At 69.2% G+C, this 56,491-nt stretch carries 55 protein-coding genes (2 of these 55 cut by a window edge); 28 read left to right on the top strand and 27 right to left on the bottom strand.

What is annotated here, in order from left to right; all coding sequences use genetic code 11:
• Positions 1–100, top strand: partial view of a hypothetical protein gene (locus AC07F3_RS14515; RefSeq protein WP_479113871.1) — the 3' end only. 746 nt of this gene lie to the left of the window's left edge; the window shows 100 of its 846 coding nt (coding positions 747–846); its start codon lies off the left edge, out of view; the stop codon is at positions 98–100.
• A 68-nt stretch (positions 101–168) separates the two neighbouring features.
• Here AC07F3_RS14515 and thiC read toward each other — a convergent pair whose 3' ends face one another.
• Positions 169–1,947, bottom strand: coding sequence for a phosphomethylpyrimidine synthase ThiC (gene thiC, locus AC07F3_RS14510; RefSeq protein ID WP_479113869.1), 1,779 nt, complete (start codon positions 1,945–1,947; stop codon positions 169–171).
• A gap of 198 nt (positions 1,948–2,145) precedes the next feature.
• On the opposite strand from thiC, the gene AC07F3_RS14505 reads away from it, so the two are divergent.
• Entirely contained in the window at positions 2,146–3,492 is a 1,347-nt protein-coding gene (locus AC07F3_RS14505; RefSeq protein ID WP_479113867.1) for a YibE/F family protein, read from the top strand.
• A gap of 5 nt (positions 3,493–3,497) precedes the next feature.
• On the opposite strand, the gene AC07F3_RS14500 is transcribed toward AC07F3_RS14505, so the two are convergent.
• The 4 genes from AC07F3_RS14500 to AC07F3_RS14485 all read right to left on the bottom strand — a co-directional run bounded on the left by AC07F3_RS14500 (position 3,498) and on the right by AC07F3_RS14485 (position 5,806).
• A complete protein-coding gene (locus tag AC07F3_RS14500; RefSeq protein WP_479113865.1) occupies positions 3,498–3,932 on the bottom strand; it encodes an SsgA family sporulation/cell division regulator in 435 nt (144 codons plus the stop codon).
• Between the two features lie 101 nt (positions 3,933–4,033).
• Entirely contained in the window at positions 4,034–4,804 is a 771-nt protein-coding gene (locus tag AC07F3_RS14495; protein WP_479113863.1) for an IclR family transcriptional regulator, read from the bottom strand.
• A gap of 310 nt (positions 4,805–5,114) precedes the next feature.
• Positions 5,115–5,327 (bottom strand): DUF5326 family protein, encoded by a 213-nt coding sequence (locus AC07F3_RS14490; protein ID WP_479113862.1) that lies wholly within the window; start codon positions 5,325–5,327, stop codon positions 5,115–5,117.
• A gap of 161 nt (positions 5,328–5,488) precedes the next feature.
• Positions 5,489–5,806: a cupin domain-containing protein gene (locus tag AC07F3_RS14485; RefSeq protein ID WP_479113860.1), complete on the bottom strand. Its 318-nt coding sequence runs from the start codon at positions 5,804–5,806 to the stop codon at positions 5,489–5,491.
• A gap of 50 nt (positions 5,807–5,856) precedes the next feature.
• Between AC07F3_RS14485 and AC07F3_RS14480 the strand changes: the two genes are divergently transcribed.
• From AC07F3_RS14480 to AC07F3_RS14460, 5 genes are all read left to right on the top strand, one after another.
• A complete protein-coding gene (locus AC07F3_RS14480; protein ID WP_479113858.1) occupies positions 5,857–6,237 on the top strand; it encodes a phage holin family protein in 381 nt (126 codons plus the stop codon).
• A 60-nt stretch (positions 6,238–6,297) separates the two neighbouring features.
• Positions 6,298–6,735 carry a low molecular weight protein-tyrosine-phosphatase gene (locus AC07F3_RS14475; RefSeq protein WP_479114049.1) on the top strand — a complete coding sequence of 146 codons (438 nt, stop codon included), beginning with the start codon at positions 6,298–6,300 and terminating at the stop codon, positions 6,733–6,735.
• Positions 6,732–7,856 (top strand): cystathionine gamma-lyase, encoded by a 1,125-nt coding sequence (locus tag AC07F3_RS14470; protein ID WP_479113856.1) that lies wholly within the window; start codon positions 6,732–6,734, stop codon positions 7,854–7,856. Before AC07F3_RS14475 ends, AC07F3_RS14470 begins: the two co-directional genes overlap by 4 nt.
• Before the next feature lie 219 nt (positions 7,857–8,075).
• Entirely contained in the window at positions 8,076–8,972 is an 897-nt protein-coding gene (locus AC07F3_RS14465) for a LysR family transcriptional regulator (RefSeq protein WP_479113854.1), read from the top strand.
• A gap of 58 nt (positions 8,973–9,030) precedes the next feature.
• Positions 9,031–9,513, top strand: a complete 483-nt coding sequence (locus AC07F3_RS14460; RefSeq protein WP_479113852.1) for an NUDIX domain-containing protein — start codon at positions 9,031–9,033, stop codon at positions 9,511–9,513.
• 6 nt (positions 9,514–9,519) lie between these two features.
• Here the strand turns inward: AC07F3_RS14460 and AC07F3_RS14455 are convergent, their stop codons facing one another.
• Complete coding sequence (locus AC07F3_RS14455; protein ID WP_479113850.1) at positions 9,520–10,152, bottom strand: HAD family hydrolase; 633 nt, start codon at positions 10,150–10,152, stop codon at positions 9,520–9,522.
• Positions 10,153–10,283: 131 nt separating this feature from the next.
• On the opposite strand from AC07F3_RS14455, the gene AC07F3_RS14450 reads away from it, so the two are divergent.
• Complete coding sequence (locus tag AC07F3_RS14450) at positions 10,284–10,805, top strand: DUF2269 domain-containing protein (protein WP_479113848.1); 522 nt, start codon at positions 10,284–10,286, stop codon at positions 10,803–10,805.
• Positions 10,806–10,810: 5 nt separating this feature from the next.
• The gene (locus AC07F3_RS14445; protein WP_479113846.1) at positions 10,811–11,665 is read left to right on the top strand and encodes a GNAT family N-acetyltransferase; all 855 of its coding nucleotides are present in this window, start codon (positions 10,811–10,813) and stop codon (positions 11,663–11,665) included.
• Between the two features lie 83 nt (positions 11,666–11,748).
• Here the strand turns inward: AC07F3_RS14445 and AC07F3_RS14440 are convergent, their stop codons facing one another.
• Together AC07F3_RS14440 and AC07F3_RS14435 are read right to left on the bottom strand one after the other, a co-directional pair.
• Positions 11,749–12,177 (bottom strand): GlcG/HbpS family heme-binding protein, encoded by a 429-nt coding sequence (locus AC07F3_RS14440; protein ID WP_479113844.1) that lies wholly within the window; start codon positions 12,175–12,177, stop codon positions 11,749–11,751.
• A gap of 35 nt (positions 12,178–12,212) precedes the next feature.
• Positions 12,213–13,424: an MFS transporter gene (locus tag AC07F3_RS14435; protein ID WP_479113842.1), complete on the bottom strand. Its 1,212-nt coding sequence runs from the start codon at positions 13,422–13,424 to the stop codon at positions 12,213–12,215.
• Positions 13,425–13,560: 136 nt separating this feature from the next.
• Here AC07F3_RS14435 and AC07F3_RS14430 point away from each other — a divergent pair, with 136 nt between their 5' ends.
• The gene (locus AC07F3_RS14430; RefSeq protein ID WP_479113841.1) at positions 13,561–14,019 is read left to right on the top strand and encodes a MarR family winged helix-turn-helix transcriptional regulator; all 459 of its coding nucleotides are present in this window, start codon (positions 13,561–13,563) and stop codon (positions 14,017–14,019) included.
• Positions 14,020–14,043: 24 nt separating this feature from the next.
• Positions 14,044–14,496 (top strand): N-acetyltransferase family protein, encoded by a 453-nt coding sequence (locus AC07F3_RS14425; RefSeq protein ID WP_479113839.1) that lies wholly within the window; start codon positions 14,044–14,046, stop codon positions 14,494–14,496.
• Positions 14,497–14,613: 117 nt separating this feature from the next.
• On the opposite strand, the gene AC07F3_RS14420 is transcribed toward AC07F3_RS14425, so the two are convergent.
• The 3 genes from AC07F3_RS14420 to dnaB all read right to left on the bottom strand — a co-directional run bounded on the left by AC07F3_RS14420 (position 14,614) and on the right by dnaB (position 18,395).
• Positions 14,614–16,017: a serine hydrolase domain-containing protein gene (locus tag AC07F3_RS14420; RefSeq protein WP_479113837.1), complete on the bottom strand. Its 1,404-nt coding sequence runs from the start codon at positions 16,015–16,017 to the stop codon at positions 14,614–14,616.
• A gap of 99 nt (positions 16,018–16,116) precedes the next feature.
• Positions 16,117–16,767 (bottom strand): class I SAM-dependent DNA methyltransferase, encoded by a 651-nt coding sequence (locus AC07F3_RS14415; protein WP_479113835.1) that lies wholly within the window; start codon positions 16,765–16,767, stop codon positions 16,117–16,119.
• Positions 16,768–16,901: 134 nt separating this feature from the next.
• Entirely contained in the window at positions 16,902–18,395 is a 1,494-nt protein-coding gene (dnaB, locus tag AC07F3_RS14410) for a replicative DNA helicase (RefSeq protein ID WP_114038681.1), read from the bottom strand.
• 423 nt (positions 18,396–18,818) lie between these two features.
• Between dnaB and AC07F3_RS14405 the strand changes: the two genes are divergently transcribed.
• The gene (locus AC07F3_RS14405) at positions 18,819–20,168 is read left to right on the top strand and encodes an MATE family efflux transporter (RefSeq protein WP_479113833.1); all 1,350 of its coding nucleotides are present in this window, start codon (positions 18,819–18,821) and stop codon (positions 20,166–20,168) included.
• A 153-nt stretch (positions 20,169–20,321) separates the two neighbouring features.
• On the opposite strand, the gene rplI is transcribed toward AC07F3_RS14405, so the two are convergent.
• The 4 genes from rplI to rpsF form a co-directional block, all read right to left on the bottom strand.
• Positions 20,322–20,768 carry a 50S ribosomal protein L9 gene (rplI, locus tag AC07F3_RS14400; protein WP_114038679.1) on the bottom strand — a complete coding sequence of 149 codons (447 nt, stop codon included), beginning with the start codon at positions 20,766–20,768 and terminating at the stop codon, positions 20,322–20,324.
• 18 nt (positions 20,769–20,786) lie between these two features.
• Positions 20,787–21,023: a 30S ribosomal protein S18 gene (gene rpsR / locus AC07F3_RS14395; protein ID WP_005315025.1), complete on the bottom strand. Its 237-nt coding sequence runs from the start codon at positions 21,021–21,023 to the stop codon at positions 20,787–20,789.
• 43 nt (positions 21,024–21,066) lie between these two features.
• A complete protein-coding gene (locus AC07F3_RS14390; protein ID WP_479113831.1) occupies positions 21,067–21,648 on the bottom strand; it encodes a single-stranded DNA-binding protein in 582 nt (193 codons plus the stop codon).
• 74 nt (positions 21,649–21,722) lie between these two features.
• The gene (rpsF, locus tag AC07F3_RS14385; RefSeq protein ID WP_053724701.1) at positions 21,723–22,013 is read right to left on the bottom strand and encodes a 30S ribosomal protein S6; all 291 of its coding nucleotides are present in this window, start codon (positions 22,011–22,013) and stop codon (positions 21,723–21,725) included.
• 265 nt (positions 22,014–22,278) lie between these two features.
• Between rpsF and AC07F3_RS14380 the strand changes: the two genes are divergently transcribed.
• The 3 genes from AC07F3_RS14380 to AC07F3_RS14370 all read left to right on the top strand — a co-directional run bounded on the left by AC07F3_RS14380 (position 22,279) and on the right by AC07F3_RS14370 (position 24,956).
• Entirely contained in the window at positions 22,279–22,593 is a 315-nt protein-coding gene (locus AC07F3_RS14380; protein WP_479113829.1) for a hypothetical protein, read from the top strand.
• Positions 22,594–22,739: 146 nt separating this feature from the next.
• Positions 22,740–23,858, top strand: coding sequence for a lipid II:glycine glycyltransferase FemX (locus AC07F3_RS14375; RefSeq protein WP_114038676.1), 1,119 nt, complete (start codon positions 22,740–22,742; stop codon positions 23,856–23,858).
• A gap of 66 nt (positions 23,859–23,924) precedes the next feature.
• A complete protein-coding gene (locus AC07F3_RS14370) occupies positions 23,925–24,956 on the top strand; it encodes an alanine racemase (RefSeq protein WP_114038675.1) in 1,032 nt (343 codons plus the stop codon).
• A gap of 91 nt (positions 24,957–25,047) precedes the next feature.
• Here AC07F3_RS14370 and AC07F3_RS14365 read toward each other — a convergent pair whose 3' ends face one another.
• Both AC07F3_RS14365 and AC07F3_RS14360 read right to left on the bottom strand, forming a co-directional pair.
• Positions 25,048–26,556 (bottom strand): glycosyltransferase family 87 protein, encoded by a 1,509-nt coding sequence (locus AC07F3_RS14365; protein ID WP_479113826.1) that lies wholly within the window; start codon positions 26,554–26,556, stop codon positions 25,048–25,050.
• A 136-nt stretch (positions 26,557–26,692) separates the two neighbouring features.
• Complete coding sequence (locus AC07F3_RS14360; protein WP_479113824.1) at positions 26,693–29,374, bottom strand: transglycosylase domain-containing protein; 2,682 nt, start codon at positions 29,372–29,374, stop codon at positions 26,693–26,695.
• A gap of 375 nt (positions 29,375–29,749) precedes the next feature.
• Here AC07F3_RS14360 and AC07F3_RS14355 point away from each other — a divergent pair, with 375 nt between their 5' ends.
• The 3 genes from AC07F3_RS14355 (at position 29,750) to AC07F3_RS14345 (ending at position 32,917) form a co-directional block, all read left to right on the top strand.
• Entirely contained in the window at positions 29,750–30,433 is a 684-nt protein-coding gene (locus tag AC07F3_RS14355) for a PadR family transcriptional regulator (RefSeq protein WP_479113822.1), read from the top strand.
• Between the two features lie 50 nt (positions 30,434–30,483).
• Positions 30,484–31,566: an inositol-3-phosphate synthase gene (locus AC07F3_RS14350; RefSeq protein ID WP_365438994.1), complete on the top strand. Its 1,083-nt coding sequence runs from the start codon at positions 30,484–30,486 to the stop codon at positions 31,564–31,566.
• An 82-nt stretch (positions 31,567–31,648) separates the two neighbouring features.
• On the top strand, positions 31,649–32,917 hold the full coding sequence (locus AC07F3_RS14345; protein ID WP_479113820.1) for an MFS transporter: 1,269 nt from the start codon (positions 31,649–31,651) through the stop codon (positions 32,915–32,917).
• A gap of 126 nt (positions 32,918–33,043) precedes the next feature.
• Here the strand turns inward: AC07F3_RS14345 and AC07F3_RS14340 are convergent, their stop codons facing one another.
• Positions 33,044–34,486, bottom strand: coding sequence for a CCA tRNA nucleotidyltransferase (locus AC07F3_RS14340; protein ID WP_479113818.1), 1,443 nt, complete (start codon positions 34,484–34,486; stop codon positions 33,044–33,046).
• A 192-nt stretch (positions 34,487–34,678) separates the two neighbouring features.
• Here AC07F3_RS14340 and AC07F3_RS14335 point away from each other — a divergent pair, with 192 nt between their 5' ends.
• The 7 genes from AC07F3_RS14335 (at position 34,679) to trxA (ending at position 44,253) form a co-directional block, all read left to right on the top strand.
• Positions 34,679–37,000, top strand: coding sequence for a DUF6049 family protein (locus tag AC07F3_RS14335; protein WP_479113816.1), 2,322 nt, complete (start codon positions 34,679–34,681; stop codon positions 36,998–37,000).
• A 46-nt stretch (positions 37,001–37,046) separates the two neighbouring features.
• Positions 37,047–39,215 carry a murein biosynthesis integral membrane protein MurJ gene (gene murJ, locus AC07F3_RS14330; protein WP_479113814.1) on the top strand — a complete coding sequence of 723 codons (2,169 nt, stop codon included), beginning with the start codon at positions 37,047–37,049 and terminating at the stop codon, positions 39,213–39,215.
• 128 nt (positions 39,216–39,343) lie between these two features.
• Positions 39,344–41,080, top strand: coding sequence for a protein kinase family protein (locus tag AC07F3_RS14325; protein ID WP_479113812.1), 1,737 nt, complete (start codon positions 39,344–39,346; stop codon positions 41,078–41,080).
• Between the two features lie 40 nt (positions 41,081–41,120).
• On the top strand, positions 41,121–41,810 hold the full coding sequence (gene sigM / locus AC07F3_RS14320; protein ID WP_479114047.1) for an RNA polymerase sigma factor SigM: 690 nt from the start codon (positions 41,121–41,123) through the stop codon (positions 41,808–41,810).
• Positions 41,807–42,769, top strand: coding sequence for an anti-sigma factor family protein (locus AC07F3_RS14315; protein WP_479113810.1), 963 nt, complete (start codon positions 41,807–41,809; stop codon positions 42,767–42,769). The genes sigM and AC07F3_RS14315 overlap by 4 nt, the downstream gene beginning before the upstream one ends.
• A 140-nt stretch (positions 42,770–42,909) precedes the next feature.
• On the top strand, positions 42,910–43,869 hold the full coding sequence (gene trxB, locus AC07F3_RS14310) for a thioredoxin-disulfide reductase (RefSeq protein ID WP_479113808.1): 960 nt from the start codon (positions 42,910–42,912) through the stop codon (positions 43,867–43,869).
• Positions 43,870–43,917: 48 nt separating this feature from the next.
• On the top strand, positions 43,918–44,253 hold the full coding sequence (gene trxA / locus AC07F3_RS14305) for a thioredoxin (RefSeq protein WP_388972311.1): 336 nt from the start codon (positions 43,918–43,920) through the stop codon (positions 44,251–44,253).
• A gap of 78 nt (positions 44,254–44,331) precedes the next feature.
• Here trxA and AC07F3_RS14300 read toward each other — a convergent pair whose 3' ends face one another.
• The 9 genes from AC07F3_RS14300 to rpmH form a co-directional block, all read right to left on the bottom strand.
• Positions 44,332–44,949 carry a GNAT family N-acetyltransferase gene (locus tag AC07F3_RS14300; protein ID WP_479113806.1) on the bottom strand — a complete coding sequence of 206 codons (618 nt, stop codon included), beginning with the start codon at positions 44,947–44,949 and terminating at the stop codon, positions 44,332–44,334.
• Positions 44,950–45,254: 305 nt separating this feature from the next.
• Positions 45,255–46,352: a ParB/RepB/Spo0J family partition protein gene (locus AC07F3_RS14295; RefSeq protein ID WP_479113804.1), complete on the bottom strand. Its 1,098-nt coding sequence runs from the start codon at positions 46,350–46,352 to the stop codon at positions 45,255–45,257.
• A complete protein-coding gene (locus AC07F3_RS14290; protein ID WP_479113802.1) occupies positions 46,349–47,425 on the bottom strand; it encodes a ParA family protein in 1,077 nt (358 codons plus the stop codon). Before AC07F3_RS14290 ends, AC07F3_RS14295 begins: the two co-directional genes overlap by 4 nt.
• 292 nt (positions 47,426–47,717) lie before the next feature.
• On the bottom strand, positions 47,718–48,443 hold the full coding sequence (gene rsmG, locus AC07F3_RS14285) for a 16S rRNA (guanine(527)-N(7))-methyltransferase RsmG (protein WP_114038659.1): 726 nt from the start codon (positions 48,441–48,443) through the stop codon (positions 47,718–47,720).
• Between the two features lie 107 nt (positions 48,444–48,550).
• Entirely contained in the window at positions 48,551–49,063 is a 513-nt protein-coding gene (locus AC07F3_RS14280) for a Jag family protein (RefSeq protein WP_114038658.1), read from the bottom strand.
• Positions 49,064–49,077: 14 nt separating this feature from the next.
• On the bottom strand, positions 49,078–50,367 hold the full coding sequence (gene yidC / locus AC07F3_RS14275; protein WP_479113799.1) for a membrane protein insertase YidC: 1,290 nt from the start codon (positions 50,365–50,367) through the stop codon (positions 49,078–49,080).
• Positions 50,368–50,370: 3 nt separating this feature from the next.
• On the bottom strand, positions 50,371–50,706 hold the full coding sequence (gene yidD, locus AC07F3_RS14270; RefSeq protein WP_078966182.1) for a membrane protein insertion efficiency factor YidD: 336 nt from the start codon (positions 50,704–50,706) through the stop codon (positions 50,371–50,373).
• A complete protein-coding gene (gene rnpA, locus AC07F3_RS14265; RefSeq protein ID WP_479113797.1) occupies positions 50,703–51,074 on the bottom strand; it encodes a ribonuclease P protein component in 372 nt (123 codons plus the stop codon). Before rnpA ends, yidD begins: the two co-directional genes overlap by 4 nt.
• An 18-nt stretch (positions 51,075–51,092) precedes the next feature.
• Positions 51,093–51,230, bottom strand: a complete 138-nt coding sequence (rpmH, locus tag AC07F3_RS14260) for a 50S ribosomal protein L34 (protein WP_006381191.1) — start codon at positions 51,228–51,230, stop codon at positions 51,093–51,095.
• 381 nt (positions 51,231–51,611) lie between these two features.
• Between rpmH and dnaA the strand changes: the two genes are divergently transcribed.
• From dnaA to gnd, 3 genes are all read left to right on the top strand, one after another.
• Positions 51,612–53,420, top strand: a complete 1,809-nt coding sequence (gene dnaA, locus AC07F3_RS14255; protein WP_479113795.1) for a chromosomal replication initiator protein DnaA — start codon at positions 51,612–51,614, stop codon at positions 53,418–53,420.
• Positions 53,421–54,384: 964 nt separating this feature from the next.
• Positions 54,385–55,515 (top strand): DNA polymerase III subunit beta, encoded by a 1,131-nt coding sequence (dnaN, locus tag AC07F3_RS14250; protein ID WP_053724723.1) that lies wholly within the window; start codon positions 54,385–54,387, stop codon positions 55,513–55,515.
• Positions 55,516–55,646: 131 nt separating this feature from the next.
• Positions 55,647–56,491, top strand: partial view of a phosphogluconate dehydrogenase (NAD(+)-dependent, decarboxylating) gene (gene gnd, locus AC07F3_RS14245; RefSeq protein ID WP_479113793.1) — the 5' portion only. 31 nt of this gene lie beyond the right edge of the window; 845 of the gene's 876 nt are visible here — the first part of the coding sequence; its start codon is at positions 55,647–55,649; its stop codon lies beyond the right edge, outside the window.

The raw sequence follows: 56,491 nt of genomic DNA, 5'->3' as shown, positions 1-56,491 counted from the left end.
CAGTCCCGACGAGGGCGCCTCCCCCACCAGCCACCCGAGCTTCACCAGCCCGGACTTCACCAGCCCCGACTTCGGCGGACCCGAGCACCAGCCGGACTGAACGAACGGCGGGCCGTGCGCCGTTCCGGAAGCCCCGCGCTCCCGGAACAGCGCGCGCACCGCACCGTCTCAGTCCGCGATCGGCAGGTAGACCCTGTTGCCCGCGTCCGCGAACTCCCGGGACTTCTCCGCCATCCCGGCCTCGATCTCCTCGGACTTCAGGTCGCCGCCGTGCTCGCGCCGGATGTCCTGGGAGATCTTCATCGAGCAGAACTTCGGACCGCACATCGAGCAGAAGTGCGCGGTCTTGGCCGGCTCCGCGGGCAGCGTCTCGTCGTGGAACTCCCGGGCGGTGTCCGGGTCGAGGGCCAGGTTGAACTGGTCCTCCCAGCGGAACTCGAACCGGGCGTCCGAGAGCGCGTCGTCCCACTCCTGCGCGCCCGGGTGCCCCTTGGCCAGGTCCGCCGCGTGCGCGGCGATCTTGTACGTGATGACGCCCGTCTTCACGTCGTCACGGTTGGGCAGGCCGAGGTGCTCCTTGGGCGTGACGTAGCAGAGCATCGCGGTGCCCCACCAGGCGATCATCGCCGCGCCGATGCCGGAGGTGATGTGGTCGTAGGCGGGCGCCACATCGGTGGTCAGCGGCCCCAGGGTGTAGAACGGGGCCTCCTCGCAGATCTCCTGCTGGAGGTCGATGTTCTCCTTGATCTTGTGCATCGGGACGTGTCCCGGGCCCTCGATCATCGTCTGTACGTTGTGACGCTTGGCGATCGTGTTGAGTTCCCCGAGCGTGCGCAACTCGGCGAACTGCGCCTCGTCGTTGGCGTCCGCGATGGAGCCGGGGCGCAGGCCATCACCGAGCGAGTACGTCACGTCGTACGCCGCGAGGATCTCGCAGAGCTCCTCGAAGTTCTCGTACAGGAACGACTCCTTGTGGTGCGCCAGGCACCACGCGGCCATGATCGAGCCGCCGCGCGAGACGATGCCGGTCTTGCGGCGGGCGGTCAGCGGCACGTAGCGCAGCAGCACGCCGGCGTGGACCGTCATGTAGTCGACGCCCTGCTCGGCCTGCTCGATGACCGTGTCCTTGTAGATGTCCCAGGTCAGCTCCTCGGCGCGGCCGTCGACCTTCTCCAGGGCCTGGTACAGCGGCACCGTGCCGATGGGAACGGGGGAGTTGCGCAGCACCCACTCGCGGGTGGTGTGGATGTTGCGGCCGGTGGAGAGGTCCATGACCGTGTCCGCACCCCACTGCGTGGCCCACGTCATCTTGTCCACCTCCTCCTCGATGGAGGAGGTGACCGCGCTGTTCCCGATGTTGGCGTTGACCTTCACCAGGAACCGCTTGCCGATGATCATCGGCTCGATCTCGGGGTGGTTGATGTTGGCGGGCAGCACCGCACGGCCCGCCGCGATCTCCTCGCGGACCACCTCGGGGGAGACGTTCTCTCGGATCGCGACGTACTCCATCTCCGGGGTGATCTCGCCGCGCCGCGCGTACGCGAGCTGGGTGACGGCCTGGCCGCCGCGGCCCCGGCGGGGCTGGCGCGGGCGGCCGGGGAAGACGGCGTCGAGGTTCTTGAGACCCCCGCGCGGCGAGGTGTGCTTGATGCCGTCGTCCTCGGGGCGGACCGGGCGGCCCGCGTACTCCTCGGTGTCGCCGCGCCCGATGATCCAGTTCTCCCGGAGCGGTGCGAGGCCACGGCGGACGTCGGTCTCGACAGTCGGATCGGTGTACGGACCCGAGGTGTCGTACAGCGTCACGGACTTGCCGTTGGTGAGGTGCACCTGGCGGACCGGCACCTTGAGGTCGGGGCGCGAACCCTCCACGTACCCCTTGTGCCAGCCGATGGACTTCCCGCTCTCCTCAGTGCTGGAGGCAGGCGTGCGTGCGTCCTGAACGGTCATGAGACCTACTCCCTACGCCGGCATTACCCGGTAACAGGTTCGGCGGTCGGCGCAGCCTCTTCCGTACGGTTCGTACGGATTTCAGCGCCCTCTCAGCCCGGTGCTCCGAGCTCCCGCGTGTGCAAAGGTGTCACCACGCTAGCGTCATCACTGGCGCGCTGAACAGAGGGCCCCCTCCGTTCTTGCGATGATCGGGCGGTGACCACACCAGAACCGCACCCTCCGCACCAGCACGGTGGACACGGCCACGGGCACGGCCACTCGCACGGCCACGGCCCCGCCGCGCCCGTGTCGAAGCACCTGCGCAAAGTCATCGCCGCTGTGCTGATTCCTTTCTCCACAGCGGTACTTGTGGGGCTCGTGGTGCTGTGGCCGGGCGGCGCCCCGCCACACCAGCGCACGGGCGTCGGCTTCGACCGCCAGACCCAGCAGGCCAAGGTCATCAGTGTGGACAAGGTCGACTGCAAAACGGTCAACGCCGGTCAGACTCCATCGAACGGCGATACGTCCACGGCCGAGGGCCAGCAGGCCAGAAACGCCCAGCGGGGCCTGTGCGGCAAGGCCACCGTCGAGGTCACCTCGGGCAAGGAGAAGGGGCGCACCTTCACCGAGATCGTCCAGCCCGACTCGCCGCGCCAGCTCCACGCCGGCCAGGGCGTGATCGTTGCGTACGCCCCCGACGCACCCCATGACCTGCAGTATTCGGTGAGCGATGTGAACCGCAGGTTCCCCATGGCGCTGCTCGCCGGAATCTTCGCACTCGCCGTCGTGGTCGTAGGCCGCCTGCGCGGGGTGATGGCGCTGATCGCCCTGGTGGTCTCGTTCGCCGTGCTGACCCTGTTCATCCTCCCGGCGGTGCTCCAGGGCTCCAACCCGCTGCTCGTGGCTGTGGTCGGGGCGAGCGCGATCATGCTGATCGCGCTCTACATGTGCCACGGGCTCTCGGCGCGCACCTCGGTCGCCGTCCTCGGCACCCTGGCATCGCTGATGCTGATCGGGCTGCTCGGCTCGCTGTTCATCGGCTGGGCCTCGCTCACCGGCAACACCGACGACAACACCGGCCTGATCCACGGTCTCTACCCCAATATCGACATGTCCGGGTTGCTGCTGGCCGGCGTCATCATCGGCTCGCTCGGCGTCCTCGACGACGTGACGGTCACCCAGACCTCGGCGGTCTGGGAACTGCACGACGCGAACCCGACGATGGGCCCGCGCGGGCTCTACCGGGCAGGCATCCGGATCGGCCGCGACCACATCGCGTCGGTGGTGAACACCCTGGTGCTCGCCTACGCGGGCGCGGCCCTCCCCCTGTTGCTGCTGTTCTCGATCGCGCAGAGCAGCGTGGGCACGGTGGCCAACAGCGAGTTGGTCGCCGAGGAGATCGTCCGCACGCTGGTCGGATCGATCGGACTGGTCGCCTCCGTTCCGCTCACCACCGCGCTGGCCGCCCTGGTGGTCTCCGCGGACCGGCCCGCTCCCCAGGCCCGCTCGGCGCCGCGCCCCGGCCTGGTGCGCGGCGGAGGCGGCCGCCGCCGCAAGAAGTAGGCGGCTCAGCCGGCGTTCTCCTCCGCGAGGATGCGCCCGAGCGCGTCCTCCAGGTGCTCGCCGAACTCGCCGAGCGACCACTCCTGGCCGAGCGGGACGAGCTTGTCGGTGCGGTCGAGGAAAGCCACCAGGGGCGCCGCGCCGGCTCGGAAGAGGGCCCGGTCGCCGCCCACCTGGAGCCGGATGTGCACGTCGGAGAGCTCCTCGGGGTCGCTGGGCTCGATCCGCACATCGCCGTCCCCGGCGGGCCTGTTGATGCCGTCGAGCAGCAACTCGCGGCCGAACGCCCAGGTGACGGGCGCGTCCCCGGGAAGGTGGAAGGTCATGCGCACCGCGTACGGGTCGGTCGCCTCGTACGTCAGCTCCACCGGGATCCGGAAGGAGAGCTCCTCGGAGACGAGGAAGCTCATCATCACTTCTGCCTGAACCGCTTCACGCATCGCACGTACCCCGCTATAGCTGAACTGGCCAGGAATGATCCCCCATGGCCCTCTTGACGCCATCGTGCTGGAAGCGGTAGCAGATCACAAGGAGTGATATTTCAGATACTGATAGAGAACGCGAGCGAACCGAACAGGCTGCCCACCTCGCCGCGCAGTTGCTCGATCGCGGGCAGCAACCGTTCTTCCTGGTGGAGAGGTACGGAAATGGCCATGGTCGCGGCGCTGGAACCGGCCGTGATGGGGATGGCGGCGCAGACGGTACCCAGGGCGTACTCCTGCCGTTCGATCACGGGTTGCATACGCTCCGTAGCGGCCAGGCGTTCCGCAAGGGCCCGTCGGTCCCGCACGGTGTAGGGGGTGATCGCCTCGACCGGATGCCGGTCCAGGTAGTCCTCGCGGGTGCGCTCGTCGAGCTGGCTGAGCAGGCACTGGCCGATCGCGTGGGCGTGCCCGGTCTCGCGGAAGTCGGCCCACTCCTCGACGGCGGGCGCGGCCGGGGTGTCGGCGACCCCGGCGATCTCGATCTCACCCTCGCGGTAGACGGCGAAGTAGACGGGCACCCCGATGGAGTCCCGCCAGCGGACGAGCGCATCAGTGATCTTGCTGCGACGATTCTGCAGAGCTCCGCCGTCCGCCAGCCGCTCGGCCGCCGTGCCCAGGACGAACACCCCGTTCTCGCGCCGCAGATAGCCCTCGTGGGTCAGGGTCCGCAGCAGGTGGTACGCGGTGGGGAGCGGCAGTCCCGCCTCGCGCGCCAGCTGTTTGGCGGGCGCGCCGTCCGTGTGGGACCCCACTGCCTCAAGCAGGCGCAGGGCCCGCTGGACCGAGCCGATCAGGGTAGGGACGGCGGCATTCGAAGCCGTGGCCACAAGTCACCCCCAGGCGTGCTGACGGGCAACACGCCCGCCCGCGGGGGCCACCCCCGCGCGGCCGCCGCGGACCCGGGGTCGGCGTCACGGGCCGGTGGCCAGGTCCGGTCAGGACCCGTGGTTCCCAAGGGGCGGCAGAGACTTGCCACTCTAATGGCCGGCCTCGTGGAGGAAGGGGGTTCGGCCAGGTCCGTTCCCCCGGCCGGGCTAATCCCCGTACGCCCTGGACGCGATGCTCCGCGTCGGCCCGGGCCCTTGTTCGGGCCCGGCACGGGCTCCGGGCGGAAGCACAGGTTCCGCCCGGGCCCCGCTACCAGTCGCTGTGCGAGGAGGACATGAACCTCCGCACGACGTAGATCAGGCCGCCGACCAGGGCCACGAAGACCAGGACCTTGAAGAGCAGCCCGAACAGGAAACCGACCACGCTGGCGATCAGACCGCCGAACACGACCAGGGCGATGACGGGCACGGCGACCCACTTCACCCACCAGGGCATCCCCGCGAATATCTCCCGTGCGGCCATCGTCCTTACCTCTTTCTGTCGGTGTTCTGTCGGGTTTCTGTCAGGTCACGAGTTCCGTGCTTTCGACACTCCCGATGCTAGGGGCGAGGGGGTACCGAGCGGGGCCCTCGCAGCCCTTGAACTCCCCTGACCGAACCCCTAGGGAGAATCGGGGACGACCCTCAGCTCTCAGGCGGAGAGAAGACGACCAGAACCCTCAGATCCTCGGTGATGTGGTGGAACTTGTGCGCCACCCCGGCCGGCACGTAGACCACGCTGCCGCGCGCGATCTGCGTCGTCTCCAGGCCCACGGTGATCGAGGCGCGGCCGCTCACCACGAAGTAGATCTCGTCCTGGGCGTGCGGAGACTGGGAGTCGTGCGCGCCCGCGTCGAGGGCGTACAACCCCGCCGACATGTTCCGCTCCCGCAGGAACTGGAGGTACGCGCCGTCGTTGGCGGCCCGTTCCGCCTCCAACTCGTCGAGCCGGAAATCTTTCATCGCTCTCTGCCCCTGCGCTCGTGTGGATCAGGTCTGCCACGATCAGACCCATGAAGAATTTCGTAGTCAAGACGCTCGCCAACGCGGCCGCCCTCGCGGTGGCCATCTGGCTGGTGAAGAACATCACCCTCACCGGGGACAACACCGGCAAGAAGGCGCTGACCCTGATACTCGTCGCGCTGGTCTTCGGCGTGGTGAATTTCGTCGTGAAGCCCGTGGTGAAGTTCCTGTCGTTCCCCCTGTTCATCCTCACGCTCGGCCTGATCACCCTGGTGATCAACGCGTTGATGCTGCTGCTGACCTCCTGGCTCGCCGACAAGCTCAACCTCAGCTTCCACGTCGAGGGATTCTGGACCGCCGTGCTCGGCGCCCTGATCATCTCGATCGTGTCCTGGGCGATGCACGTCGTCCTCCCCGACGGCAAGGACTGAGCGTTGGCCACCCCCTATTACGTCTGCTTCGTCTGCACGGGCAACATCTGCCGCTCGCCGATGGCCGAATCCGTCTTCCGGGCCCGGGTGGCGGAGGCCGGGCTCGCGGGCCTGGTCGAGGCGGAGAGCGCGGGGACCGGAGGCTGGCACGAGGGCGACCCGGCCGACCCGCGCACCGTCTCGGTGCTCGACGAGCACGGTTATGAAACGTCCCACACGGCACGGCAGTTCCGCGCTTCCTGGTTCGCCCGGCTCGATCTCGTGATCGCCCTGGACGAGGGCCACCTGCGGGACCTGCGCCGCCTCGCACCGACCCCGGCCGAGGCCGCCAAGGTGAGACTGCTGCGCTCCTACGACCCCCGTGCCGGGGCAGATCTGGAGGTGCCCGATCCGTACTACGGCGGGCGCGAGGGTTTCGAGGAATGTCTGGAGATGGTGGAGGCGGCGAGCGAGGGGCTGCTCGACGCCATCCGCGACGAAAGGGAGCGTGCGGCATGACAGGTGACGGCACTCGTTCGGTACGCGCCGGGCTTCCCGAGCCGGTGGCCTACGAACCCACCCTGCCCGGGCCGGTGTTCGCCGCCCACTTCCATCTGCCCGGCGAGGCGAGCGGCCCCTACACCTACGGCCGCGACACCAACCCGACGTGGACCCACCTGGAGCGGGCCCTTGCCGAGCTGGAGTCCCCCGACGAGAGCGCCGAGGCGATCGTGTTCGCCTCCGGGATGGCGGCGATCTCGGCCGTGCTGCTCTCCCAGGCCCGCGCCGGAGACTCGGTGGTCCTGCCGGACGACGGCTATCAGGCCCTGCCGCTGGTCCGCGAGCAGTTGGAGGCGTACGGCATCGAGGTGCGCACCGCCCCGACCGCCGACGATGCCCAACTGGCGCACCTGGACGGCGCGAAGCTGCTGTGGATCGAGACGCCCTCCAACCCGGGGCTCGACGTGTGCGACGTACGCCGACTGGCTGGGGCCGCCCACGAGGCGGGCGCCCTAGTGGCGGTCGACAACACGCTGGCCACGCCGCTCGGACAGCGGCCCCTGGAACTCGGCGCCGACTTCGCGGTCGCCAGCGGCACCAAGGGCCTGACCGGCCACGGCGATGTTCTGCTCGGCTATGTCGTGTGCCGCGATCCAGACCTCGCCGCACGCGTACGCACGTGGCGCAAGGTCGTCGGGGCGATCCCGGGGCCCATGGAGGCGTGGCTGGCCCACCGTTCGCTGGCGACGCTGCAGTTGCGCGTCGACCGGCAGGCGGCCACCGCCCTCGCGCTCGCCGAGGCGCTGGCCAAGCGCGGCGAGGTGACCGGACTGCGCTACCCGGGACTGCGCTCGGACCCTTCGTACGCCCTGGCCTCGGCGCAGATGCGGCGGTTCGGCTGTGTGGTCTCCTTCGACCTGCCCGACCGTGCCTTCGCCGAGCGGTTCCTGGAGTCGCTGCGGCTCGTCGACGACGCCACCAGCTTCGGCGGGGTGCGGTCCACGGCCGAACGGCGCGGCCGCTGGGGCGGCGACGCGGTGGCGGAGGGCTTCATCCGCTTCTCGGTCGGCGCGGAGGACGCCCCGGATCTGATCGCCGATGTGGAGCGCGCCCTCGACCGGGCTGCTTCCGCCGGATGATTTCGGTGTGGAGCACATCCACTACGTAAGACGGACGGTCCGAGCCTCCCCCCTCATGGCTCGGACCGTCCCGGTTTCCGTGCACGGATAACCGCTCGGACAAGGCTAGTTGACTCTGCGTCAGTGTCCAATCACGGTAGCGACAGAGACCTATCGACATATTTATAGTTGTGTCCGGTCGGGGACGTCGTGAGGCAGTTCAGGACGGGAGGGCACAGCATGGATCTTGCCCTGCTGCGTACGTTCGTCACCGTGCACCGGGCCGGTTCCTTCACCCGGGCCGCGGCGCTGCTCGGGCTCTCGCAGCCCGCGGTGACCAGCCAGATACGCACTCTGGAGCGGCAGTTGGGCCGCCCGCTCTTCCTGCGCCAGGCGCGCGGGGTGACCCCCACGACGATCGGCGACGAGCTGGCCCAGCGGGCGGCGCCGCACCTGGACGCACTCGTCGAGATCACCGACTCCGGTCTCCGCGAGGAGCAGGGTCCGCGGTCCCTGCATCTGGCCGGACCGCCCGAGTTCACCTCGCTGCGCGCCCTGCCCGCCCTCACCCGGCTCGTCCCGCAGGGCCTCGCGCTGCGGGCCACCTTCGGCAGTGCCGAGGAGACCCTGGAGGGCCTGGCCGCCGGCCACCACGATCTGGCCATCGCCACCACCCGGCCGCGCGGTCGGCTGCTGAGCTCGACTCCGCTGTGCGACGAGGAACACGTCCTGGTCGCCGGGGTGCGCTGGGCGGCGCGGCTCGGGCCGGGCGCCCTGCGGCACGCCGGTCCGCACGTCCTGGAGCCGATCCCGGTGGTGGAGGTCCACGAGTCGCTCCCCCTGGTCACGCGCTACTGGGCGTCGGTGTTCGACGCCAAACCGGCGGTCGCGGGCACGGTCATCGCCCCCGACCTGCGGGCGGTCCTCGCCGCGGTGACGGCCGGAGCGGGCCTGGCGGTGCTGCCGCGCTACCTGTGCGAGACGGCCCTGGAGCAGGGCGAGGTGGTGACGCTCCTCGACCCTCCCGTGCCGCCGCTGCGCACCTACTTCCTGGCGGTGCGCACCGGCACACTCGGCATCGCGCACATCGCGCGGGCGCAGGAATGGCTGCTGCGCGCCGCCGTCGACTGGGGCTGAGGAACGGCGGGGAGGCCCAGTGCGTTTCGCAGGGGTCCCTTCGGGCCACATTTCTCCCATGACCGTACGTCCAGTGGTCAAGCGCACCGCACGAGCCGTTCTGCTTGACGGTGACGACCTGATTCTGATCAAGCGCACCAAGCCCGGCACGGATCCGTACTGGGTCACCCCCGGTGGCGGCGTCGAACCCGAGGACTCCACCGTCGTCGAGGCCCTCCACCGCGAGGTGCACGAGGAACTCGGCGCGAAGATCACCGATGTGGTGCCCTGCTTCGTCGACACCGTCGAGCACATCGGCGCCGACGGCGGCGCGACCGGGGTGAAGGTGCAGCACTTCTTCGTCTGCCGTCTGGAATCCATGGATCCCTCCCTGCGGCACGGCCCCGAGATCGAAGAACCGTGCGGGGAGTACGAGATCGTCCGCATCCCGTTCACCCGCGTCGGCATCGCCTCGGTGCACCTCGTGCCGCTGTCCCTCCGGCACTACCTCGACGGCAACATCGAGGGTGTGCGGGCCATGCACGCCCCCGACCTGGGGTAGCCGGCCTCAGGCCCCGGCGCGGACCAGCGCGTAGGCCTCACGCAGGTCGCCACCCGTGTACGTGCGCGTGGCCAGGCCCCCGAGGTGGTGGTCCGCGTTGACCGCGACCGACACGGGTACCGCGGCGAAGAGGTCCACGTCGGACATCGAGTCCCCGTACGCCACGCAGCTGTCGGGGGCAACGCCGAACTCGGCGCACAGCCGGTTCATGACGCCTACCTTGGCGGCCGGGCTGAGGATTCCGGCCAGGTCCACGGGCCGGGTGAACGGCACATCGGGGAAGACCGAGCCGTGCGCTGCGTGGGCGCCCCAGCCGAGCAGTCGCTCCACGAAGAAGGAGGGGGAGAGCGAGATGACGGCGCAGTAGTCGCCCTGCTCGCGGATCTCCCGCCAGACGTCCTGGATCCCAGTGAGCCAGGGGGCGGTGTCGAAGGCGGTCACCACATGCGCCGGGGTCAAGCCGGACCACAGGCCGTGCACACGCACCGCGTATTCGGGCGGCCCGATCCGGCCCGTGGACAGCTCCCGCTCCAGTTCGCCGATCTCGTTCAGCAGTCCGAGCTGTCTGGATATCTCGACCGGCGCGGCGGATCCCCGTATGAGGGTTCCGTCGAGATCGAAGAGGTGAAGTCTCGTCATGTACGCCGAGGCTAGTACGTGGGGTTACTCCCCCTGTCGGACGCGCTGCCTCGGCCCCCCTCGGCACTCTGTTTCACGTGAAACAGAGCCCTCGCCCCGCCTTCGGCCGCCCGAGCCGCGCGCCGTTTCACGTGAAACATCTCCGGCGGCCCGTCCGCCGCGGCTGGCTGGTCGCCCATGTCGCGGTGTCGGTGAGCTGGCTCGGCCTCACCATCGGATTGCTCGCGCTGGGCGTCACCGCGTGCACCACGGACTCCGCCGCCATGACCGAGGCCGCCTACCGCGCCATGAAGGTCTTCGGCGACTGGATCGTGGTGCCCATCGCTGTATTGACGCTGGGCACCGGGCTGGTGCTGTCGCTGGGCACCCGGTGGGGGCTCGCCCGGCATCGTTGGGTGTGGACCAAGTTCTGGCTGACCTTGATCACGCTCTGCCTGTCGGCCTTCCTGCTGCGGCCGGAGATCAACCGCGCGGTCGCGGCCGGAGTGCCCGACACCAGCCTGGTGGCCGCCCCGGTCGTCTCCTCCAGTGCGTACTTCTTCATGACGGCGATCTCGGTGCTCAAGCCCTGGGGGCTGACGCGCCGTGGCCGGAAGTACCGTGCCGAGAACCGGAAAGTGGTGGACGCCGCGCGGGTGCGTCAGACAACCTGACCCACATGCCCTCACCGCTCGCCGAGCTCCCCCTGCGCCGACTGACCACCGAAGACCTCATCGCCTGTGCCGACCTGTCCGAGGACCGGGGCTGGCCGCGCGAGGAGCACAAGTGGGGACTCCTGCTCGCGGCGGGAACCGGCTACGGGATCGATGCCCCGGACGGCAAGGGCCTGGTCACCGCCTGCGTGGTCACCTCGTACGGGCCCGGTCTCGCGGCCATCGGCATGGTCCTGGTTGCCGAGCGCTTCGCGCGTCAGGGTGTCGGACGCCGTCTGATGAAGCACGTTCTGCGTGAGCTGGAGGGCACTCCGCTCACCCTCCACGCGACGCCGAACGGGCGCCCGCTGTACGAGGAGTTGGGCTTCGAGACGACCGGCCGCGCCGAGATGGTCAGGGGTCACTTCCAGCCGTCGGGCCCGGCCCCGACGGTGGCGACCCGCCCGGCGACCGCCGACGACCTGTCCCGGATCCTCCGGCTGGACACCGAGGTCTTCGGTCAGGACCGCACGCACATGATCGCCCGCCTGCCTGCCTTCTGCGACCAGCTCCGGGTCGCGGAGGACTCCACCGGACTGATCGGGTTCGCGGCCGCCTGGCCCAATATGAACACGCACGTGGTGGGCCCGCTGATCGCCCGCGACACGGAGACCGCGAAGGCCCTGGTGGCCTCACTGGCGGCCGGCACGGACCGCCCGCTGCGGACGGATGTGGATGTACGCCACGAGGAACTGCTGAACTGGCTGAAGGCCTCCGGCATGGATCCGGTCGGCTTCAACGCGGTCATGACCCGTGGCATCCCGGCGCTCCCCGGCGACTGGACCCGCCGCTTCGCGCCCCTGACGGTGGCGGCGGGCTGACCGAGCCGCACCCCGCAGGAACGGCCTGGGCCGCCCCAAGCGCCGCCATTCCGCAGGCACTTGAGGGCGGACTCCAAAAGCGATCAGGCCCGGGCCAGGGCCTCCACCGCCGCGCTCGCGAAACCGTGGTCCTGGTCGGGGGCACCCCCGCCGACTCCGATCGCACCGATCAGTCGGCCATCACGGTGGACAGGGACACCGCCCGCGATGAACAGCAGCGGCCGGTCGAGGGCTGTCGGCAGGGTGTGGAACAGACCACCGGGCTGGACCGCGTCCACCAGGTCGGCGGTGGGGGCGTTCAGCTGAAGCGCCGTGTACGCCTTGCGGGTGCTGGTCTCCCCGGCTATCAGTACGGCCCGGTCGTCCCGGCGGAAGGCGAGCAGGTGGCCTCCCGCGTCGAGGACCGTGATCGCGACGGTGACTCCGGCCGCCTCGGCGGCCACGCGGGCCGCGTCGACGAGGGCCTCCGCATCCTGGGTGGTGAGCGGGGACACGGCAAGGGTGGTGGTCATGAGGGGTAACTCCTTGATGGTGCGGGGCAGTTGATTCAGCGGTGGGCGACGGTGGCCCGGACCGGCTCGGGAGCGGCGCCCGCGACGAGGCGGCTGCCCGCACCCGTGCGCCGCTCCAGCGCACTGGAGACGAAGGCGAGCACGACGGCCGACGCGGCGAGTACCGCACCGACCCAGTTGGGCGCGGTGTAGCCGAGCCCGGCCGCGATGACGATGCCGCCGAGCCAGGCCGAGAGGGCGTTGCCCAGGTTGAAGGCGCCGATGTTGACGGCGGACGCCAGGGTGGGAGCGCCCGACGCCTGGTCGAGGACGCGCTTCTGCAGTGGGGGCACGGTCGCGAAACCCAGGGCGCCGATGAGGAAGACCATGACGGCGGACGCGACCTTGTCGTGGGCTGCCACCGTGAACAGGGCCAGGACGAGGGCGAGTCCGGACAGCGACACGTAGAGCAGCGGCATCAGTGCCCGGTCGGCGAACCGGCCGCCGACGAGGTTCCCGGCGACCATGCCGAGCCCGAAGAGGACGAGCAGCCAGGTGACGGACGTGTCCGCGTAGCCGGCGACGTTGGTCATCATCGGGGTGATGTAGGTGATCGCGGCGAACACTCCGCCGAAGCCGAGCACGGTCATCGCCATGGCGAGGAGCACCTGGACGTTCCGGAACGCGGCGATCTCGTGCCGCAGCCGCACACCCTCGGCCTTGGGCACGTCCGGGACGAGCTTGGCGACGCCGAGCAGACCCACCACACCGAGCGCCGCGACGACGTAGAACGTCGCGCGCCATCCGACCTGCTGGCCGACGAGCGTGCCGATCGGCACGCCCACGACATTGGCGACGGTGAGGCCGGTGAACATCATGGCGATCGCCCCGGCCTTCTTCTCGGGGGCGACGAGGTCCGCCGCGACGACGGAGCCGATGCCGAAGAACGCGCCGTGCGCGAGCGAGGCGACGATGCGCCCGGCCAGCATGAGCCCGAAGACGGGCGCGACCGCGGAGAGCACGTTGCCGACGATGAAGAACCCCATCAGCAGCATCAGCATCCGCTTGCGGCTGATCTTCGTGCCCAGGACGGTCATCAGCGGAGCGCCGAGCATCACGCCGACCGCGTAACCGCTGACCAGGTATCCGGCGGTGGGGATGGAGACACCGAAGGTTCCGGCGACCTCCGGGAGCAGCCCCATGATCACGAATTCTGTGGTGCCGATACCGAACGCCCCGATGGCGAGGGCTAGGAGCGCGAGTGGCATGGGATGACCTTCCAGAGATTGCGTGAGCTCCTTACGAGCGTCCACAATAGTTGCAGACGCTGATTAATTGCAAACGCGGGCTATTGCATTCGTGGACTATCCTGAGATCAAGCCGCTCCGGACGGAGGACAGACGCATGACCGCGACGGACCCCGCACTCACCGCCCTCGCCCAGGGCTGGTGCGCGCTCTCCCTGCTGCACGGCAAGATCGACAGCCACATCGAGCGCGCCCTGCAGTCTCGGCACGACCTCAGCGTGCGCGAGTACTCGTTGCTCGATGTCCTGAGCCGCCAGCACAGCGGCCCGGGCGGCCACCTCCAGATGAAGCAGGTCGCCGACGCGGTGGTCCTCAGCCAGTCGGCCACCACCCGGCTCGTCACCCGGCTCGAGGACCGTGGTCTCCTCACGCGGTACCTCTGCGACACCGACCGGCGCGGCATCTACACCGACGTCACCGAATCCGGTCTCGCCCTGCTGGCCCAGGCCCGGCCCACCAACGACAAGGCCCTGCGCGAGGCGCTGGACGAGGCAGCGCGGAGCCCGGAGCTGGCGCCCCTGGTCCGTGCGGTCGAGGAACTCCGGGTCCCCGTCTAAGAAGCCGGGCGTACGCTCCAGACCATGAGCGATCTTGAGATCAGGCCTGCGCGGCCCGAGGACATCCCGGCGATCGTGGCGATGCTCGCGGACGACGCGCTGGGCGCCCAGCGCGAGACGCCGCACGACCTGTCGCCGTACCGCGCGGCCTTCGACCGGCTTGCCGGCGACCCGAACCAGCACCTGGTGGTCGCGGACCGCGGCGGCGACATCGTGGGGACCCTCCAACTCACCGTCATCCCCGGGCTCTCCCGGCGCGGGTCGACCCGCTCGATCATCGAAGGCGTACGCGTCCACGGCGCGGAGCGCGGCAGTGGCCTCGGAACCCGGCTCATCGAATGGGCCGTCGGCGAATCCGAGCGCCAGGGGTGCCAGTTGGTCCAGCTGACCTCGGATGCCACCCGCACCGACGCCCACCGCTTCTACGAGCGGCTGGGGTTCGAGGCCTCACATGTCGGGTTCAAAAAGGCCCTGTAGTCCGCCTGGAGGTCGTGTTTCACGTGAAACACGACCTCCGTTGCCTCACGGCTCAGGTGCGCTACGCCGTACCGGAGTTCGCCCAGGAGCCGCAGCCGGGCCGTTTCACGTGAAACGTCAGACGCCGCGCCAACCGTCGGGGTCCACCCCGCCCGGCACCGCCGCCGCGTCGGGTCCGTACGGCTCCCGCGTGAACACGAACGACCCAAGGTCGAGGTGGCTCACCGAGCCGTCCGGCCGTCGCACCACACGCAGCGTCTCGCCCCGGTAATAACCGTCGAGTCCGACCCAGGTGCCGTCGCCGACGGCCTTGAACCGGGAGGCCCGGCCGGTGCCGCGCAGCGGTTCCAGGGCCACGCCGCCGTCGCCGGCCAGTCGCAACCCGTAGGAGGTCGTGCCCCAGTACCAGGGGCCGGTGAGCGCCAGAAGCTGCTCATCCACCTCGGGAAGCGGGCGCCAGGGCTCCGGGAAGCACGGTTCGGCCTCCACCACGATCCGTACGAGATCCGCGGCCAGCGTGCCGCACTGCGGGCCGGAGGTCGCGTTGGAGAGGGCGATCGCGGCCACCCCGTCCGCCACGCTCACCCACAGCCCGGCGACGAACCCGGGCAGTGAGCCGGTGTGCCCGGCGAGCTCCCGGCCCCCGCTGCGGACGAGCTGCAGGCCGAGCCCGTATCCGCTGTCCCAGCCGCCGGACTCCGGTGCGACGGCGGGGGTGCGCATCTCCGCCACCGATTCAGCGCTCAGTACCCGTTCGTCGCCCTCCATGAGGAAGACGGCGAAGCGGCAAAGGTCCGCGGCAGTCGACCAGAGCTGTCCGGCGGGGGCCATCAGACCGAGGTCCTCGGACGGCTCGGGCAGCAGGGCATCGGCCCATGGATGTACGGCCCAGCCGCCCGCGTGCGGATGCACGGGCTGGAGCGTGGTGCGGTCGAGCCCCAAAGGTTCCAGGATCTCGGTGCGCAGCGCCTCCTCCCAAGACACTCCTCGCACCGCCTCCACCAGAGAGCCGAGCAGCGTGTAGCCCGGGTTGGAGTAGTGGTGCAGCCGCCCTGCCGGATGCAGCTGGGCATGGTCCCCCAGCACATCGGTGAGCTCGGGGCGCAGGCCGCCCGGGGTGCGCTCCCACCAGGGCTCGGGCGACTCGGCGGCCAAACCGGCCGTGTGGGCCAGGAGTTGGGCGACGGTGGCTCCGCTCGCCGCGGTGCCCGGGAGGTGCTTCTCCAGCGGATCACCGAGGTCCAGCAACCCCTCGTCACGCAGCCTCATCACCAGGACGGCGGTGAAGGTCTTGGTGATGGAACCGATGCGGTACTGGACGTCGGCGTCCGGTCCATGGCCCTCGACGGAGGTGCGCGATCCGGACCAGACCATCCGGCCGTCCCGCGCCACGGCCGCGACGAGCGAGGGCGCCCGCCCTTCGGACTGAGCGACCGCGATGCGGTGGAGGAGGGCGCGTCGGGTGGCGGGCAGCAGCTCTTCGAAGGGGGACGGCGATGTGGATGAACGGGATGAGGTCATGGCCAAGGTCTAGTCGCGCTCCCACGCCCAGTCGACCGCTTTTCGTGCGAGCCGCGCCCGACCACCCGTACCCGCGTCGTGCTGCCGTGCGGTCGGGGATCACGCACCGGGCTTGTGGGCGATGAGGACGGCCCGAGGCACCTTCTCCAACGCATCGGGCACCCGCAGGAGTTGGGCCTCCACAGTCAGCCCGGACTCGGACAGCAACTGGGCGACCGGCTCGGGGCGCCGCCAGTGGTGGTCGAGCGCGATCGCGTGCCCGAAGGCCTCCGTACGGTGCGGGGACTCGTCACCGACCTGGAAGACGAGCAGGACCCGCCCACCCGGCGCCAGCACACGACGGAACTCGCCGAAGACCAGCGGCAGTTGATCGTGGGGGACGTGAATGATGGAGTACATGGCCACGATGCCCGCCAGGGCCCCGTCCGGTACGTCCAGTGCCGTCATCGAGCCTTCGTCGAATCGCAGGCCCGGATACGTCTCCCGGGCGAGCGCGACCATGCGCGGCGACAGATCGATCCCGAACACGTCCAGTCCGAGGCTGTGCAGGAAGGCCGTACCTCTGCCGGGCCCACTCCCCACGTCGGCGACGGGGCCGCCGCCGGCCGTCTCCACCATCTCTGCGAACGCGGCCAGCATGGCCCGCTCCAGTGGCTTGGCCTCCAGCTCGGAGGAGAACGCTCGGGCGTAGTCGACGGCGATGGCGTCGTAGGCCGTCCGAGTCGCCTGCACGAAGTCCGGTTCAGTCATGGCCGGGGACCCTACTGGGGGCCGCTGACACCGAGTCGGGGATCACGCCGAGGCGCAGTCCCCAGCAGCTCCGCCTCCGCTTCGCAGTCGGCCGCTTGGAGGAGGCCGGGGCTGTTGGCGGAGTCGGGGCCGGATCAGGTCTGAGCCATGTCCACGAAGCGTGAGTAGTGGCCCTGGAAGGCGACGGTGATGGTCGCGGTCGGGCCGTTACGGTGCTTGGCCACGATCAGGTCCGCCTCGCCCGCTCGGGGCGACTCCTTCTCGTACGCGTCCTCACGGTGCAGCAGGATGACCATGTCCGCGTCCTGCTCGATGGAGCCCGATTCACGCAGGTCGGAGACCATGGGCTTCTTGTCCGTGCGCTGCTCGGGACCACGGTTCAGCTGCGAGAGCGCGATCACCGGGAGCTGGAGCTCCTTGGCCAGCAGCTTCAGGTTTCGCGACATGTCCGACACTTCCTGCTGTCGGCTCTCGGCACGCTTCGAACCGCCCGACTGCATCAGCTGCAGGTAGTCGATGACAACGAGGCGGAGGTCGTTGCGCTGCTTCAGGCGGCGGCACTTCGCGCGGATCTCCATCATCGACAGGTTGGGGGAATCGTCGATGTAGAGCGGCGCCTGCGACACGTCCGGCATCCGGCGGGCCAGTCTCGTCCAGTCGTCGTCGGTCATGGTGCCGGAGCGCATGTGGTGCAACGCGACACGGGCCTCGGCGGACAACAGACGCATCGCGATCTCGTTCCGCCCCATTTCGAGCGAGAAGATCACGCTGGGCAGGTTGTGCTTGATCGAACAGGCCCGCGCGAAGTCCAGCGCCAGCGTGGACTTACCCATCGCGGGACGGGCGGCGATGACGACCATCTGGCCGGGGTGCAGACCATTGGTCAGCGAGTCGAAGTCGGTGAAGCCGGTGGGCACTCCGGTCATCTCGCCGCTGCGCGAACCGATCGCCTCGATCTCGTCGAGCGCGCCCTCCATGATGTCGCCGAGCGGAAGGTAGTCCTCGCTGGTGCGCTGCTCGGTGACGGCGTAGATCTCGGCCTGCGCGGAGTTGACGATGTCGTCGACATCGCCGTCCGCCGCGTATCCCATCTGCGTGATCTTGGTGCCCGCCTCGACGAGCCTGCGGAGCACCGCCCGCTCGTGGACGATCTCCGCGTAGTAGGAGGCGTTGGCCGCGGTCGGCACGGACTGGACCAGCGTGTGCAGATACGACGCACCGCCGACCCGGGTGATCTCGCCGCGCTTGACCAGCTCGGCGGCGACCGTGATGGGGTCGGCGGGCTCGCCCTTGGCGTAGAGGTCGAGGATCGCCGTGTAGACGGTCTCGTGGGCGGGCTTGTAGAAGTCGTGGCCCTTGATGATCTCCACGACGTCGGCGATGGCGTCCTTGGAGAGGAGCATGCCGCCGAGGACGGACTGCTCGGCGTCGATGTCCTGCGGGGGCACTCGCTCGAAGCCGGAGGAACCGCCGTCCCAGTCGTCCGGACCACGGTCGTGCTGGTCGTCGCGGCCTCTGCCACGACCACGGCCGCGGCCTTCGCTGTCGCCGCGCTGGCGGGAAACGGGCAGACGGTCACTCGGACCGGTGTCGGCCCAGGGCTCGTCCAACGGCTCGGGAATGCTCACCGGGCCACCTCCTCCCGTCCGCTCCGCGGACCTAGCCGTGCCACTCTTTTTACGGCACGACACTGACAAAACGAGTAGCCCGACTCCGGTTCCGGCGCGTCGGGCGCCGGACCACGTTAGGCCCGGGAGCGGCGTCAGCCAATCTGGTTATCCACAGGGCATGTGGACGAACGACCGGATGCTGTGGAGAAGTCTCCGGAACCTGTGCACGGACCGGGGGACAGCACTGTGGACAAAGTCATAGCGACCCAACAACAAGGGCCCTGACCTGGCCTTTCTCCATCCACTGGCTGTGGGGGAGAAAAACTTTCCCGACTGGCTCAAGATCGTGGCGACCGGCGCCCACACGAACCGGACCCGACTCCAGAGGTAAGGATCACAAATGCATTGCATCCATTACCTGTGGAAGATTAGATTGACGCCATGACACAGGCCCCCAGGGCGCCGGAGAACGACCGGCAGACCTCCCGACGCCGACACGATCGCGAGATCGTGTCCCTCGCCGTTCCCGCCTTCGGTGCCCTGGTCGCCGAGCCGCTCTTCGTGATGGCCGACAGCGCGATCGTGGGCCATCTGGGCACCCCACAACTGGCCGGTTTGGGTATTGCCGCCCCTCTGCTCACGACCGCCGTGAGCGTCTTCGTCTTCCTTGCGTACGCCACCACCGCCGCGGTTTCCCGCCGGGTGGGCGCCGGCGATCTGCGAGCCGCGATCCGCCAGGGCATGGACGGCATCTGGCTGGCCCTGCTCCTGGGCGCCGCGGTCGTCGCCACCGTTCTTCCCACCGCCCCGCGGCTGGTCGCTCTCTTCGGCGCCTCGGAGACCGCCGCCCCCTACGCCATCACCTATCTCCGCATCTCCGCCCTCGGCATCCCCGCCATGCTCGTCGTGCTCGCCTCGACCGGTGTACTGCGCGGCCTCCAGAACACCAGGACACCCCTGTACGTCGCCATCGGCGGCTTCGCCGCCAACGGTGCCCTCAATCTGGGCCTGGTCTACGGGGCCGGACTCGGCATCGCGGGCTCGGCCTGGGGCACTGTCATCGCCCAGTTCGGGATGGCCGCCGTCTATCTCACCGTGGTCGTGCGGGGCGCACGCCGTCATGGCGCCTCGCTGCGGCCCGACGTCGCGGGCATAAGGAACAGCGCCCAGGCGGGCGTACCGCTCCTGGTCCGCACGCTCTCGCTGCGTGCGGTCCTGATGATCGCCACTGCCGTGGCGGCCCGCCTCGGCGATGTCGACATCGCCGCTCACCAGATCATCCTGTCCCTGTGGAACCTGATGGCCTTCGCTCTCGACGCCATCGCCATCGCCGGTCAAGCGATCATCGGCCGTTACCTCGGCGCCGACGACGCGAAGGGCGCCCGGCAGGCCTGTCGCCGGATGGTGGAGTGGGGCGTCGCCTTCGGAGTCCTGCTCGGCCTGCTCGTGGTCGTGGCCCGGCCGCTGTTCATCCCGCTCTTCACCGGTGACCAGGGCGTCCAGCACACCCTGCTGCCCGCTCTGCTGGTGGTCGCCCTCATCCAGCCCGTCGCAGGGGTGGTCTTCGTGCTCGACGGTGTCCTCATGGGGGCGGGTGACGGTCCCTATCTGGCCCGCGCCATGCTGGTGACGCTGGTCGTCTTCGCTCCGGTCGCCCTGCTCGTGCCGCCCCTCGGCGGCGGTCTGACGACCCTGTGGTGGGCCATGGCCCTGATGATGACGGTACGCATGCTGACTCTCGCCTGGCGTGCCCGGTCGGGCCGCTGGCTGGTCACCGGCGCCACGCGCTGACCACCGACCCCGACGAGGCGGGTGGCTGTTTCACGTGAAACAGCGCCGCCCCAGCTGCTCGGCCGAGCAGTCTCCGCCGTGCTGTTTCACGTGAAACGCAGAGAAAGAGCCGCACCCCGAAGGGCACGGCTCTTTCTCTGTGCTGTGCAGTGCTTAGGCGGCGATGACCTCGACGCCAAGCTTCGCGACAACGTCGGCGTGCAGACGCACGGACACCTGGTGGGCACCCAGGGTCTTGATCGGCGCACCGAGCTCGACGCGGCGCTTGTCCACGTCCGGGCCACCGGCAGCCTTGATCGCCGCAGCGACGTCGGCCTGGGTGACGGAGCCGAAGAGACGGCCGGCGTCGCCGGAGCGAACAGCCAGACGCACCTTCACGCCCTCGAGCTGGGCCTTGACCTCATTGGCCTGCTCGATGGTCGCGATCTCGTGGATCTTGCGCGCACGACGGATCTGCGCGACGTCCTTCTCGCCACCCTTGGTCCAGCGGATCGCGAAACCACGCGGGACCAGGTAGTTGCGAGCGTAGCCGTCCTTGACGTCAACGACGTCGCCGGCAGTGCCGAGGCCAGAGACCTCGTGGGTCAGGATGATCTTCATTTTTCGGTCACCCTTCCCTTATCGCGCGGTGGACGTGTAGGGCAGCAGCGCCATCTCACGGCTGTTCTTGACGGCCGTGGCGACGTCACGCTGGTGCTGCGTGCAGTTGCCGGTCACGCGGCGGGCACGGATCTTGCCACGGTCGGAAATGAACTTCCGCAGCATGTTCGTGTCCTTGTAGTCCACGTAAGCGGTCTTGTCCTTGCAGAAAGCGCAGACCTTCTTCTTAGGCTTGCGCACAGGCGGCTTCGCCATGGTGTTTCTCCTGTGTGATCAAGAAGTGGGGTTACGAGCTGCCCTAGAAGGGCGGCTCGTCCGAGTAGCCGCCGCCGGAGCTTCCGCCCCAGCCGCCACCGCCGCCGCTCTGCGGCTGGCTGCCGCCGGCCGGCGCGCTGGAGGCCCAGGGGTCGTCGGCGGGAGCACCGCCGCCGCCCTGCTGGCCACCGCTGGGGGCTCCGCCCCAGTTGCCGCCGCCCTGCTGCTGACCGCCGCCGTAGCCACCCTGGCCGCCGCGACCGGTGGTCTTGGTGACCTTGGCCGTGGCGTTCTTGAGGCTGGGGCCGACTTCCTCGACGTCCAGCTCGAAGACCGTGCGCTTGACACCCTCGCGGTCCTCGTAGGACCGCTGCCTCAGCCGGCCCTGCACGACTACGCGCATGCCTCGCTGGAGCGACTCCGCGACGTTCTCCGCCGCCTGACGCCAGACCGAGCAGGTCAGGAACAGGCTCTCGCCGTCCTTCCACTCATTGGTCTGACGGTCGAAGGTGCGGGGAGTGGACGCGACACGGAACTTCGCGACGGCCGCACCGGAGGGGGTGAAGCGCAGCTCGGGGTCGTCGACGAGATTGCCGACGACCGTGATGACGGTCTCGCCTGCCATGGATGAACCTCTCGGCGGGGATTGCTGCTGGCTGCTGTGTTGCTACTCGGACCCGATTACCTCTGAGCGGAAGCTCAGTGGGTCTCGGGACGGAGGACCTTGGTCCGGAGGACCGACTCGTTCAGGTTCATCTGACGGTCGAGCTCCTTGACGACCGCAGGCTCGGCCTGAAGGTCGATGACCGTGTAGATGCCCTCGGGCTTCTTCTTGATCTCGTAGGCGAGACGACGACGGCCCCAGGTGTCGACCTTCTCAACCTTTCCGTTGCCCTCGCGGACGACGGAGAGGAAGTTCTCGATCAGGGGAGAGACAGCGCGCTCCTCCAGATCGGGGTCGAGGATGACCATCACCTCGTAGTGACGCATGTGGAACCCACCTCCTTTGGACTCAGCGGCCACGGTCGTTCCGTGGCAGGAGGGTCGTGATGCGTAAGCAACGGTATCGGCCCCCACTGACAATCCCTCTCCGTGAGGAGCGGGACGGTACGCGGGCACGGCTGACACCGGTGCAGACCGACCAGAGTACCTGTTGACCCGCTTCCGGTTGAAATCCAGTGGGCAGGGGACGCAATCTGTACAGATCGGGTGTGTGCGGCGTCACCCTTCGCCGCCTTCCGCCAGGAGGTGCTTCATGGCACAAGCAGTGCGACCGAACGCCGTCTCCCTCTTCGCCACCGACGGCAAGCCCCATCCGCTCCAGGACACATTCGCGGCCGTCACGGTCGTCCTGGGCGTGCTGGCCTTCACCACCGCGTGGTTCCACAACCTCCACCTGGTCAGCTCGTGGGCCGGGCTGGCCGGGATCGTCACGGGCGCGTACGGCCAGTTCATCTCGGCCACGACGCGCGAACGCTTCCTGTTGATCCTCGGGCTCGGCGCCTCCGGTGTCGGGTTCTTCCTCGGCATGGCCCACGGCGGGCTCTTCGGCGGTGTCGTGGGCGGCTGACGGCCGCCCTGCCCCCACCATCCCGGAATCCCGTACGGCGCTGTGCCGTACGGGCCAACCGGGGCGCTCCTGCGGCCCAGTAGGCTTCGGCACGAGAGCCGGAGCCCCTGTACCCATGGGGACACACCTGCCGAGGAGCGCCCCGCATGAGCCTGACCCTGAGGACCATCAGCCGTGAGCAGCATCTGGCGTACATCCAGAGCCTGCCCGCGGCGAGCCACTGCCAGGTCCCGGCGTGGGCTGACGTCAAGACGGAATGGCGTTCGGAGAGCCTCGGCTGGTTCGACAAGAACGGCGAGCTCGTGGGCGCCGGTCTCGTCCTCTACCGCCAGCTCCCCAAGGTCAAGCGCTACTTGGCGTACCTGCCCGAGGGGCCGGTCATCAACTGGTACGCGCCCAACCTGGACGAGTGGCTGAAGCCGATGCTCGCGCACCTCAAGCAGCAGGGTGCGTTCTCCGTGAAGATGGGGCCGCCCGTCGTCATCCGGCGCTGGGACTCGACCGCCATCAAGTCCGGCATCCAGGACCCGGACGTCAAGCGCCTGCGCGACGTCGAGGCCACGCACATCGAGCCGCGTGCCTTCGAAGTCGCCGACCGGCTGCGCAAGATGGGCTGGCAGCAGGGCGAGGACGGCGGCGCCGGGTTCGGCGACGTGCAGCCGCGCTACGTCTTCCAGGTGCCGCTGGCCAACCGCTCCCTGGACGATGTCCTCAAGGGGTTCAACCAGTTGTGGCGCCGCAACATCAAGAAGGCCGAGAAGGCCGGCGTGGAGGTCGTCCAGGGCGGCTACGAGGACCTCGCCGAGTGGCAGCGCCTGTACGAGATCACCGCGGTGCGCGACCACTTCCGCCCGCGTCCGCTCTCGTACTTCCAGCGCATGTGGACGGTCCTCAACTCCGAGGACCCCAACCGGATGCGGCTCTACTTCGCACGCCACAACGGGGTCAACCTCTCGGCGGCGACGATGCTCGTCGTGGGCGGCCACGTCTGGTACTCCTACGGGGCCTCCGACAACATCGGCCGCGAGGTGCGGCCCTCCAACGCGATGCAGTGGCGGATGCTCCGCGACGCCTACGCGATGGGCGCGACGGTCTACGACCTGCGCGGCATCTCCGACTCCCTGGACGAGACCGACCACCTCTTCGGCCTCATCCAGTTCAAGGTGGGCACCGGGGGCGAGGCGGCCGAGTACCTCGGCGAGTGGGACTTCCCGCTGAACAAGCTGCTCCACAAGGCGCTGGACATGTATATGTCGCGCCGCTGAGCGGTTGCGTAACCTCGTTCCTCGTACCTCCGACACATCGCAGCCATCAGAAAGGTCCGGACGGCCATGGCGCTCACCCTCTACGTCGACTCCGCTCGCTGGCGGGCGCACCAGAAGTCCGTGATCGACCAGTTCCCGGGCATCGTCCCGGTCTGCAAGGGCAATGGCTACGGCTTCGGCCACGAGCGGCTCGCGGACGAGGTGTCCCGCTTCGGCTCGGACATCCTGGCGGTCGGCACGACCTACGAAGCCGCCCGGATCAAGGACTGGTTCAGCGGCGACCTGCTCGTCCTCACGCCGTTCCGGCGCGGTGAGGAGCCCGTACCGCTGCCCGACCGCGTGATCCGCTCGGTCTCCTCGGTCGACGGCGTGCACGCCCTGGTGGGCGCCCGGGTGGTCATCGAGTGCATGAGCTCGATGAAGCGGCACGGCGTGAAGGAGGAGGAGCTCGGCATGCTGCGCTCCGCCATCGAGGACGTACGGCTCGAAGGCTTTGCGCTGCACCTGCCGCTCGACCGCACCGACGGCTCGGACGCCGTCGAAGAGGTCATCGCGTGGATGGACCGGCTGCGCGCGGCCCGGCTGCCGCTGCACACCATGTTCGTCAGCCACCTGCGTGCCGAGGAGCAGGCCCGGCTGCAGCAGCAGTTCCCGCAGACCCGCTTCCGCGCCCGCATCGGAACGCGGCTGTGGCTCGGCGACCACGAGGCGACCGAGTACCGGGGGGCCGTGCTGGACGTCACCCGGGTCGCCAAGGGCGACCGGTTCGGCTACCGCCAGCAGAAGGTCGCGTCCGACGGCTGGCTGGTCGTGGTCGCCGGCGGTACCTCGCACGGCGTGGGTCTGGAGGCCCCGAAGGCTCTGCACGGTGTGATGCCGCGGGCCAAGGGCGTCGCCCGGGCCGGGCTCGCCACCGTCAACCGCAACCTGTCGCCGTTCGTCTGGGCGGGCAAGCAGCGCTGGTTCGCTGAGCCTCCGCACATGCAGGTGTCGATCCTGTTCGTGCCATCGGACTCGCAGGAACCGCGTGTGGGCGACGAGCTGGTGGCCCACCTGCGCCACACCACCACGCAGTTCGACCGCCTGGTCGACCGCTAGGCAGGACCGCCCCGCGGGGCACGCAGAACATCGGGCCCCTGGCCGACGACAGCCGCCGTCGGCCAGGGGCCCGAGCCCTTTCACAGGTCCGCTAGGAGGCGGGGGTCCTGGCGCCCCACTCCACCCGCGGCCCCTCTTCGAGCGTCACCGCGTGGCGCGGGGGATGCGCCGCCTGGCCCAGCACGAACACGTCCTCTGCCCGGTCGAGGACTCCGCCCGACGGATCGTCCGTGCCGTCCCGGCGTACGACGTCCCGCTCCGGCATCAGGGTGTCGCGCACCACGACGGCGCACAGATACAGCGTGGTCAACAGGTGCGCGGCGATGGCCAGTTGGTAGCCCTCGGTCGGCAGGCCCTGGTGCTTGTCGCCGCTCATCGTGTAGGCGAGGTACAGCCAGATCCCGAGGAAGTACACGACCTCACCGGCCTGCCAGATCAGGAAGTCGCGCCAGCGCGGCCTGGCGAGCGCGGCCAGCGGGATCAGCCAGAGGACGTACTGCGGTGAGTAGACCTTGTTGGTGATGATGAACGCGGCGACCACCAGGAAGGCCAGCTGCGCGAAGCGCGGACGGCGCGGCGCGGTGAGCGTGAGCACCGCGATTCCCGCACAGGCCAGCACCATGAGCAGCGCGGCCAGCGTGTTCACCATGTCGGTGTCCAGGCCCTTGCCCGTCCGCTGCGAAATGATCAGCCAGAACGAGCCGAAGTCCACGGACCGTTCCTGGCTGAAGGTGTAGAACTTCTTCCACCCCTCGGGCGCGAGCATCATCACCGGCAGGTTCACGACCAGCCAGGCCCCCGCGGCGCCCAGTGCCGCGGCCCCGAACTCCCGCCATTTTCCGGCCCGCCAGCACAGCACGAGCAGCGGTCCGAGCAGCAAGACGGGGTACAGCTTCGCGGCGGTCGCGAGCCCGATCAGGATGCCGAACGCGAGCGTCCGACCGCGCGACCACATCAGCATCGCGGCCGCGGTGAGGGCGACGGCGAACAGGTCCCAGTTGATGGTGGCCGTGAGGGCGAAGGCGGGGGCGAGCGCGACCAGGAGGGCGTCCCAGGGACGACGGCGGTGCGTGCGCGCGACGCAGACGGCGATGACGGCCGTGCAGGCCATCAGCATGCCCGCGTTGACCATCCAGTACATCTGCTCCCGGTGCTGCATGTCGCCGCTGCCCGGCGTCAGCCAGGAGGCGACCTCCATGAACAGGCCGGTCAGCACCGGGTATTCGAGGTAGTTCATGTCGCCGTTGAGGCGGTCGAAGTACGGCACGAGGTTGTCGGCGAAGCCGCGCAGCGAGTACAGGTGCGGGATGTCCGAGTAGCAGGCGTGCGTGTATTGCGAATTGGCACCCCGGAACCAGGCCCAGTCGTAGCAGGGCAGCTTCTGGGCCATCCCCAGGGCGAACATCCCGAGGGCGACGAGCACCACGATTCTGATCGGCGTGAGCCAGTGGTGGCCGGGCCTCGCCCAGCGGCCGAGCGGCCCGCCGATCAGCTGGCTGCCCGCCGCGGCGACCTCGTCCTGCTCCGTGGGGCGCACGACGGGTTCCGCGGAGTCTCCGCGCCGGTCCTCGTACACACGGGGGCTCGTCTCGCTCGTCATGCCCGACATCCTGCCGTACACCGCTGTGGATACGGGGAGCGGTCGTGTTTCACGTGAAACGAGGCCGTCGTTTCACGTGAAACAGAAGGGCGGTGTTTCACGTGAAACACCGCCCCTCATTCCTCAACCAACCGTCCTAGCCGCCGGACGGTCCGAACCAGCCGCCACCGGGGCCGTTGCCGGGCTTCGATCTGGAGGGAGACGGGCTGGTGGTGGTTCCGCCATCCACTCCGCCGTTCGTCGGTCCCTGGTTGGTCCCGCCCGAGTTGTTGCAGGTCCAGTCCCACTTGCTGCAGGAGTTGCTGGGCGACGGGGACGGGGACGTCGTCGGGCTGCTGGAGGGCTTGTTGGACGGAGCCGACGAGGGTGAGGAGCTCGCCGACGGAACCGCGCTGGGACTGGGGGACATCCCGCCGCCGTAGACCTTGTCACCGATCTTCTCGGGCGCCGGGAAGGATTCGGCGGGAGAGTCGCCGAGCGCCTGCTGCATGTAGTCGTGCCAGATGGTCGACGGGAACGACGCACCATGGATCTTCTCCTGGCCGCCCGTTCCGAACATCTCCAGGAACTCGCGCTTCTTGCTCGTCTCGTTGTCGTCGAGGCGGTACATGCTGACAGCGGTCGAGTACTGCGGCGTGTAGCCGACGAACCACGCCGACCGGTTGCCGTCGGTGGTACCGGTCTTACCCGCCACCTGGCGGCCGCTGAGCTTGGCGTTCGTTCCCGTGCCCTTTTCGACGACGTTCTTCAGGACGTCCGTGACGTTGTTGGCGACGGCAGCCGGGAAGGCGCTCTTGGTCTGGTCCTCGTGCTGGTAGATCACCTTCCCGTCCTTCTTCACCGACGTCACGGAGAACGGGTCGCGCTGCGTGCCGCTGGCGGCGAAGGTGGCGTACGCGCCGGCCATCCGGATCGCGCTGGGCGAGGAGGTGCCGATGGAGAACGACGGCACGCTGGAGGAGGCCATGCTGGTCTTGCTGTCGCGCAGCCCCGCCGCCATGGCGACCTGCTTCACCTTGTCGGTGCCGACGTCCATGCCGAGCTGGACGTACGGCGTGTTCACCGACTCCTGCATCGCGTAGCGGAGGTCGATGGCGTAGCTCGGGGGGTTGTACGACTCGTCACCGTCGTTGGTCTGCAGCCACTCGTTGCCGTCCTGGTTCTTCCAGACGGTGCCGTCGTAGTTCTTGATCTTCAGCTTGTTCTTGCCGCTGTAGATGCTGTCCGGCGAGACGGGCGTCCGATCGGAGTCGGCCTGCGAGGCGGGCTTGTTCGGGTCGCGCTTGCCGTACTCCATACCGGCCGCGAGGACGAACGGCTTGAAGGTCGAGCCGACCTGGGCGCCGGTCTCGTCGGCGTTGTTGGTGAAGTGCTTGGTCGCGTCCTCGCCGCCGTAGATGGCCACGATGGCCCCGGTCTTCACATCCACCGAAGCGGCGCCGAACTGGACGAAGGTGTCCACCTTGGGGCGCTTCTTCGGGTCGATGTTCTTGTCCCGGACCTGCTTGACCACGCCCTCCATCGCCTGGACCTTCTTCTTGTCGAAGGTCGTGTAGATCTGGTAGCCGCCCTTGGCCAGGTCGATGTCCGGGTTGGTGTTCTTCGCGTACGCCTGTGCGAGGGAGACGAGATAGCCGATCTGCCCGCCGAGATTCGCGTTCTTCTTCGGCTTGTCGGGCATCGGGAACATCTTGTACTTCGCGCGCTCGGACGCGTCCATGTGCTTGTCCTTGACCTCCTGGTCGAGGATCCAGGCCCAGCGCTCCATGGCGTTCTTGGTGTTCTGCTGCGCGGTGGCCGCCGGGTCGATCTCCGGGGCGCCGGCCGGGTCGAAATAGGTGGCGCCCTTGAGGAGCGAGGCCAGGAAGGCGCACTGGCTCGGGTCGAGGTCCTTGGCGTCCTTGCCGTAGTACGTGCGGGCCGCCGCCTGCAGGCCGTAGGCGCCGCGTCCGTAGTACGCGGTGTTCAGGTACCCGGCCATGATCTCGCTCTTCTGCTTGGTCGCGCCGACCTTGATGGAGATGAAGAGCTCTTTGAACTTACGGGTGATCGTCTGCGACTGGTCGTCGAGGCGGGCGTTCTTCACGTACTGCTGGGTGATGGTCGAGCCACCCTGGGTCTGACCGCCCTTGGCCATGTTCAGCAGGGCTCGGGCGATGCCCTGGGGGTCGACGCCGCTGTCGGTCTCGAAGGTCTTGTTCTCGGCCGAGATGACGGCGTACTGCATGGCCTTCGGGATCTGCTCGTACGGGATGATCTGGCGGTTGACCTCCCCACCGGTGGCGACCATCTGGGAGCCGTCGGCCCAGTAGTAGACGTTGTTCTGGGCCGTTGCCGCCCGGGCCACGTCCGGGACGCCCACCATGTAGTACGCCACGCCGATGAAGACGACCAGCAGGCCGAAACAGCTCAGGCAGCACGCGCTCACGAGCTTCCAGGACGGCACCCAGCGGCGCCAGCCGTGTTTGCCGAAGCGCGGATAGTCGATGAACCGCTTCTTGGAGGGCCGACCGCCGGATGCACCGCCTCTGCCCGCCCTGCGCCCGGGCCCACCCGGAGGCCCCGCGGCGTCCGGCGCGCGCCTGCGGCCGCCCCCGCGCTGGGCCCGGCGGGCCTCGGCGCGCCCGCCGTAGCTGGGCTCCTCGGCGTGGGGTGCGGACGGCGATCCGTACGAGCCGGACGGGGAAGCGGCCGAAGCGTCCGGGGATCCGGCCGTCGGCCGGGCCGCTCTGCGACCGGAGGACTGCTGCGCGGCGCGCCGGGCCGCGGCACGTCCACCGCCCTGGGGCTGCGGCGGTTTGCGACGGTGCTCGCTCATCGAACGACTACTCCTCGGGCAGGCGAGAGCGCCTGAAAACGGCAGCTGAGTTCCTGTCCCCCCGGTGTGCGCGCCGGCTCCACGAAGGGCCGAGCCGCACCGCAGCCCGTGTACCGATGGCGCTGGACGCGCCGACGCCCCCTGACGTCACTCGGCACACAGTGATCTGCATGGCGCACAGACTACGCACGCTCAAAACCGCCCTAGGGCCGAAGTTCACCCCAAATCAGGCAAGTTGCTGCCTATGAATTGAGGATGTGACGCCGTTCACCATGGCCCCTCTTGTCGCAGCTACGACTCGGCTCTATCGTGCTGATGTATCGAGTCGATACATCAGCACGGCATAAAGGTCCCCGAAGACCGAGGAGGCGAAGGATGAGCAGGCGCTCCGGCATCCTCGAATTCGCCGTACTCGGGCTGCTCCGCGAGGCCCCGATGCACGGTTACGAGCTGCGCAAGCGGCTCAACACCTCGCTGGGGATCTTCCGGGCCTTCAGTTACGGGACCCTCTACCCCTGCCTCAAGACGCTGGTCGCCAACGGCTGGCTGATCGAGGAGCCGGGCAGCGCTCCCGAGGACGCGCTCGCCGCTTCACTCGCAGGGCGCCGCGCCAAGATCGTCTATCGGTTGACGGCGGAAGGTAAGGAGCACTTCGAGGAGCTGCTCTCCCACACCGGCCCCGACACCTGGGAAGACGAGCACTTCGCCGCCCGTTTCGCCTTTTTCGGCCAGACGGAGCGCGAGGTGCGGATGCGCGTGCTGGAAGGTCGTCGCAGCCGGCTGGAGGAGCGCCTCGAGAAGATGCGCGCTTCCCTGGTCCGTACGCGCGAGCGCCTGGACGACTACACGCTTGAGCTGCAGCGCCACGGCATGGAGTCCGTGGAGCGCGAGGTGCGCTGGCTGAACGAGCTCATCGAGAGCGAGCGGGCGGGACGGGACCAGCGGTCCGGCCCCGCCACCGGCTCGGCTCAGCAGGACAACACATCAGGAGAGACGGGCGGCCTGCCCCGGCACCGGGACAGCACCCGGCCGGATCCGTCCGAGGACACCGCCAACTGAAGGCTCTGCGCACGCAGGCCTTCGAAGAGATCGAACAGGGAGCAACCGGAATGGGTTCGGTTCGCGTAGCCATCGTCGGCGTGGGCAACTGCGCCGCCTCGCTGGTGCAGGGCGTCGAGTACTACAAGGACGCCGACCCGGCCACCAAGGTCCCGGGTCTGATGCACGTCCAGTTCGGCGACTACCACGTCGGTGACGTGGAGTTCGTCGCCGCGTTCGACGTCGACGCCAAGAAGGTCGGCCTCGACCTCTCGGACGCCATCGGCGCCAGCGAGAACAACACCATCAAGATCTGCGACGTCCCCAACAAGGGCGTCACGGTCCAGCGCGGCCACACCCTGGACGGTCTCGGCAAGTACTACCGCATGACCATCGAGGAGTCCGCCGAGGCTCCGGTCGACGTCGTCCAGGTCCTCAAGGACAAGCAGGTCGACGTTCTGGTCTGCTACCTGCCGGTCGGTTCCGAGGACGCCGCGAAGTTCTACGCGCAGTGCGCCATCGACGCCAAGGTCGCGTTCGTCAACGCCCTCCCGGTCTTCATCGCCGGCACCAAGGAGTGGGCGGACAAGTTCACCGAGGCGGGCGTCCCGATCGTCGGCGACGACATCAAGTCGCAGGTCGGCGCCACCATCACGCACCGTGTGATGGCGAAGCTGTTCGAGGACCGCGGTGTCCGTCTTGAGCGCACCATGCAGCTCAACGTCGGCGGCAACATGGACTTCAAGAACATGCTGGAGCGCGACCGCCTCGAGTCCAAGAAGATCTCGAAGACGCAGGCCGTCACCTCGCAGATCCCCGACCGCGACATGGGCGAGAAGAACGTCCACATCGGTCCGTCGGACTACGTGGCCTGGCTGGACGACCGCAAGTGGGCGTACGTGCGTCTTGAGGGCCGCGCCTTCGGTGACGTTCCGCTCAACCTCGAGTACAAGCTCGAGGTCTGGGACTCCCCGAACTCCGCGGGTGTCATCATCGACGCCCTGCGCGCGGCGAAGATCGCCAAGGACCGCGGCATCGGTGGACCGATCCTGTCGGCGTCGAGCTACTTCATGAAGTCCCCGCCGGTCCAGTACTTCGACGACGAGGCCTTCGCCAACGTCGAGAAGTTCATCAAGGGCGAGGTCGAGCGCTAGAGCTCGCATCCCTGAGGACTGCTGAGGGTCCCTGTGCGCCATGTGCGCACGGGGACCCTTCGGGTATGTGACGCTTGCCCACATGCCTGTCGTACGTGATCTACGCGTGCTCCTGCGCCTGAAGCACTTCCGGCACCTGCTGGCCGTACGACTGCTGTCCCAGGCCGCGGACGGCGTCTACCAGGTCGCCCTGGCCACGTACGTCGTCTTCTCCCCCGAGAAACAGGCCTCGCCCGGCGCCATCGCGTCCGCCATGGCGGTCCTGCTCCTGCCCTACTCGCTCGTCGGCCCGTTCGCGGGTGTCCTGCTCGACCGCTGGCGACGGCGCCAGGTGTTCCTCTACGGGAACCTCCTGCGGTCCGCGCTCGCCGGCTGCACGGCGCTGCTCGTGCTCGGCACCGCGCCCGACTGGCTCTTCTACGCCTCCGCCCTCTCCGTCACGGCCGTCAACCGGTTCGTCCTGGCCGGGCTGTCGGCCTCCCTGCCCCGGGTCGTCGACGCCGATCGTCTCGTCATGGCCAACTCGCTCTCGCCGACCGCCGGAACGCTGGCCGCGACCGCCGGCGGCGGGCTGGCCTTCGCGTTGCGCCTCGTGATCGACGCGGATGCCGCGACGGTCATCCTGGGCGCCGTCCTCTATCTCTGCGCCTCGCTGGCGTCCCTGCGCCTGCCGCCCGGCCTGCTCGGACCCGACCCCACGGCGGCCCAGCCCGGTCTGGCCGCGGTGATCCGCTCGACGGCACGCGGGCTGGCCGACGGCGTACGGCACCTGAACGAGCGCAGGTCAACCGCCCGTGTGCTCACCGCCATGACGCTGATGCGGTTCTGCTACGGGGCGCTGACCGTGATGCTGCTGATGCTCTGCCGCTACGCCTGGGCCGAGGGGGCGGGAGACAACGGCGGGACCGGTGGCCTCGCGCTGCTCGGACTCGCCGTGGGCATCTCGGGGGCGGGCTTCTTCGCCGCGGCCGTGATGACCCCGTGGGCGGTGGACCGGCTCGGCCAGTACCGCTGGATCGTGGGCTGCTCGGCCACCGCCGCGGTGCTCGAACCGGCCCTCGGTCTGCCCTTCGCTCCCGCGCCGATGCTGGTCGCCGCCTTCGTCCTCGGGCTCGTCACCCAAGGCGCGAAGATCACCACGGACACGGTGATCCAGTCCACGGTGGACGACTCCTTCCGCGGCCGGATCTTCTCCCTATACGACGTCCTCTTCAACATGGCCTTCGTCGGCGCCGCCGCGGTAGCCGCACTGATGCTCCCCCCGGACGGCCGCTCGGCCGCCCTCGTCATCACGGTCTCCCTCATCTACGCGGCGGTGGCGGCCTTCATGATCCGGACTCCTCGCGCATGAGCGCCCGGACCCCAGTCACAGGCGACAGCGGCACATCCCCGGGCATGTGGATGGGGCGGTGTTTCACGTGAAACACCGCCCCGCCCGCATGCCGTCACCCGTCATGTTTCACGTGAAACATGACCCTCAGCCCTGGGTCGCCCACCACTCCTTGAGCGCCGCGACCGCGGCGTCGTGCTCCATGGGCCCGTTCTCCAGCCGCAGTTCCAGCAGGTGCTTGTACGCCTGCCCAATCGCCGGGCCCGGGCCGATGCCCAGAATCTCCATGATCTGGTTGCCGTCCAGGTCGGGCCGGATCGAGTCCAGTTCCTCCTGCTGCTGGAGCTCGGCGATCCGCTCCTCCAGGCCGTCGTAGGCCCGTGACAGCGCGCTCGCCTTGCGCTTGTTGCGCGTGGTGCAGTCCGAGCGAGTCAGCTTGTGCAGCCGGTCGAGGAGCGGGCCCGCGTCACGGACGTAGCGGCGCACGGCCGAGTCCGTCCACTCCCCGGTCCCGTAGCCGTGGAAGCGCAGATGCAGCTCCACGAGCTTCGCGACGTCCTTGACCATCTCGTTCGAGTACTTCAGCGCGGTCATGCGCTTCTTGGTCATCTTGGCGCCGACCACCTCGTGGTGGTGGAAGGAGACCCGTCCGTCCGACTCGAACCGCCGCGTCCTCGGCTTGCCGATGTCGTGCAGCAGCGCCGCGATCCGCAGCACCAGGTCCGGCCCGTCCTGCTCCAGATCGATCGCCTGGTCCAGGACGGTCAGCGAGTGCTCGTAGACGTCCTTGTGCCGGTGGTGTTCGTCACTCTCCAGCCGCAGGGCCGGCAGTTCCGGCAGCACGTGGTCGGCGAGCCCGGTGTCGACGAGGAGCCGCAGCCCCTTCTTCGGGTGTGCGGAGAGCAGCAGCTTGTTGAACTCGTCGCGCACCCGCTCGGCGGAGACGATCTCGATGCGGCCCGACATTTCCGTCATGGCGGTGACGACCTCGGGAGCCACCTCGAAGTCCAGCTGGGCGGCGAAGCGCGCGGCACGCATCATCCGCAGCGGGTCGTCGGAGAAGGACTCCTCGGGCGTCCCGGGCGTGCGGAGCACCCGCGCGGCGAGGTCTTCGAGGCCGCCGTAGGGGTCGACGAACTCCTTCTGGGGCAGTGCCACCGCCATCGCGTTGACGGTGAAGTCGCGACGCACGAGGTCTTCCTCGATGGAGTCGCCGTAGGACACCTCGGGCTTGCGCGAGGTCCGGTCGTACGCCTCGGAGCGGTACGTCGTGACCTCGATCTGGTAGCCGTCCTTCTGGCAGCCGACCGTCCCGAAGGCGATCCCGACCTCCCAGACCGCGTCCGCCCAGGGCCGCACGATCTTCAGCACGTCCTCGGGCCGGGCGTCCGTCGTGAAGTCCAGGTCGTTGCCGAGCCGCCCGAGCAGCGCGTCCCGGACCGAGCCGCCCACGAGGGCGAGCGAGAACCCCGCCTCCTCGAATCGGATGGCGAGGTCGTCCGCGACTGGGGACACCCGCAGCAGTTCGCTCACCGCGCGGCGCTGCACCTGGCTCAGTGCACTGGGATTGTCTTCGTTGGCGTTCGGCACAACAGAAAAGGGTACGTGGCCCGGCCGACCGGGACGTCATCGTTTATCACCGGCCCGGTTCGCAAGCGCTCCCGTCGGTACGGCACTCTTCCGATCATGTGGAGCAGTCCGCGGCACTTCGCCGCAGTCCGCATCGTTACCATGCGTGGACGCAGCAACCGACAGCGACGACAGCGAGGGACGGGCGAGCGCGTGGCCGAGGCGGCAGATTCCCAGGGGATGACTCCCTCACCTGCCAGCCGGTGGCTGCGCCGCACAGCGGCGCTGCTCGTCGGCGCTCCTTTGTTCGCGGGCCTGCTGTCCGCCACGGCCGCCCCGGCGGCGCACGCGGCCGAGGACGCGGTGGGCGGCCAGAGCGTCCAGGTGTCCCTCGACTCGGTGGCTCCCAAGGCGCCCGTCAAGAGCGACACGCTGACGATCTCCGGCACGGTGACCAACAAGGGCAAGCAGGCCGTCACCGGCGCCCATGTGGGACTCCGGGTGGGCACGAAGCTGTCCGGGCGCAGCGCCATCGAGGAGACGGCCGGGCGCACCGGATACTCGCCCGGTATAGACGCGGCGGAGGTCGGAGACGGCCCCACGGTCAAGTTCGCCAAGCTGGCCGCGGGCGTCAGCCAGGACTTCACCCTGTCCGTGCCGGTCTCCAAGCTGGGCCTCGGCGAAGACGGCGTGTATCCGCTGGGCGTCTCCCTCTCGGGTCAGACCGCGAGCCAGCAGTACGACCAGGTACTCGGCATCCAGCGCACCTTCCTGCCGTGGCAGCCGGAGGCCACCGAGGGCAAGAAGAGCCAGCTCACCTTCCTGTGGCCGCTGATCTCCTCGTCCCACCTCACCGCCCAGACGGGCTCGGACTCCCAGCAGACGCCCGTCTTCGCCGACGACTCGCTGGCGCGGGACATCGGCCCCGGCGGGCGGCTGGAGCAGATGGTCTCGCTGGGCAGGCAACTGCCCGTGACCTGGGTGATCGACCCGGATCTGCTCGCCACCGTCGACGCGATGACCCGCAACTACAAGATCAAGGTCGGCGACAACCTGGTCGCCGGTACCAGCCAGGACGTCGCCAAGGCGTGGCTGAGCTCGCTGGAGGCCGCCGTCCAGGGCGAAAAGGTCGTCTCGCTGCCGTTCGCCGACCCCGATCTGGCCTCGCTCGCCCACCACGGCCGGGACGTTCCGGGCTCACTGGGCCATCTGCAGAGCGCCACCGAGGTCGCGCAGAAGACCATCGACACCATCCTCCACGTGACCCCGTCCGTGGACTATTCCTGGCCCGTGGACGGCGCCGTCGACCCGTCGATCGTCGACGTGGCCACCTCGGCCGGGGCGCACAACGTGATCGCGCGCAGCGACAGCCTGCGGGACAGCGCCCTCTCGTACGCGCCCACGGCGACCCGGCCGATCGGCGCCGGCGCCAACGCGATCGTGGCCGACGCCCGGCTCTCCACGGCCTTCCAGGGAGATATGTCCATGGCGGACACCTCGACCCTGGCCGCGCAGGAGTTCCTCGCGCAGACCCTCGCCGTCACGCTCCAGGACAGCACCAAGCAGCGCAGCATCGTCGTGGCCCCCCAGCGGATGCCGTCCGTCAGCCAGGCGCAGACGATGGCCGCCGCGCTGCACGCGCTGGACCCGCAGCGCTGGACCCAGCCCCTCGACCTGTCCGGAGCGGCCACGGCCAAGCCCGACCCGCTCGCCACCACGAAGGTGCCCGGCACGGGTGCGTACCCGGACGCCCTGCGTCAGCAGGAGCTGCCACTCGACGCCTTCCAGGACATGAAGAACACCCAGGGCACCCTGGACAGGTTCAAGGTCATCCTGTCCGCGCCCGACCGGGTCGTCACGCCCTTCGGCAACGCGATCAACCGGGAGATGTCGACGTCCTGGCGCGGCGACTCGGGCGGCGCGCAGAACTACCGGTCCGGAGTGCAGCTGTACCTGAACGGCCTGGCCGACCAGGTCCACCTCATCCAGAAGTCGACGGCGACCATGTCGGGGCGCAGCGCGACGATCGCCGTCACCGTGCAGAACAAGCTGGTGCAGGGCGTCGACCACCTGGTGCTGAGACTCCAGCCGAAGAGCCCCACCCGCCTCCAGCTGGGCGAGGACGGCGCCGCGATCGGCGAACAGCCGGTCAAGGTGGACGGCGACCGCAGCCAGTCGGTGAAGTTCACCGCCATCGCCAACGCCAACGGGCCCGTCCCGGTGACCGCCCGGCTCTACACCGAGGACGGCACCCCTTACGGTGAACCGATGGAGTTCACCGTCCAGGTCTCCGAGATCACTCCGACGGTGATGCTGGTCATCGCCGGCGGCGTCCTCCTGCTGGTGCTCGCCGGGATCAGGATGTACACCCACCGCAAGCGCGCCATGGCTCGCGAGGAGTCCGACGGAAACGACGGCCCCGGCCGGTCGAACGGTTCGGCGGACGCCGATCCCGGGCAGCCGAGTGACCCGACACCGGACACCGGTCCGGAAAGCGGGGCCGCACCCGGCCCGGGTGAGAAAGTGGACCATTGAGCTATGTCGTGGCCGGTCGGCCGGGGACGATGAGGTGGGGTACACCATGAACGCGCCGTACGACGGTGACCGTGGGCAGGGCGCTGGCAGTGGTGCCGCGCCCTCCGGTGGCATGCCCCCGGCACCCGCCCAGCCCGGGCAGGTCCCGCCGCCGCAGGCCGCGCCTGACCCGTACGTCCAGGAGGCCTACGCCTACGACCCGTACCGGTCGCAGGACCTGTCCGCCCAGGACCCGGTGACGGAGGCGCTGTACGACCGCGCCGCGCACCCCCCGCCGCCCCCGGGCACCTACGCCGAGCAGCCGCCGCTCTACCAGCAGCCCGCCGCGCAGCAGTACGCACCCGACCCGCGGATCTGGGCGCAGACCCCGCCACCCGAGCCCGAGGGGCCCTCGCGTCACCTGCCGTACGGCGACGACGCGCGCACGACGCAGTTCGTGGGCGTCGACGACCTGGTCACCCAGGCGAGTGAGGAACTGCCCGAGCAGGACGCGTTCGCCCACCTCTACCGGGACCAGCAGCAGGCGGGCCAGCCCCCGGCGCTCGCCGCGCCGGAACCGGCCCCCGCGCCTGCCCCGAAGCCGGCCGGGCGCGCCTCCAGCCTGATGAAGTCCAGCGCCGTGATGGCCGCGGGCACCCTGGTGTCCCGGCTCACCGGCTTCGTACGCAGCCTGGTGATCACCGCCGCGCTCGGTGCCGCCCTGCTCGGTGACACGTTCACCATCGCGCTGACCCTGCCGACGATGATCTACATCCTCACCGTCGGCGGCGGCCTGAACTCCGTGTTCGTGCCCCAGCTGGTGCGCTCCATGAAGGACGACGAGGACGGCGGCGAGGCCTACGCCAACCGTCTCCTCACGCTGGTCATGGTGGCGCTCGGCACCATCGTCACCCTCGCCGTACTCGGCGCCCCGCTGCTGATCCAGCTGATGTCGCCGACGATCGGCAACGACGCCGCCGCCAACAGCGTCGCCGTCACGTTCGCCCGCTACTGCCTGCCCACGATCTTCTTCATGGGCGTGCACGTGGTGATGGGCCAGATCCTCAACGCCCGCGGCAAGTTCGGCGCGATGATGTGGACCCCGGTCCTCAACAACATCGTGATGATCTGCACGTTCGGCCTGTTCATCTGGGTCTACGGCACCTCTGCCGAGTCCCACATGGGCGTCCAGACGATCCCGCACGAGGGCGTCCGGCTGCTCGGCATCGGCACCCTGCTCGGCCTGGTCGTGCAGGCCCTGGCGATGCTTCCCTACCTCAGGGAGACCGGCTTCCGCTTCCGGCCGCGCTTCGACTGGAAGGGCCACGGGCTCGGCAAGACGGTCAAGCTCGCCAAGTGGACCGTCATGTTCGTCCTCGCCAACCAGGCCGGAGTCATCGTCGTCACCCGGCTCGCCACGGCCGCGGGCAAGGAATCGGGGCGCTCCGGCGCCGGCTTCCTCGCCTACTCGAACGCCCAGCTGATCTGGGGCATGCCGCAGGCCATCATCACCGTCTCGGTCATGGCCGCGCTGCTGCCGCGCATCTCCCGTGCCGCGCACGACAACGACCCCGGCGCCGTCCGGGACGACATCTCGCAGGGGCTGCGGAACTCGGCGGTCGCGATCGTGCCGGTCGCCTTCGCGTTCCTCGCGCTCGGCGTCCCCATGTGCACCCTGTTGTACGCCTCCAGCGGCGTCCAGGCCGCCCAGTCCATGGGCTTCATCCTGATGGCGTTCGCCCTCGGTCTGATCCCGTACTCCGTGCAGTACGTCGTCCTGCGCGGCTTCTACGCGTACGAGGACACCCGCACGCCCTTCTACAACACGGTCATCGTGGCCGCCGTCAACGCGGCGGTCTCGGCCGCCTGCTACGTAGTGCTGCCCGCCCGATGGGCGGTCGTGGGCATGGCCGCCGCGTACGGCCTGGCCTACGCCGTGGGCGTCGGGGTGGCCTGGCGGCGCCTGCGCAACCGGCTGGGTGGCGACCTGGACGGCCCGCACGTCCTTCGTACGTACGCCCGGCTCTGCCTGGCCGCCGTGCCGGCCGCGGTGGCCGGTGGCGCGGTGGGCTTCGGTCTGCTGAAGTTCCTGGGCGAGGGCGCCGGAGGATCGGTCGTGGCACTGGTCGTCGGCGGTGGCGTCCTGCTCGGAGTCTTCTTCGTCGCGGCCAAGCGCATGCGCATCGAAGAGCTGAACGCCATGGTCGGCATGGTTCGCGGGCGGCTCGGCCGCTGAGGCCGGAGCCCGCGCACAACCATCGCCGGCCACCGCGTGTCGTGCATAGTGCCGGACTGTGGGCACAATTGGCATGACTTTGCATGGCTGGCCTACAGCACGCAACGGATGGGGAGGCAGGAGCGACGGTGGCGGAACGTAGCACGGCTGCCGTCGACGTGGCCGACAACAGCGGCGACAACCCGCTGACCGCCCAGGCGGACCAGGCGACGACCGACGGGGTGACGGAGTCCATCGACACGGCAGACACGGCGGAGCAGAACACGAACGGCGCCGGAGGCGAGCGCAAGGCCACCGAGCCGTCCATCGCGACGCCCGAACTGCACAGCGGCCACAAGCTGGCCAGACGCTACCGCCTCGAGGAGTGCGTCACCCGTCTGGACGGTTTCAGCAGCTGGCGTGCGGTCGACGAGAAGCTCCGCCGGGCCGTGGGCGTCCACCTGCTCCCCGCCGACCACCCCCGGGCCCGCTCCGTCCTGGCCGCCGCCCGCTCCTCCGCGCTGCTCGGCGACCCGCGCTTCGTGCAGGTCCTGGACGCCGTCGAGGAGAACGACCTCGTCTACGTCGTCCACGAGTGGCTGCCGGACGCCACCGAGCTCACGGCCCTGCTGGCGCTCGGCCCGCTGGAGGCGCACGACGCGTACCAGATGGTCACGCAGGTCTCCCAGGCCATGGCCGCCGCCCACCGCGAGGGCCTGGCCCACCTCAGGCTCACCCCGAGCGCGGTCCTGCGGACCTCGACGGGGCAGTACCGCATCCGGGGCCTCGCCGTCGCCGCTGCGCTGCGCGGCATCAGCTCCGACACCCCGCAGCGCACCGACACCGAGGCCATCGGCGCGCTGCTGTACGCCGTGCTCACCCAGCGCTGGCCGTACGAGAGCGACGCCTACGGTCTGCACGGGCTGCCCAAGGGCGTCGGCCTGATCGCTCCCGACCAGGTACGGGCGGGCGTCCACCGGGGCCTGTCGGAACTCGCCATGCGGGCCCTCGTCAACGACGGGGCCACCGCGTCCCGCCAGGAGCCGCCCTGCACCACCCCGGACGAGTTGGTCAAGGCCGTCGGGGAGATGCCGCGCATCCGCCCGCCGGAGCCCGCCTTCACTGCGCCGCCCGAGTACCAGCGCACCACCTACCAGCAGGGGACGTACGGCCGCCCGGCCGCCGGCCCCGGCCCCTCCGTCACCCAGACCGTGGCGCCCCCGCCCCCGGCGCTCCAGGGCCGTACCGGCAAGGCGCTCAAGTGGGCCGTCTCGGCGCTCCTGATCGCCGCGCTGGGCCTGGGCAGCTGGCAGCTTGCCGACGCCCTGCTCCACCGCGACAAGGGCGGGTCCAACGAGACCGGGAACACGCAGACCACGGACCACGGCAATGACGGGGACAAGCCGAAGGCTCCCGTACAGATCAAGATCCAGGACGCGCAGGAGTACGCGCCCGACGGGTCACCGCAGAACCCCGCCGACGTGAGGAACACCTACGACGGCAACCCACACAGCTACTGGCGCACTAGGAGCTTCAGAGACGGCCCCGACCTGGCGCCGTCGGTGAAGGCCGGTGTCGGGATCGTCTACGACCTCGGCTCCCCCCAGGACATCTCGACCGCGTCGATACTGTTGCGCTACGGCGGCGATCACACCACGATCACGCTGTACGCGGCCGACTCGCTTTCGCCGTCGGCCTCGGTCAAGTCGATGAAGAAGATCGCCGCGGTCAAGACCAGTGACGCCAAGGCCGATATGAAGGCGAGCACCCCGGTCAAGACGCGGTACGTGCTGCTCTGGATGACGGCGATGCCGGACTCGCCCCAGGACGACTACAGCGGTCCGGGCTTCAAACAGGCCATCACCGACGTGAAGTTCGCCGGCTGACCGGACGGCAGGGGGAGGCTCACCGTTGGACGAGGCCACAATGCGCGACCTCGGCGATCAGGATCTGCTGGCCCGCCACGTCGACGGCGACCCCGATGCCTTCGGTGAACTCGTGCGGCGTCACCGCGACCGGCTCTGGGCGGTGGCGCTGCGCACGCTGGGCGATCGCGAGGAGGCCGCCGACGCCGTCCAGGACGCCCTCGTCTCGGCCTACCGCGCCGCCCACACCTTCCGTGGCCAGTCGGCCGTCACCACCTGGCTCCACCGCATCACGGTGAACGCCTGCCTCGACCGGGCCCGCAAGGCCGCCTCCCGCAAGACGTCTCCGGTCGACGACACCGAGCGCCTGGAGCAGCTCATCGAGCCGCATGAGTCCGCCGAGGCCCCGGCCGAGCGGCAGGACCTCCACCGCCAGCTCATCGAAGCGCTGGGCACTCTCCCGCCGGATCAGCGGGCCGCGCTCGTCCTCGTCGACATGCAGGGCTACCCCGTGGCGGAGGCCGCCCGCATGCTCGACGTTCCCACCGGCACGGTGAAGAGCCGCTGCGCCCGTGGACGCGCACGGCTGTTGCCTCTGCTCACTCATCTGCGCGCAGACACGGGGGATAGCGAGGAGTCCGGTGGGGGAAGGAACCGGACGCCGGGGACATCCGTCCCACCTGCGACGGGCACAAACGACGCAGGACCGAGCGATTCGGCTGCCGTGAAGGGCGGAGGTGGGCACGCGTGACATCCACGACCGGAACGACACAACACCCGGACGTCTCGGAGATCTCCGAACTCACCGAGGGCGTTCTCCCGCCGTCCCGCACCGCGGACGTCCGTCGCCACCTGGAGGACTGCGCCCTCTGCGCCGACGTACGGGCCTCCCTGGAGGAGATCCGGGATCTGCTCGGCACCCTGCCCGGCCCCCAGCGCATGCCTGCCGATGTCGCGGGGCGCATCGATGCGGCACTCGCCGCCGAAGCACTGCTGAACGCCACGGCTCCCGACGACGACACCGGGCGTGAAACCGCGCATGTTTCACGTGAAACACCTGCTTCGACAGGTGGACCCGCCCCCGAGCCCGAGCCGGTCGCCACGGGATCCGGTCTGTCGGCCGCCGACCGCCCCGCCGGGCACAGCCGGGCCGCGACGGGACCCGGCCGCGCCGCCAGGGCACGCCGCCGCCGCGTTGCCGTGCTCGGCGCGGTGCTCGGCGCCGCTGCCGTGGGCGCGGGAATCTTCTTCGCGCAGAACAGCCCGCCATCCTCGTCGACCGCCCGTGGCGACCACACCGCGTCCGCCACCCCGAGCCCGGGCGGCATGGTGTACTCCTCGGGCACCCTCGAAGGACGGGTCCACACGCTGCTGGCCTCCCCGCCCGGACCTCACATCGCCGAGACCGCCCCCTCCACGAAGATCGCCCCGTCAGCCAAGAACGCGCCCAGCGACGAGCGCTCCTCGGACAGCCTGCGCTCCGCCTTCAGCGTCCCGCCCTGCGTCCAAACGGGCACCGGTCACCCCGGCCAAGCCCCGCTGGCAGCGGAACAGGGCACGTACAACGGGGCCAAGGTGTATCTCGTCGTGCTGCCCGACCAGGAGAATCCCGCGAAGGTGGACGCCTACATCGTCGAAGCGGCCTGCGAGAGCTCTGGTTCCCCTGCCGCGGGGAAGCTGCTCCTGACGCACTCCTATCCGCGTCGCTGAAGTCTCGCGGCCAGCCAGGTCTCCGCGCCGCCGGTCCGGCTCGGGAATGCATCCCCCGTAGGATCCGTTGGGTGGGGTGAGAGTCCTGGACCGGGGCCCCGACAGGCAGTAGGCAGTCCGCAGAGACGAGGAAGAAACCCGTGAGCGACGTCCGTAACGTGATCATCATTGGCTCGGGGCCGGCCGGATACACAGCCGCGCTGTACACCGCACGTGCGTCGCTGAAGCCGCTGGTGTTCGAGGGCGCCGTCACCGCCGGCGGTGCGCTGATGAACACCACCGAGGTGGAGAACTTCCCGGGCTTCCAGGACGGCATCATGGGCCCGGAGCTCATGGACAACATGCGCGGCCAGGCCGAGCGCTTCGGCGCCGAGCTGGTTCCGGACGACATCGTCGCCGTCGACCTGACCGGCGACATCAAGACCGTTACGGACACCGCGGGCACCGTCCACCGCGCCAAGGCCGTCATCGTCACCACCGGCTCGCAGCACCGCAAGCTGGGCCTGCCCAACGAGGACAAGCTGTCCGGCCGCGGCGTCTCCTGGTGCGCCACGTGTGACGGCTTCTTCTTCAAGGACCAGGACATCGCCGTGGTCGGCGGCGGTGACACCGCGATGGAGGAGGCGACCTTCCTCTCGCGCTTCGCCAAGTCGGTCACGATCGTCCACCGCCGGGACAGCCTGCGCGCCTCCAAGGCGATGCAGGAGCGCGCCTTCTCCGACGAGAAGATCAAGTTCGCCTGGGACAGCGAGGTCGCCGAGATCCACGGTGACCAGAAGCTCTCCGGTCTGACGCTGCGGAACACCAAGACCGGCGCCACTTCCGAGCTGCCGGTCACGGGTCTCTTCATCGCCGTGGGCCACGACCCGCGCACCGAGCTCTTCAAGGGTCAGCTCGACCTGGACGACGAGGGCTACCTGAAGGTCGACGCCCCCTCGACCCGCACCAACCTGACGGGTGTCTTCGGCGCCGGCGACGTCGTCGACCACACCTACCGGCAGGCCATCACCGCCGCCGGTACGGGCTGCTCCGCCGCCCTCGACGCCGAGCGTTTCCTGGCCGCGCTCGCCGACAGCGAGAAGGCCGCCGCCGGCGTCTGACCCGCCTCCAGCTTCTTTCCCTCCCCCTACACCCCTTAGGAGACTGCCGTGGCCGGCACCCTGAAGCACGTGACCGACGCCGACTTCGACGAGGTCGTCCTCAAGAGCGACAAGCCCGTCCTCGTGGACTTCTGGGCCGAGTGGTGCGGCCCGTGCCGCCAGATCGCCCCGTCGCTTGAGGCCATCGCCGCCGAGCACGGCGACCAGATCGAGATCGTCAAGCTCAACATCGACGAGAACCCGTCGACTGCCGCCCGGTACGGCGTGATGTCGATCCCGACGCTCAACGTCTACCAGGGCGGCGAGGTCGCCAAGACGATCGTCGGCGCCAAGCCCAAGGCCGCGCTGCTGCGTGACCTCGACGTCTTCATCGCCGAGAAGTAAGACGCCGCGCGCTCGTCGTTTCACGTGAAACGGGCCCGTCCCCCGAGGGGCGGGCCCGTTTCGCATGACATCCCCCAGCTACAGCGGCCTGAGGGCCGGTTCTTTCTGGACCGCGCCGAGCAGGCGGTCGAGGGCCATCTCGACGTCTTCCTTCCAGGACAGCGTCGTCCGCAGTTCCAGACGCAGCCGCGGATACCGCGCGTGGGGCCGTACCGTCTTGAAGCCGACGGCCAGCAGGTGATCGGCCGGCAGGACGCACGCGGGCTCGTGCCAACGGGCGTCCCCGAACGCCTCGATGGCCTTGAAGCCGCGGCGCAGCAGATCCTTGGCGACCGTCTGGACCAGCACTCTCCCCAGCCCCTGGCCCTGATAGCCCGGCATGATCCAGCCGGTCATCAGCTGTACGGCGTCCGGGGCAACCGGGCTGGTGGGGAAGGCGGTGGAGCGGGGCACATAGGCCGGGGGCGCGTAGAGCACGTAGCCGACCGGGATGTCGTCGACGTAGACGACCCGGCCGCAGGAGCCCCACTCCAGGAGCACCCCCGAGATCCAGGCCTCTTTCTCCAGTTCGGGCCTGCCCGCCTTTACCGCGGCCTCTCCGCTGACCGGGTCGAGTTCCCAGAAGACACAGCCGCGGCAGCGCTTGGGGAGGTCCGGAAGGTTGTCCAGCGTGAGCGGTACGAGCCGACGCCCCATGGAGGCTGTTCCTCACTTCCCTCGCCTGCCGCACCCTGCGCGGCCGACAGCGCGCTCCACTCCCGGAGCAGGCTGCCGACGAACCCGCCGACCGCCCCGAGACCGAGCCCCGCCGTCACCAGTTGAGTGCGGCTCACCGTTCGCATGGCCCCCGCCCTCCCTAGAGGATGGATCAAGGTGGATGTGCCATACCAGAACGCATCGTATCCAGCCCCTCACGGCGGGGGATACCGTCCATGAGCAAAGGGCGGGCCGTGTTCCGGTATGAACCGGATCGACCCGCCCTCACACGGCACTGAGCACGCTCAGCTGTCGCCGTCCTCCGAGGCGTCCTCAGCGAGTCCCTTCTCCAGGACTCGTCCCTCGCCCGGGGCGAGGGTGCCGAGAATCCTCTCCAGATCGTCTATCGAGGCGAACTCGACGACGATCTTTCCCTTCTTCTGACCGAGGTCGACCTTCACCCTCGTCTCGAAGCGGTCCGAGAGCCGCGTCGCCAGCTCGGACAACGCGGGTGACAGCCGCGCCCCCGCCCTGGGCCCCTTGGCCTTGGGAGCGGACTGGGGCTCCGAGGACATCAGGCTGACGATCTCCTCGACCGCCCGCACCGAGAGCCCCTCGGCCACGATGCGGTGAGCGAGCCGGTCCTGCTCCGCGGTGTCCTCCACCGAGAGAAGCGCCCGGGCGTGCCCCGCCGAGAGGACACCGGCGGCGACCCTGCGCTGCACGGGGGGCGAAAGGCGCAGCAGACGCAGCGTGTTGGAGACCTGCGGCCGCGAGCGGCCGATGCGGTCCGCCAGCTGGTCATGGGTGCACTTGAAGTCCCTGAGCAACTGGTCGTAGGCGGCGGCCTCTTCCAGGGGGTTCAGCTGGGCCCGGTGGAGGTTTTCCAGGAGGGCGTCGAGCAGGAGCTTCTCGTCGTCCGTCTCCCGGACGATCGCGGGGATCCGGTCGAGTCCGGCCTCGCGGCAGGACCTCCAGCGCCGCTCGCCCATGATGAGCTCGTAGCGCTCGGGGCCGGTCTGCCGGACGACGACGGGCTGGAGGAGGCCAACCTCCTTGATGGAGGTGACCAGTTCGGACAGCGCGTCCTCGTCGAACACCTCGCGGGGCTGCCGCGGGTTCGGCGTGATCGAGTCGAGCGGCAGCTCGGCGAAGAACGCGCCGGTCGGGGTGGTCTGCTCCGGCGCCGCCTCCGGCTCGGGCGCCGGGACCGTTTCACGTGAAACAGGAGCCGTCGGCAGCGTCGCCACCTTCGCCGCCGCCACCCCTCGCTCGGCGGTCAGCACCGGTACCGACGACGGGGACGTGGAAGCCGTCCCGGCCGAGGAACCCGGCTTCTCCTGTGCGGCGGACGGGATCAGCGCACCGAGCCCACGCCCCAATCCTCTGCGTCGCTCACTCACTGGATGCCCTCCGACATGCTGTGCTGGTTGTTCTGGCTGACCACATGCGCGTGCGTGGGGTCGTACTGCACACCGACACCGCGCAGGGCGATCTCGCGGGCAGCTTCGAGATACGAGAGCGAGCCGCTGGAGCCCGGGTCGTAGGTGAGGACCGTCTGCCCGTAACTCGGCGCCTCGGAGATGCGGACCGAGCGCGGAATGCTCGTCCGCAGCACCTCCTTGCCGAAGTGGCTGCGCACCTCGTCGGCCACCTGCGAGGCGAGCCGCGTCCTGCCGTCGTACATGGTGAGCAGGATCGTCGACACATGCAGCGCCGGGTTGAGGTGGCCGCGGACGAGATCGACGTTCCTCAGGAGCTGGCCCAGGCCCTCCAGGGCGTAGTACTCGCACTGGATCGGGATCAGGACCTCGGCCCCCGCGACCAGCGCGTTGACCGTCAGGAGACCCAGCGACGGCGGGCAGTCGATGAGGATGTAGTCCAGGGGCTGCTCGTACGCCTGGATGGCGCGCTGCAACCGGCTCTCGCGGGCCACCAGCGACACGAGCTCGATCTCCGCACCGGCGAGATCGATCGTAGCCGGGGCGCAGAAGAGGCCCTCGACGTCCGGGACGGGCTGCACCACCTCAGAGAGCGGCCTGCTCTCGACGAGGACGTCGTAGATCGAAGGGACTTCGGCATGGTGGTCGATACCCAGTGCCGTCGAGGCATTGCCCTGCGGATCGAGGTCGACGACCAGGACCCGTGCGCCGTGCAGCGCGAGGGAAGCGGCGAGGTTGACCGTGGTGGTGGTCTTCCCCACGCCGCCCTTCTGGTTGGCAACGACCATGATTCGGGTCTGCTCCGGCCGGGGCAGACCCTCGCCGGCACGGCCGAGAGCTTCCACCGCCAGCTGGGCAGCACGACCGATGGGGGTGTCGTCCATCGGGGGCGGTGTTTCACGTGAAACATCCTCCCCCGCCGATTCGGTTCGGGGACCGGGGACCGGATCGGTCATCGGTCCCGCGATGTTGGCGTCGGACCGCAAGGATTCACTCTCCTCGACTTCAGGCTCGCAATAAACAGAGCCTCCCATGTCTTCGGGGTAGTGAACCAGCGAGGCCCGGTCTTCTGTGGACGAATCCACCTCTGTGGACAACTCCGTGGCCCCTGCGGGGGACTCTGGGCCCCCTGCGAAGGGCCTACGGTCGCGCGGCGAGGAAGCCGCACGGCCGCGGCTGATGATTCCATGCAGCAGTGAGCGACGTTTCACGTGAAACACGATGCATCCGTGCTCCCTGGAGACCGTTACGACACTCCGAAATGCGTACGTATGCCGCCTTCTATGGAGCATTTGTCCACAGAACGCCCCGGCGTGGGGCAGGGGCTCAGCGGCGACGCCGGGTGCGGCTCGTCCTGGCGGCCTTGGCGCGCTTCGCGGCGAAGCGCACCCCGCCGGGGCTCTCGCCGACCTCGACCCGTACGACGGTGGAGAGCGGGTCCACCACGCCCTCGCCCACGTGCAGCACCGTCGTCTCCACGACGCCGAGCTTGCTCAGTGCGGCGCGCGCGCCCAAGATCTCCTCCTCGGCCGTGTCGCCCTTGAGCGCCAGCATCTCGCCGTAGGGACGCAGCAGCGGAACGCCCCAGCCGGCCAGCCGGTCGAGCGGCGCCACCGCGCGCGCCGTCACCACGTGGACCGGCGCGAACTTGCCCAGCATCTCCTCGGCACGGCCACGCACCACGGTCACGTGGTCGAGGCCCAGGAGCTCCACGGCCTCCTGGAGGAAATTGGTGCGCCGCAGCAGCGGCTCAAGGAGAGTGATCTTCAGGTCCGGGCGCACCAGCGCCAGCGGAATACCGGGCAGTCCGGCCCCCGAGCCGACGTCGCAGACCGTCACGCCCTCCGGCACGACCTCGGAGAGCACCGCGCAGTTGAGCAGGTGCCGCTCCCACAGACGCGGCACCTCACGCGGCCCGATCAGACCTCGCTTGACCCCCGCATCCGCGAGCAGCTCCGCATACCGCACGGCCTCCGGGAAGAACTCACCGAAAACCGCCCGCGCCTCTTCGGGCGCCGGGGGAAGCTCCGCTGCTGCCTCTGCCTCCGTCACGGGGACCGTCCTTCCCTACCTACGCGTTACCGCACTGTGGCTGACTATCAGGCTGACAAAGATCGGCCCCGCCTGCGAACAGACGGGGCCGAGTATGCGTTGACCGCTCAGGCGGGCAGCACGACGACGAAGCGCTGCGGCTCCTCGCCCTCCGACTCGCTGCGCAGGCCCGCCGCCGCGACGGCGTCGTGCACGACCTTGCGCTCGAACGGCGTCATCGGGTCCAGCTTCACCGGCGCACCGGTGCTCTTCACTTCGTCCGCCGCCTTGGCACCCAGCTCGGCGAGCTCCGTGCGCTTCTTGGCCCGGTAGCCGCCGATGTCCAGCATGAGCCGACTGCGGTCACCGGTCTCGCGGTGCACGGCGAGGCGCGTGAGCTCCTGGAGCGCCTCCAGCACCTCGCCGTCCCGGCCGACGAGCTTCTGAAGATCGCGGCTGTTGCTGTCACTGATGATCGAGACCGCGGCCCGGTCCGCCTCGACGTCCATGTCGATGTCGCCGTCGAGGTCGGCGATGTCGAGCAGGCCCTCGAGGTAATCGGCGGCGATCTCCCCTTCCTGCTCCAGGCGGGAGAGGGTGTCGACGCCCTCAGCGGCCGGGGAGGTGGTGCCTTCCGTCACGGATGGACTCCTTCTTACTTCTTGGACGGGTGCTTGGGCCGCTGCTGACCCTTGCGCTGACCCGACTTGGCTCGTGCCTGGCCGGCGGTGGGCTTGCCCTGCTTCGGCTTGGCGTCCTGCTTGGGCTTCGCGTCCTGCGGTTCCGGCTTCTTGTCCTCGGACACCTCGTCCGCGGCGTCCTCGGAGTCCTTCGCCAGCGAGGTCTTCGCGGCCGCGTCGTCCTGCTGGGCCGCACCGGCCTGCCGCTGCGCCTTCGTCTGCCGCTTGGGCTGCTGGCGCCTGGGAGCCGCGCCCTCGGCCTCGGCGGCCGCAGCGTCGCTCTTCACCACGGTGCCGTCGGCCTGGGCCGCGAAGCCCTGCTTGGCGAGCCCGGTGATGAACTTGCGCTCGATGTCGTTGCGGTCCGGGCCCTTGGCCACGATCGCCTGGACGACGGCGCGGCGCCGCTTGCCCTGCACCTCACCATGCTGCGTGACGCTCTTGACCAGGCGGTCCAGGTAGTGCGCCTGCGCCTTGGAACCCGGCGTCGGGTTCTGGTTGATGACGTACATCTGCTGGCCCATGGTCCACACGTTGGTGGTCAGCCAGTAGACGAGGACACCGACGGGGAAGTTGATGCCCATCACGGCGAACATGACGGGGAAGACGTACATCAGCATCTTCTGCTGCTGCATGAACGGCGTCTTGACCGTGAGGTCCACGTTCTTCGTCATCAGCTGGCGCTGGGTGAAGAACTGCGAGGCGGACATCAGCACGATCATGATCGCGGTGATGACCCGGACGTCGGTCAGCGAGGCGCCGAGGCCCTCGACCTTGGAGGCGCTGTCCATGAACTTGGCGGCCAGCGGGGCGCCGAAGATGTGGGCCTTCTGGGCGCTCTCCAGCAGCGGCTGGTTGATGACGCCGATGGTCTTGCCGTTGGCGATGCCCGCGAGCACGTGGTACAGCGCGAAGAAGAACGGCGACTGAGCGAGGATCGGAAGGCACGAGGAGAGCGGGTTGGTGCCCGTCTCCTTGTACAGCTTCATCATCTCTTCGGACTGACGCTGCTTGTCGCTCTTGTAGCGCTCCTGGATCGCCTTCATCTTCGGCTGGAGCGCCTGCATGTTCCGGGTCGACTTGATCTGCTTCACGAAGAGCGGGATCAGGCAGATACGGATCAGCACCACGAGGGACACGATCGAAAGGCCCCAGGCCCAGCCCGTGTCCGGCCCGAAGATCGCGCCGTACAGCTTGTGGAACTGGACGATGACCCAGGAAACAGGCCAGGTGATGAAGCTGAACAGACTGGCAATCGTGTCCACTAATCAGGCTCCTTGAGCATTGGGCGGGGTCTCTGCGGCCGGGCTTGTCTCGGTCTCAGCGGCGGACTGCCCGCCCTTGTCACCTCGCCAGGCAGCGCGCAGCGCCTCGTGCCATCGAGGTCGCTTGCGCTCCGGTACGTAGTCCACACCGCCGGGCGACCACGGGTTGCACCGCAGAATGCGCCAGGCGGTCAGGGCTGTGCCTTTGACGGCACCGTGCCGGTCGATCGCCGTATATCCATAGTGGGAACACGACGGGTAGTACCTGCAGACGGGCCCGAGGAGTGGGCTGATCGTCCACTGGTACAGCTTGATCAGGGCCAGCAGCGGGTACTTCATCGCGCGCCCCCTCCCAGTAGCCGCGCGAGGGCGGCATCCAGGTCTCGGGCCAGCTGTGCATGGTCGGCATCGCCCGCACCGGGCAATGCCCGTACGACCACCAGGCTACCGGCGGGCAACTGAGGCAGCCGGTCGCGCATGAGATGGCGGAGCCTGCGCTTCACCAGGTTGCGGACGACAGCCACGCCGACGGCCTTGCTGACAACGAAACCCGCACGCGTCGGGGGAGCGCTCTCCCCAGGCGCATGCGGGTCCGTTGTACCGCTGCGTAGATGGACGACGAGGAGCGGGCGACCGGCCCGGCGTCCTCGGCGTACCGCGGTCGCGAAGTCCTCGCGCCGCCTCAGCCGATTCTCGGTAGGCAGCACGTCATGACCTGTTAGCTGTTACGCGGACAGGCTGGCGCGACCCTTGCCACGGCGGTTCGCGAGAATCGCGCGGCCGGCACGGGTACGCATCCGCAGGCGGAAGCCGTGGGTCTTGGCGCGGCGACGGTTGTTCGGCTGGAAGGTGCGCTTGCTCACTCGGGGGCTCCAGAAATGATTCGTTGGCGGCGGGACATCGCCTGGCTGTCACCGTGCGCCCACGAGTAGCTCGCGTATACGCCCGTGTGCACCGCTTCACGACCACAGATCGTGATCTTTGCCCATCGGAGGCAGGCGGCAGCAGCCATCGACAACTCGACCTGGTTACGGTACGCGCGGCTACGCCATCCGGTCAAACCGGTGTCTCACCGGGGGCCGGTATGCACAGGCTGTGGACAACAACTTGAACCACGTCAGTGGGCCCGACTACCGTGACGGAACTCCGAATCTTTTCCCCATCTGTCCTTCCGTGTCTGTCTATGCCATCCCATCCCGTCCCGAGAACCACACATTCGTGGGACCTGCGAGAGAGCGTGCCCTGTGGCTGACGTACCTGCCGATCTTGCCGCAGTGTGGCCACGAGTGCTGGAGCATCTCCTCGGAGAGGGGCAGCAGGGCATCGAGCCCAAGGACAAGCAGTGGATCGAGCGCTGCCAGCCGCTCGCGCTGGTGGCCGACACGGCCCTGCTCGCCGTGCCGAACGAGTGGGGCAAGCGGGTCCTCGAAGGCCGTCTGGCCCCGCTGATCAGCGAGACCCTCAGCCGGGAGTGCGGCCGCACCATCCGGATCGCGATCACGGTGGACGACTCGGTGGGCGAGCCCGCCCCGCCCGCCCCGCAGCAGCCCTCCCAGCAGCCGCAGCAGCCGCGCTACCAGGACGACCCCTACGCCCGGCCCGCCGACGACGGCCTGCCGACCGTGCGGCCCGCCTACCCCGGCGAGTACCAGCAGCGCCCCGAGCCCGGCGCCTGGCCGCGCGCCCAGGAGGAGCTCTGGCAGCAGCCCCGCCTCGGCGGCTTCCAGGACCGCGACTCCTCCGGCGAGCAGTGGCGCGAGCCCTACGGCGGCGCCCGCCCGCAGCAGCCCCAGCACGACTACCGCCCGCAGCTGCCCGAGCGCGGCCAGTACGAGCAGGACCGGAACCAGTACGAGCAGGGCCGCCCCTCCTACGACCAGCCCAAGGCGCAGCCGTACGAGCAGCAGCGGCCCGAGCGGCGCGAGCTGCCGGACGCCCAGCCTCCGCAGCGCGGCGGCTCCGGCCACCTCGCGCCCTCGCCGTCCGGCGGGGCGCCCGCGCAGGGCGGCCCCGGTGAGCCGCACGCGCGCCTGAACCCGAAGTACCTCTTCGACACCTTCGTCATCGGTTCGTCGAACCGCTTCGCGCACGCCGCGGCCGTCGCGGTCGCCGAGGCGCCGGCCAAGGCGTACAACCCCCTCTTCATCTACGGGGAGTCGGGCCTCGGCAAGACCCATCTGCTGCACGCGATCGGGCACTACGCCCGCAGCCTGTACCCCGGCACGCGGGTGCGGTACGTGAGCTCCGAGGAGTTCACCAACGAGTTCATCAACTCGATCCGCGACGGCAAGGGCGACACCTTCCGCAAGCGCTACCGCGATGTCGACATCCTCCTGGTCGACGACATCCAGTTCCTGGCGAGCAAGGAGTCGACGCAGGAGGAGTTCTTCCACACCTTCAACACGCTCCACAACGCCAACAAGCAGATCGTGCTGTCCTCGGACCGGCCGCCCAAGCAGCTGATGACCCTGGAGGACCGGCTGCGGAACCGTTTCGAGTGGGGCCTGACCACCGATGTGCAGCCGCCCGAGCTGGAGACGCGTATCGCGATCCTGCGCAAGAAGGCGGTGCAGGAGCAGCTCAACGCTCCGCCGGAGGTGCTGGAGTTCATCGCGTCCCGGATCTCGCGCAACATCCGCGAGCTGGAGGGCGCGCTGATCCGGGTGACGGCGTTCGCCTCGCTGAACCGGCAGCCGGTGGACCTGGGGCTCACCGAGATCGTGCTCAAGGACCTGATCCCGGGCGGCGAGGACGCGGCGCCCGAGATCACCGCGAGCGCCATCATGGCGGCCACCGCCGACTACTTCGGCCTGACGGTGGAGGACCTCTGCGGATCCTCGCGCAGCCGGGTCCTGGTGACGGCCCGCCAGATCGCCATGTACCTGTGCCGGGAGCTCACGGACCTCTCACTGCCCAAGATCGGCGCCCAGTTCGGCGGCCGCGACCACACGACCGTGATGCACGCCGACCGCAAGATCCGCGCGCTGATGGCCGAGCGGCGCTCCATCTACAACCAGGTCACCGAGCTCACCAACCGCATCAAGAACGGCTGACGGCACACGCGCTGACGCGTCGAAGGGCGCCCGGGGAGCGATTCCCCCGGGCGCCCTTCGGCGTTCCCGAGCCCCGCTCCACGGCCCGGCCGACCCCTGCTCCGGGCCGCAGGAAACGCGCCTCCAGGACACCTCCGGAACCGCCTCCGCGAGGCCCCGTGGCGCTGCGGAATACGTGCGTACGAGGGCGAAGGAAGCGTGTGTACGAGCCCGGCGGCGTCGCCGGTGTTCGAATACCGGCTGGTCAGAGGCGGTTCTCCACAGATCGGGGGACTTTCTTCCGTCCACACCCTGGGGACCGCGAAGTTGTCCAGATTGCTTCCACAGGCACGGCGGCTGATACTCCATCACCCCAGGTCAAGCGCCTGTGGATTTGTGGGCATCGCCGCTCCACAGCTTGTGGACGAATCCTCTGTCCACAGCCTGTGGGTTCAGTTGTCCACCGGCGGCCCACAGGCCTCGATCCGTTGTCCCCAGCTTCTCCACAGCCCTGTCCACTGTTCGGCAACGAAACACCCGCGCTCACCGGACCGAGTGAAAGGCGTCACACGAAGGGGACGGGTTGGCCTGTGGGGAACCTGGGTAAAGCTGGGGACAGCGTTGGGGAGAAGTACCCCTGTCCTGTGCATTGGATGTGCAGAACTTTCGGGCGTCCACAGAAACGGTGAGTTGTCCACCGGCTCCGCCCACAGGGGCAGTGGACAAAAAAGCCGGTGTGACCTGCGCAAACAGGGTTATCCACGGTTTCCACAGGCCCTACTACTACTCCCACTCAGAGTTAGCTCGGAATCCGTTTGGAAGTGGGGCCTGTGCACAACTGGCCGCCGGAGCTCCCGACGCCGCTCGACGCGACTTGACCCCGACGCGCACCGACTGTCAGCGGCGTACGTCAGACTGGTCCCCGGCGATACAGCCGACGACGAAAGCCAGCAGGGCGAGCCAGCAACAGCAGGAGGCGGTTCCGGTGAAGATCCGGGTGGAGCGCGATGTACTCGCGGAGGCGGTGGCCTGGGTGGCCCGCAGCCTCCCGGCCCGTCCGCCCGCGCCCGTACTCGCGGGCCTTCTTCTGAAGGCGGAGGACGGCGCGCTCAGCTTCTCCAGCTTCGACTACGAGGTCTCGGCCCGGGTCTCGGTGGACGCCGAGGTCGACGAGGACGGCACGGTGCTCGTCTCCGGCCGCCTGCTCGCCGACATCTGCCGCGCCCTGCCCAACCGGCCGGTGGAGATTTCCACAGACGGTGTACGGGCGACCGTGGTCTGCGGCTCCTCCCGCTTCACCCTCCACACCCTTCCTGTGGAGGAGTACCCGGCGCTGCCGCAGATGCCGACCGCCACGGGCACCGTTCCCGGTGAGGTCTTCGCCTCCGCCGCCGCGCAGGTGGCCATCGCGGCCGGCCGCGACGACACGCTGCCCGTGCTGACCGGTGTGCGCATCGAGATCGAGGGCGACACCGTCACGCTGGCCTCCACCGACCGCTACCGCTTCGCGGTCCGCGAGTTCCTGTGGAAGCCGGAGAACCCGGAGGCCTCCGCGGTCGCCCTGGTGCCCGCCAAGACGCTCCTGGACACCGCCAAGGCGCTCACGAGCGGCGACACGGTCACCCTGGCGCTGTCCGGCTCCGGTGCCGGTGAGGGCCTGATCGGCTTCGAGGGCGCGGGCCGCCGCACGACCACACGCCTCCTCGAGGGCGACCTGCCGAAGTACCGCACGCTTTTCCCCACCGAGTTCAACTCGGTCGCGGTCATCGAGACCGCCCCGTTCGTCGAGGCCGTCAAGCGCGTCTCCCTGGTGGCCGAGCGCAACACCCCGGTGCGGCTCAGCTTCGAGCAGGGCGTCCTCATCCTGGAGGCCGGTTCGAGCGACGACGCACAGGCTGTGGAAAGGGTCGACGCCAACCTGGAGGGCGACGACATCTCGATCGCCTTCAACCCGACCTTCCTGCTCGACGGCCTGAGCGCCATCGACTCGCCGGTCGCCCAGCTCGCCTTCACCACCTCGACCAAGCCGGCGCTACTCAGCGGCAAGCCCGCCCTGGACGCCGAGGCGGACGACGCGTACAAGTACCTGATCATGCCGGTGCGCCTGTCCGGCTGAGCGGCCTGAATCCGTACGCCCCGGGGCTTCCCGGGGCGTACGTCTGAGCGGCTGACCCCGCAGGTGTGTACCGGGCTCCCGGCGTAGGCTCGGACGCGGGTACGAACGCCACAACGTCAAAGGATTCTGTGATGGAGCTCGGTCTCGTCGGCCTCGGCAAGATGGGCGGCAACATGCGCGAGCGCATCCGCCGCGCAGGCCACACCGTCATCGGTTACGACCGCAACCCGGACGTCGCCGATGTCCACAGCCTCAAGGAGCTTGTGGACACTCTCAAGGGCCCGCGCGTGGTGTGGGTGATGGTCCCGGCCGGTGCCGCGACGCAGTCCACGATCGACGAGCTCGCCGAGCTCCTGTCGCCCGGCGACATCGTCGTGGACGGCGGCAACTCGCGCTGGACCGACGACGAGAAGCACGCCGTCGAGCTGGGCATCAAGGGCATCGGCTTCGTCGACTGCGGCGTATCCGGCGGCGTCTGGGGCCTGGAGAACGGCTACGCCCTGATGTACGGCGGCGACGCCGAGAACATCGCGAAGGTGCAGCCGGTCTTCGACGCGCTGAAGCCCGAGGGCGACTTCGGCGCGGTGCACGCGGGCAAGGTCGGCGCCGGCCACTTCTCGAAGATGGTCCACAACGGCATCGAGTACGCCATGATGCAGGCCTACGCCGAGGGCTGGGAGCTCCTGGAGAAGGTCGACTCGGTCACCGACGTCCGCGAGGTGTTCCGCAGCTGGCAGGAGGGCACGGTCATCCGTTCCTGGCTGCTCGACCTCGCGGTCAACGCCCTGGACGACGACGAGCACCTCGACAAGCTCAAGGGTTTCGCGCAGGACTCCGGCGAGGGCCGGTGGACGGTGGAGGCGGCCATCGACAACGCCGTGCCGCTGCCCGCGATCACCGCGTCGCTGTTCGCCCGCTTCGCGTCCCGTCAGGACGACTCCCCGCAGATGAAGATGATCGCCGCGCTGCGCAACCA

It is taken from the genome of Streptomyces sp. NPDC045846, assembly GCF_056431605.1.
This window is presented reverse-complemented; position numbering and strand designations above follow the sequence as displayed.

What these genes read in the sequence shown, in the direction of transcription:
- thiC (WP_479113869.1), bottom strand. Translation starts at nt 1,947, where the DNA reads ATGACCGTTCAGGACGCACGCACGCCTGCCTCCAGCACTGAGGAGAGC.
- AC07F3_RS14500 (WP_479113865.1), bottom strand. Translation starts at nt 3,932, where the DNA reads ATGCGTGAAGCGGTTCAGGCAGAAGTGATGATGAGCTTCCTCGTCTCC.
- AC07F3_RS14490 (WP_479113862.1), bottom strand. Translation starts at nt 5,327, where the DNA reads ATGGCCGCACGGGAGATATTCGCGGGGATGCCCTGGTGGGTGAAGTGG.
- AC07F3_RS14485 (WP_479113860.1), bottom strand. Translation starts at nt 5,806, where the DNA reads ATGAAAGATTTCCGGCTCGACGAGTTGGAGGCGGAACGGGCCGCCAAC.
- AC07F3_RS14480 (WP_479113858.1), top strand. Translation starts at nt 5,857, where the DNA reads ATGAAGAATTTCGTAGTCAAGACGCTCGCCAACGCGGCCGCCCTCGCG.
- AC07F3_RS14475 (WP_479114049.1), top strand. Translation starts at nt 6,298, where the DNA reads ATGGCCGAATCCGTCTTCCGGGCCCGGGTGGCGGAGGCCGGGCTCGCG.
- AC07F3_RS14470 (WP_479113856.1), top strand. Translation starts at nt 6,732, where the DNA reads ATGACAGGTGACGGCACTCGTTCGGTACGCGCCGGGCTTCCCGAGCCG.
- AC07F3_RS14465 (WP_479113854.1), top strand. Translation starts at nt 8,076, where the DNA reads ATGGATCTTGCCCTGCTGCGTACGTTCGTCACCGTGCACCGGGCCGGT.
- AC07F3_RS14460 (WP_479113852.1), top strand. Translation starts at nt 9,031, where the DNA reads ATGACCGTACGTCCAGTGGTCAAGCGCACCGCACGAGCCGTTCTGCTT.
- AC07F3_RS14455 (WP_479113850.1), bottom strand. Translation starts at nt 10,152, where the DNA reads ATGACGAGACTTCACCTCTTCGATCTCGACGGAACCCTCATACGGGGA.
- AC07F3_RS14445 (WP_479113846.1), top strand. Translation starts at nt 10,811, where the DNA reads ATGCCCTCACCGCTCGCCGAGCTCCCCCTGCGCCGACTGACCACCGAA.
- AC07F3_RS14440 (WP_479113844.1), bottom strand. Translation starts at nt 12,177, where the DNA reads ATGACCACCACCCTTGCCGTGTCCCCGCTCACCACCCAGGATGCGGAG.
- AC07F3_RS14435 (WP_479113842.1), bottom strand. Translation starts at nt 13,424, where the DNA reads ATGCCACTCGCGCTCCTAGCCCTCGCCATCGGGGCGTTCGGTATCGGC.
- AC07F3_RS14430 (WP_479113841.1), top strand. Translation starts at nt 13,561, where the DNA reads ATGACCGCGACGGACCCCGCACTCACCGCCCTCGCCCAGGGCTGGTGC.
- AC07F3_RS14425 (WP_479113839.1), top strand. Translation starts at nt 14,044, where the DNA reads ATGAGCGATCTTGAGATCAGGCCTGCGCGGCCCGAGGACATCCCGGCG.
- AC07F3_RS14420 (WP_479113837.1), bottom strand. Translation starts at nt 16,017, where the DNA reads ATGACCTCATCCCGTTCATCCACATCGCCGTCCCCCTTCGAAGAGCTG.
- AC07F3_RS14415 (WP_479113835.1), bottom strand. Translation starts at nt 16,767, where the DNA reads ATGACTGAACCGGACTTCGTGCAGGCGACTCGGACGGCCTACGACGCC.
- AC07F3_RS14405 (WP_479113833.1), top strand. Translation starts at nt 18,819, where the DNA reads ATGACACAGGCCCCCAGGGCGCCGGAGAACGACCGGCAGACCTCCCGA.
- rplI (WP_114038679.1), bottom strand. Translation starts at nt 20,768, where the DNA reads ATGAAGATCATCCTGACCCACGAGGTCTCTGGCCTCGGCACTGCCGGC.
- rpsR (WP_005315025.1), bottom strand. Translation starts at nt 21,023, where the DNA reads ATGGCGAAGCCGCCTGTGCGCAAGCCTAAGAAGAAGGTCTGCGCTTTC.
- AC07F3_RS14390 (WP_479113831.1), bottom strand. Translation starts at nt 21,648, where the DNA reads ATGGCAGGCGAGACCGTCATCACGGTCGTCGGCAATCTCGTCGACGAC.
- rpsF (WP_053724701.1), bottom strand. Translation starts at nt 22,013, where the DNA reads ATGCGTCACTACGAGGTGATGGTCATCCTCGACCCCGATCTGGAGGAG.
- AC07F3_RS14380 (WP_479113829.1), top strand. Translation starts at nt 22,279, where the DNA reads ATGGCACAAGCAGTGCGACCGAACGCCGTCTCCCTCTTCGCCACCGAC.
- AC07F3_RS14375 (WP_114038676.1), top strand. Translation starts at nt 22,740, where the DNA reads ATGAGCCTGACCCTGAGGACCATCAGCCGTGAGCAGCATCTGGCGTAC.
- AC07F3_RS14370 (WP_114038675.1), top strand. Translation starts at nt 23,925, where the DNA reads ATGGCGCTCACCCTCTACGTCGACTCCGCTCGCTGGCGGGCGCACCAG.
- AC07F3_RS14365 (WP_479113826.1), bottom strand. Translation starts at nt 26,556, where the DNA reads ATGACGAGCGAGACGAGCCCCCGTGTGTACGAGGACCGGCGCGGAGAC.
- AC07F3_RS14360 (WP_479113824.1), bottom strand. Translation starts at nt 29,374, where the DNA reads ATGAGCGAGCACCGTCGCAAACCGCCGCAGCCCCAGGGCGGTGGACGT.
- AC07F3_RS14355 (WP_479113822.1), top strand. Translation starts at nt 29,750, where the DNA reads ATGAGCAGGCGCTCCGGCATCCTCGAATTCGCCGTACTCGGGCTGCTC.
- AC07F3_RS14350 (WP_365438994.1), top strand. Translation starts at nt 30,484, where the DNA reads ATGGGTTCGGTTCGCGTAGCCATCGTCGGCGTGGGCAACTGCGCCGCC.
- AC07F3_RS14345 (WP_479113820.1), top strand. Translation starts at nt 31,649, where the DNA reads ATGCCTGTCGTACGTGATCTACGCGTGCTCCTGCGCCTGAAGCACTTC.
- murJ (WP_479113814.1), top strand. Translation starts at nt 37,047, where the DNA reads ATGAACGCGCCGTACGACGGTGACCGTGGGCAGGGCGCTGGCAGTGGT.
- sigM (WP_479114047.1), top strand. Translation starts at nt 41,121, where the DNA reads ATGCGCGACCTCGGCGATCAGGATCTGCTGGCCCGCCACGTCGACGGC.
- AC07F3_RS14300 (WP_479113806.1), bottom strand. Translation starts at nt 44,949, where the DNA reads ATGGGGCGTCGGCTCGTACCGCTCACGCTGGACAACCTTCCGGACCTC.
- AC07F3_RS14290 (WP_479113802.1), bottom strand. Translation starts at nt 47,425, where the DNA reads ATGGGAGGCTCTGTTTATTGCGAGCCTGAAGTCGAGGAGAGTGAATCC.
- yidD (WP_078966182.1), bottom strand. Translation starts at nt 50,706, where the DNA reads ATGAAGTACCCGCTGCTGGCCCTGATCAAGCTGTACCAGTGGACGATC.